The sequence below is a fragment of the Microcoleus sp. F4-D5 genome (assembly GCF_036704885.1).
Taxonomy (GTDB): domain Bacteria; phylum Cyanobacteriota; class Cyanobacteriia; order Cyanobacteriales; family Microcoleaceae; genus Microcoleus.
In genome coordinates this window covers 1-56,321 of sequence record NZ_JAUBSX010000039.1, presented here as the reverse complement: position 1 = coordinate 56,321, position 56,321 = coordinate 1, and the positions used below count along the sequence as shown (strand labels likewise).

Below are 56,321 nucleotides of genomic sequence, written 5' to 3'. Positions count from 1 at the left end.
CCTGCACTTCTTGCAAAGCAGATTTTAGATCGGGCCAAGCATCGGGCCAATGCTCTTTAAAACCTTCAACTATTAATTTAGCTACCTGTTGAATTTTTGGCTCGTCAACCGCACGCAAATCTGTAATTTGTACGTTCATGAATTTACATACTAAATCAAGGATTACGGACTAATACGCTCACAAACTAGATTTTATAACAGGGGTAAACGGCAAAAACGAAATATTATTCATAGTCTTCACGCTCCTTATGTTCCCAAAGGGAAAAGTTATTATTGGAAATTTGCGATCGCCCGTTAGCGTTAGCTTTCGCGATCCGAAGGAAATGCCAACGAAGACGATCGCCAATTCCCCGCAAAATACTAACACAAGTGCCGTACAATTATTCCACCATCCGGCATCAACCAACCTGCTAACCCCATGCTTTGCGATTACCTAGTACAAATCCTCACCGCCCGCGTCTACGATGTTGCTCAAGAAACAGCCCTAGAATCCGCCCCGAATCTATCAGCACGGCTCAACAATAAACTTTTGCTGAAGCGAGAGGATATGCAGTCGGTGTTTTCCTTCAAACTGCGGGGTGCGTACAACAAAATGGCGCAACTGTCGCCGGATTTGCTAGCACAAGGTGTCATTGCAGCTTCCGCCGGCAACCACGCCCAAGGAGTCGCCCTCGCCGCCCGCCACCTGGGAACTCGCGCGATCATAGTCATGCCCGTAACGACGCCGCAGGTGAAGGTAAATGCGGTGATAGCCCGTGGTGGAGAGGTAGTCTTGCATGGGGATGCTTACGATGATGCTTACGCCTTTGCGCGCCAATTAGAGGCGGAAAAAGGTATGACTTTTATTCACCCTTTTGATGACCCCTACGTGATTGCTGGACAGGGTACGATCGGCATGGAAATTCTGCGGCAACATCAAAAACCAATTCATGCGATTTTTGTGGCAATTGGTGGCGGCGGATTGATTTCGGGAATTGCGGCCTATGTCAAGCGGTTGCGGCCGGAAATTAAGATTATTGGCGTCGAACCGGTGGATTCCGATGCAATGAATCAATCGCTGAAAGCGGGTAAACGGGTGCGTTTGTCGCAGGTGGGTTTATTTGCTGATGGCGTTGCTGTGCGGGAAGTGGGAGAGGAAACTTTTCGGCTGTGTCAGGAGTATGTGGATGAGATTATTTTGGTGGATACGGATGATGTTTGCGCGGCGATTAAGGATGTTTTTGAAGATACGCGATCGATCTTAGAACCTGCTGGCGCTTTGGCGATCGCAGGTGCGAAAGCTTACGTGGAACGGGAACAAATCGCAGGAGAAACATTAATTGCTGTTGCTTGCGGCGCGAATATGAATTTCGATCGGCTGCGTTTTGTAGCAGAAAGAGCCGAGTTTGGCGAACGCCGCGAAGCCATTTTTGCAGTCACAATTCCCGAACAACCGGGAAGTCTCCGCAGGTTTTGCGAATGTCTGGGCAAACGCAATTTAACTGAATTTAGCTATCGAATTGCGGATGAGAAAGAGGCACATATTTTTATCGGCGTACAAATTCAAAACCGTGCCGATGCGGTGAAGATAGCCGCAAGTTTTGAAGATTGTGGCTTCAAGACTTTGGATTTAACTGATGATGAATTAACTAAATTGCACGTGCGGCATATGGTGGGCGGGCGTTCGATGCTGGCAGATCATGAATTGTTTTATCGCTTTGAATTTCCCGAACGTCCCGGTGCGTTGATGCAGTTTGTCGGTTCGATGAGTCCTAACTGGAATATCAGCGTTTTTCACTATCGAAATAACGGCGCAGATTACGGGCGAATTGTGGTGGGAATTCAAGTACCGCCCGATGAGATGCAGGAATGGCAGGCTTTTTTGGATACGCTGGGCTATCAGTATGGGGATGAGAGTCAAAATCCAGCTTATAAGTTGTTTTTGAGGTAGTTTGGTTTGCGGTCTAGAAACAAATTAATATTTATGAACAGGATCAAAAAAATCTTGCCGTTTTTTTTGATGATTTTTGCTGTTGCTGTTGTGGCAGCAGTTGCACATTTTGCGATCGAACAACTTCCCAGCCCAGTCAGTTATTTTCAACCTGTGGATACCAGAGATGGTGCAGAGTTGTACAAAAAAGAACTACCCAACGGAAATCAGGCTTATTTGCAAGTTATTAACGTCCAAAAAATGCAAATAGACCAGCTAATTGGAGAGGTCGATCGGATGGGTTTCAATCAAGGATTGTATTATCAGGGAGAAAACAAATATTACAGTCCTTTCTTTAAGAGCAAGTTATTCTCTGAAGTTACAGGTGAATACAAAAAGCTTTACGCTAACGATGTTTTTTCCGTCATAAACTGTTCTTTTTTTGAACAATACGAACGCAGCACGCAGCTATCTTTTCCTATCAAATTTAACGGTCAAGTTATTACTGGCGGTAACGGCATCTACGGCCCCGTCAAGCAACCCAAAGATGGGCAGTATAAAAATGTTCGATTGAAAGCTTTGGTCTGGAACGATCGAGAAGCATATATCACAAATTACGAACCGCAAACCGGAACGCCATTGAATCAAAAAGAAGTCCAAAATGCAGTTGTTACTTACGAATACAAACACCATCCAGCTAAACTCATATCTAAAAATCCCGCAAATAGGTATCACGTCATCGGTACGCTGGACAAAGATGGTCGCAAGGGTAATGAATTGCTGGCAATTATCACAGTTAATGAAGCGACATTAGACGCAGCAGCTAAGTTAATGCGAGAATTCGGAGTCAAAGGAGATATAGTGACGATCGACGGCGGACTCTCAACTTATCTATTCAATCCTAAAATCGGGGAGATTATGTTGCCTCAAGCAAATAATATTGCCACTCGGGAACTGCCGCACTATTTAGGGTTTAGGAATAGAAAATCTCAGACAGCTTCACCAAAAATATTGGTGGCTCAACCAGCAGGAAAAGTGCAGGTGGAAGCCAATAAACCTTATTTGATTTTGTGGAGAGACAATATTCAGGATGATGTCAAGATTGAGCTGTATCAAGAGAATAAGTTGGTTGAAAGCATAGCCAACCGCGCGGCTAGCGATGGGGTTTATGAATGGAAACCTAAGATTGCTGTAAAATCAGGGTCTTTGATTCGGATTTCAAGTGTTAAAAATGCCAAGGTGTCTGGGACTTTGCAGTTGTGATGATTGTTGGCCCAGAAATCTCATGGCGATCGCAAATTCCGCACATCCTCAATACTGAGTCCGGTTGTTTGACTGATAGTTGCATCATCCAGGCGATCGAGCAATTGTCGCGCGATCGCAACTAAGATGCGATCGCGCGGCCGTATGATATTCCTAATGTTGAAACGATTTGGTAGTTGCGGGCGATCGCACGATTCCGAAACATCAGGTTGATGAAATGCGATCGCCCTACTCGTCAGTTGCCTCAATTCTTTTGCAACCATTTTGTCAGCACGCGCATCCACTGGCCCGTATTCGGTGCGCGCTGCAAGTCGCTCCAGTCTGCCATTTGGGCAAAACCTAGTCGCACCAGCCAATTTACTACGGCGGTTATGCCTTGGCGGGAGCCAACAACCATGATACGCACGGGTTCCCGGTTTTCTCGATCGTCTGTGGGATCTGCGTCTTGTTGGGTGTCGTTGGGCGGTTCGGTGAGAAAGTCTTTAGCCATTGGGAAGTCCTCATCTTCAAAATCAACCAATAACTACATATGTGTAGTTGTTTACGGTTGGGGCATCCCTTGGCATCATGGGGTGCATGAGAAAAGCTGGTCGAGTTCTGAGAGATGTGCTCAACACCTATGGCATTAGCCAAAACAAATTGGCGATCGCAATGGGTGTGCGAAGTTCTGTTGTCTATCGTTGGTTTAATGAGTTGATAGATCCAACGGTCAACATGCTTGTGAAGATGGTTGTGGCGTTAAAGTTGCTCGATATAGATGCAGCGCGGGAGTTTGTGCAGCGCTATTTGGGTGAGATTTTGGAGGATGAGGGTGAGGGTGAGGTCGATCGATCTAAAAACACAGAATAGAGTTAATGATAAAATTATGGCAGAGTGGCAATGACACCGAATTCAAAGCGATGACAGCAGCACTTCCCATTTCTCTCACTCTCGAAGCTTTCCTCAAACTACCAGAAACTCAACCTGCGAGTGAATTTATTAACGGACGCATTCACCAAAAGATTATGCCTCAAGGCAAACATTCTCGTTTGCAACTTAAGTTTTGCAACGCTGTTAATCTAGTTGCGGAAACAGAACGAGTTGCTCTTGCTTTTCCCGAATTGCGCTGTACTTTTGGCGGGCGTTCTATTGTACCTGATGCTACAGTATTTGCTTGGCATAGAATCACTTTTGAAGCAGATGGCGAAGTTCCGAATTCCTTTGAAATTCATCCCGACTGGACAGTAGAAATTTTATCCCCAGACCAGAAAGCAACTAAGGTGATTAGTAATATTTTACACTGTTTGAAATACGGGACTCAGCTCGGATGGTTAATCGATCCAGAGGAACGGTTTATTTTAGCATTTATTCCCGGAGGAGAACCAGTTGAGTTAACGGGACAAGATCGGTTGCCTATACCAAACTTTTTAAAGTTAGATTTGACTGTGGAGCAGGTTTTTGGGTGGTTGAAAGCAGGTGGATAACTTGGCTCTAATTTCGAGCAGATCGCAAATTCCGCACATCCTCAATACTGAGTCCGGTTGTTTGACTGATAGTTGCATCATCCAGGCGATCGAGCAATTGCCACGCGATCGCATCTTAGTTGCGATCGCGCGGCGGTATGATATTCCTTAAGTTGAAATGATTTGGTAGTTGTGGGCGATCGCACTGTGGTTTTGTCCTTAGGGCGATCGCGCAAAACATACAAAGCTCAAAAACTGCTACAATCAGGAATCTTAGAAACTTAACACTAAAGGCTGAGGTTAAAGTCGTGACAATAACTTCACAAGAAACGGATGTACAAATTCAACAATTCCCGATTATTCTGGGACAGGGAGGGGAAATTACCATTCCCCAGTTATTACAGGATTCTCTGAATGTTAATCAGGGAGATACGCTGGTGTTACTTCAAATAGGTAATCTGATTTTTCTTGCTCTTAAACAACCTCAAGTTCCCCAACTAATCGATCGTATTGTCACGATTATGGAAAATGAAAATGTAAGTTTGAGTAATTTATTGGCTGGTTTAGAAGCGGAGAGAGAGGCGATTTGGCAGGAAAAACAGTCTTGATGCGTAGGATATTTGCAGACTCTAGCGTATTAATTGCGGGATGTGGATCTCGAACAGGAGCTAGTCGTGCTGTGAACAATGGCTGAGATTGTTCTGTTCAAGTTAGTTGTATCGCAGCAAGTTTTGGAGGAATGCAAAAGATATTAGTTTACAAAACATTGCCAAGAGTAGGGATCGCGCTCATTATGAGGTCGTGCATAGGCATTTTGATTTTTATACTGGAATCGACAAGCATTATCCATTGAGAGACTTACTAGATCTTGCCTGATCCGACAACGCCACCCCCAGGCAGTATTCTCAACCAACTCTGATTTTGACCCCTCACCAAAACGATCCCGACAGTATTTATCAACATCGATACCACCTATAAGACGCTGTGCCTGTACTGTCATAGGAAACAGAATTGAACTGGTCGCTAAAGCAGCCACCAAAATCAATGCTTTGGAAGTTTTCATTTTTATTATTCGCGCTCAATTGTAATGACTTAGCGATCTTTAAGCATTTATGATAAACCGATCGCACCAACCCTGTAAAGCCAAAAAAGTTGGAAAAAGTGGGAACTTCCTAAAAATCCGATGCGATGCCCAAAAAGTTGGAAAAAGTTGCAAAAAGTTTGGTATAGTAACCATACCTATCTCACCACCCAACCTATGGACAGTCCTCAGATATTGCAATTTGTTGATGAAGCTGTCTGCGCCAAGACAGGCAAACATCTAAACAACTTGCAGCGGAAGATTATCGCGGGAATACTGAAAAATAAAAAATATGCTGACGTTGCAGAAACTTATGGTTATAGCTCCCAACACGTTAAAAAGGCTAGTCACGAGCTTTTGCAAATGTTATCTGAGGTGTTTGGTGAACAAGTTAAGAAAAGTAATCTTGAATCCGTCCTAGAACGGCATATAAATCAGAATATAACAACTTTGGGTAATAAAAATAATCAAAAAATTATTGGTATTAGCTACATTAACAATTGTTCTAATCCCTCTACTCATACCCCAGATGAAAGTCAGCCGGAAACTCCAGACTTACAGGAAGAAAGCAAAAATCAAACTAAGATTGAAACAATAGAGAAATTGCGGCAGTTTGGCTTGAGCGACGAGCAAATTGCAGAAGCGCTAGATATACCTTTAGAGCAGGTTAAACAGGTGGACTTGGAGGAGTAAAGTCTGGTACAGTAATGAAGAGGTAAGTTTTGAGAATAAATTAGGAGAATCAATTGAAAATCAAAATTATCATTCACGAAGCAGAAGAAGGCGGATTCTGGGCCAAAGTTCCTGCTATTCCTGGCTGTGCAACTGAGGGAGAAACCTTTGAGGAACTGCTGCAAAACCTCTATGAAGCGATCGAAGGTTGCCTGAGTGTAGACTTACAGTAAAATCAAGAACCCGGCATACAAGCTATTTTGGGAAACGATCGCAAATCCCTGCAATAAAAGTTTCGCCGTCAATCGGTGGAGTATGTTCGGACATGGCAACAGCAGCATCTATCTTAACTCGTACAGAGTCGATTCATTGGCGATCGGCGAGAGCTGCTTGGAACTCATCAAGCCATTCGAGAAACTCTGCGAGTTCATTTTGTGAAAGTTCCGTTACAGCAGTCTTGAGTTCTCTAATGTTCATAGGTAAGTAACTTTTTATTTCCTATTTTAGCCCGTGCTTGTCAGATAATATATCATAACTATATGAAAATTGCAGTATAATTAGTTTATGGCGATTTCGCAATACAGAATTGAGTTTACCGAAACGGCTTTGGAAGATTTAAGGGTTTTGCGTGCCAGCGATCGATCTAAGATTGAGGATGCAATAGAAACTTACTTGCGTTACGAGCCGGACAAGGTGACAAAAAGCAGGATTAAGCGTCTCAGGGGGCTAATTTCACCTGAGTACCGTCTGCGAGTTGACGAGCATCGCGTGTTTTATGACATTGAATATACTGTTGAACCAGAGAATAAGTTAGTCTTAATTCTGGCTGTCAAACATAAATCTGACGTTAACGAATGGCTCACAGTTCAGGAGGTTAGTGATGAAACAGATTCAGCTCAGTGAAGTTCAAAAAGACTTGCTTCAATTCTTGCTGGTGGCTCAGGAAGAAGATGTGATTCTGATTTATGATGGCAAGCCAGTTGGCTATCTTGTCGGATTTGCCGATGAAGATGATTGGATTGATTATTTGATGCTGAATAATCCTGAGTTTAAAACACGATTGCGCCGCTCTCTTCAAGATGCGCGAGAAGGAAAAACGATCGCTTTTGAAAAAGGAAAGTTGGTTTCAGAGAACGAGAATTAGAAATTGGGTTCTCGCGATCGCCTTACGATGAAAGCAACAACCCAGCCTACAAGCTATTTTGGGAAACGATCGCAAATCCCTGCAATAAAGGTTTCGCCGTCAATCGGTGGAGTATGTTCTGACATGGCAACAGCAGCATCTATCTTAACTCGTACACCATCGATCCATTGGCGATCGGCGAGAGTGGCTTGGAACTCATTAAGCCATTCAATAAACTCTGCGAGTTCATTTTATGGAAGTTCCCTTACTGCTGTCTTTAGGTCTGTAATGTTCATGGTAATTAACTTTTTTTGCTAAGATTCGTTTACTTGTTTGCTCTAATTATATCGCATCGATCGCATTATACAAAATTCCCTCTTCAGTCCCCCTGTTCTCGGAGTCCGTTTGATAAGATTTCAATCGCCGGGTGACTGACAAATCAGCAGCATGGAAAGAGGAATCTGCGTCTGTGGATGTATCGGTTCCTCGAATTCACAGACCCTCCAACCCGATTCCGACACTTGTTGAAACCACGAACTAACTGTGCGAAAATACCACGGCATCGCCTCTCGAAAATCGCCGCCGAAGTTGTCGAAAGTCTCGGTTTTCCATCCATCAACATAGGGCTGTTGCTGACACGTTGTGAATGGATGAACTGTCTGGATTAACAAATGTCCGTCTGAGACTATTGCTTTGCGTAACGATCGCAATAAATCTCCAATTTCCTCACCCAGTAGCGAGAAATTGCAGACGATTCCATCGTATGGTTGACCGAGTATCGCTGGATCGGCAATAATCTCATCGTAGCCGATCGCCCGAAAGCAACCGCCTCCTTTCTCGCAAGCGCGATCGACCAAAGCAGCGCAACCATCAACTCCAACAACCTCAACACCGCGCTTTGCTAGGGCGCGCGTCAGCCAACCTTCACCGCATCCAACATCCAAAACACGCCGAGGCTTATAGCGCAGAACTGCTTGCACAATAGCCTCGTCCGTTGCTGCGCGGCGACTTTCGATCTGGTTTTGGTCGAGCACCTGTATCCATGCGTCAGCATTTGCCTCCCAACTTTGTTGAATTTGTTGTTCAGGGCGATCGAATTTCATGGTGATTCTCCTATTGGTACTAGGACTTACGAAAAAATCTGATTTTCACCCGATTCTGCGTAAGTCCTGGCTACATAAAAACGAGTTCACAAAGCCCGATTATTAAACCCATCGACCCACTACAACTCTCACCGTTCCATCTGCCAAAGTTTCCTCTTCTTCAACATGAAAACCCTCTGACTGGACCGCCGCCATCAAACTTTTGCGCGCGTATTTTTGACTGATTGAATTGACAAATTCCTGCTGGTTAATTCGAGCGCCCCAAAAATCCGCCACCAATTCGTAATCCTCTCCGCTGCGGCGAAAACCCAAATCGTAACCGTTGGATTGCCGAATCACGTACTCGGCATTAGTTTTGTCACCCCGATAACCCCGCACCTGCACATTGGACTCTACTTGATAACCCAACTCTTCCAACACTTGATGTAGCAGTTCGCCGTTTTTGATCTGAACCTTGATCGTTGTGAAGTGTGACATATCACTTTCGGATTTTTGTGTGAAACGCTGATTTGATTATAATACTATAAACGGCAACAGTCAATAAGTTAGAAGTTGCGATATTAAACCAGGTTTGAGCGTCAGCGAAAGCAGCCAGGTTACAAGCCCCCGGATTCATCTGTGCAGAAATTAAAAACAGGGTATCCGATAACAATTGCCCCGATTCATCAGTGCGTGAGTTCGCTTTTTTTACTCATCCAATTCTTCAATCCAAAATCCAAAATCCAAAATCTAAAATCCAAAATCTAAAATCTAAAATCTAAAATCTAAAATCGTATGATATCCGACAATTCTAACCAACCCAGAGAATATGATGCCGTCCTCGGCGGTCAAAGTCAAATCCCGATCGCCGGCGCAGTTTTGGGAGGCATCGCCGGGGTCAAGCAGCGCTTCAACAGTCCTAGTATCGAGTCGCGAATTGCCGCTGTTAAAGATGCTCCTAAATACGGAGGCGCTGGTTTAAATTTAGCAATGGAGGCGCTGCTTGACCCCGCAGCAGAAGTGCAGCGAGTTGCTTATTTAATTTTGCGACAAAGCACAGAACCTTTAGTGCGCCAAGCTTTAAAAGAATTCATCCCTTACAAGCTTTTTGACTGCATCCGCACTGTCAAAACTGGGACAAATGTTGCGATTAGTCCTGGAGGATCTCGCACGGCGAGTTTGCACGGGAAAATAATTAGAATTTGCGATGTAGATACAGGAGAAATACTCTATACTGTTGACAAGTATCCCCGCGCTCAAGAAACTTTTGTCCTTTGCAAAGAAAGCGAAGTTTTTGTAAGGAGCAGAAATACTCCGAAACACCGTGCGATCGAAATTTGGCAGGGAGGAGAATTGCGGCATACTTCCCTCGGACATGAAGCAGAAATTAGCGCAATTGTCATCAGTCCCGACAGTCAAGTTATCGCCACAGGTTCGGCAGATACTACTATCAAAATTTGGAATTTAGAGACGGGAAAGTTAATCTGTACTTTTGGCAGTCATTTAACTTGGGGAGCTCATAAAGCAGGAATTGTTAGTCTTGCTTTTAGCCCGATCGCACAAACTCTCGCTAGCAGCAGTTCTGACGGTACAATTAAACTGTGGAACCTCCGCAGCAGAGAATGCTCCCAAACAATTAAAGGTTATGCGAATTGTTTGGCTTTGAGCCCAGACGGGCAGACGTTGGCGGCTGGCGGCTGGGACAGAAACATTCAACTGCGGCAGCTATCGAATCCAGATAGTCCAATCACTTTGGCAGGGCATTTTAACTCGATAAATGCGATCGCCTTTAGTCCCGACGGACGCACTGTTGTCAGTGCTAGTGCCGATGGTAATATCAAATTTTGGAATGCCAGTACCGGCGAACATATTCACACTCTTAGCGGACATCAAAACTCTGTTACTTGTCTTACTTTTAGCAGCGATGGTGAAACTATTATCAGCGGCAGTATAGACAAAACTGTCAAAATTTGGGGAGTTATACCATTTTAGATTTTATATTTTAGATTAAAGACTTGAAGAATTGGGAATGACTGCTCGGCTATGGGTTGGGAGCAGGGTCTACTGTTGTATTTTTATTGACGGCTATTAATTGAAGTCACGCGAGTACCCCACTCCCAAAAAAATTATTTCGATGCAAACGGAAAGGATATTATTCTTATATTTTCTATCACTCAACCCGAGCTTTTTTCGTATAAACCCGGTTTAGCAAGGCAAGCCTGCGTTCAGGACTATTCTCATAAAACTCGCTCGGACGGACTTTCTAACTACAAACACCTTTTATGACTGGTATTGACCGGACATGATATTAAGAGTGCGTCCTAGACTGTTTAATATCTCCCGATTCCCGATGCCTCGGTACGTGAATCTACGCAAACAAATATAATAAATTTACAATCCCAGTTCTTGTGCAAGCTGAGAATTGCGGAATTTCTTTTTGCCCGACTACAAATAATTACCGTAAAAATACCGATTTGCATGCATTATTCCCCTTGCTATCAATTTGTGAACCGTAGCCATAAAACCTGAGCTAGCCGCCATTACTGAATCCTTGAAACTAGGTTTAAACTATCGCATTTGGCTCGTCGCATGAGTATTATTGCTAAGTGTAATAATTGACTTAAAAAGTTTATGCTTAAAACATAGGCCGCAGTTAAATATACAGTGCATCCCAAAGTAACCATGTCACACTGCAACCAATTCATCTGTCCTTCCCGCAATCCCGCAGAAATGTGCGACACTGCTGCCAGTTGGCAGCAAAAAGCCGATCGACTAACGGTAGAATTAAGCAGCACCCAGAAGTCGCTTTACACAGAAATCGATCGGCTCAAACAAGCCAACGAAACCCTGCACGTCACTGTCAGTTGTGTCTCGATTTTCCTGTGGGCAACAGACAGAGACGGCAAGTCAACCCTTGCAGCAGGGAAAGGATTAGAAAATTTGGGACTTAAACCAGATGCCACTGTCGGGCTGTCGATTTTTGAAGTTTACAGCAGCCAGCCAGATGTCTTAGAAAATATTGCCGAGGTATTAACACGAAACGATCGCACTTGGAACGTCCGAGAGAAGCATTTTATTCACGAAATTCGATCGGCAGGGCTGCGAAATGGAAACGGCGAAGTTGTCGGGGCAGTCGGTGTTTCTACTGAAATTAGCGAGCGCGAGCAGTCCATCGCAACTGTGGAAACGGCAAATCAAGAATTAGAAGACAAACTTCAGCAGCAGGCGGCAGTCTGGAATGCAGCATTTGCCAAAAGCGAAAAAAAGTACCGCAACCTCCTAGAAACTTCCGAAGAATTGATTTGGTCGATCGATATTGAAGGCCTCTTGACTTTTGTCAATTCCGCAGCCAAACGCATCTACAGTTACGAACCGCCAGAAATGCTCAACCGTCGCTTCACCGAGTTTTTGGTTCCCCAACAAAAAACAAGACAAATAGAAATATTGGCGCAAATTTTAACGAGAACCAACATTCAGCTACAAACCGCTAATTTTCCTTACGAAACAGTACACATTCGCAAAGACGGTACTCCCGTCCGCCTGCGCGTCAACACCATCGTCAACCAAGCGGAAAACGGCGCTATTTTAGGCTTGTGCGGAACGGCGACAGATCTTAGCGATCGCCAGCGATCCAGAAAAAGAAGTCCTCCTCCAACCAATTCACCACCGCGTCAAAAACAACCTCCAATTTATTTCCAGTTTGCTCAAACTTCAGTCCCGCTATATCCAAGACAGCCAAGTTACGGAAATGTTAAAAAAAAGTCAAAACCTAGTCAGGTCAGCGGGCCTGGTTCATGAACAATTCTCTCAATCCAAAGACTTGTCAAACATTGATTTTGCGGAATACATCCAAAATCTAGCCCACCATTTATTAGAAGCTGATGAAATTCAGGCAGCAGGCGTCACATTTCAAACAAATATTGCGTCGGATTCTCTCAATATTCATACGGCAGTTCCTTGCAAATTCACGATCGACGAGCTTGTAACAAATTCCCTGAAGTATGCTTTGAGAGGACAAACTCAAGGTAAAATAAAAAAAAATTCACCAGGACGATCGCAGAGTTTGCGTGCTAGCGGTGAGGGACAGTAGAATGGGTTTTATTCAACACTTAGATTATCTAAATTTGCTAAGATTACGTTGGCTATCGATCGGGTGTTTAGTCAAGCAAATTCGCAAAACAAAAAAAGACCAATATTAAAAACTGCTAGCACGAATTTAAAGCTAACATTCTTATAACCCAAATAGCACTTGTAGGAGAAAAGTTAATGTCACAGAAAACAATTCTGATAGTTGAAGACAAAAACATCATTGCAAAAGATATTTCCGACCGTTTAACATCTCTAGGATATAGAATAACTCGTATTGTCTATTCCGGAGAAGAAGCGATTCAATCAGCAGCAGAACTCCGGCCGGATTTAGTTTTAATGGATGTGAACCTGCAAGGAGCAATCGACGGGATTCTAGCAGCAGAAGAAATTCGATCGCGCTTTCAAATTCCGGTAGTTTATCTGACAGCTTATCCTGACGAAAACACGTTGTGGCGCGTCAATGGAAGCAAACCATTAGGCTATATTGTCAAACCTTTTGATGAAAAAAAATTACACGCAACTATTCAATTAGCTCTCCACCGAGAGCTGTACGATAGCTTGACAAACTTGCCAAATCGTTCGCTGTTGCGAGAACTGCTAAGTCAGTTATTAAATAACAAAAAAGCATTGCCAGCAATGATTCCTGTTGTCACTCTCAGTTTAGATAGGATTAACCGGATTAACAGTACCTTAGGACACGATATTGGCGACTCCGTACTTTGCAAAGTTGCGGAGCGGCTGACTAACTGCACGGAGAACATTAATATTGTGGCTCGTTTGGAAGCAGCAGAATTTGCAATTGTTCTCCAACCAGTTGCCGAAAAACAGGAGGTTGCCAAGATGGCTCAAAACGTTTTAGATATTGTAGCCCAACCTATGATTGTCAAAGGCTCGGAACTGTACGTCACGGCGAGTATCGGCATTTCTTTATCTCCAAGCGACGCCAGCGATGGAGAGGAACTGCTGAAAAATGCTTATACAGCCATGTACAATTCTCAGCAACAAGGTGGCAACAAATATCAGTTTTATACTGCCAAAGCGGCGAGTATTTCTATCAATAGATTTACTCAAGAAACTTGCCTCCGCAATGCTTTAAAACGCTCGGAGTTTGAAGTTTATTATGAGCCACAAATAGAAATTAAAACAGGTAAAATTGTTGGTGCTGAAGCTTTGGTGCGCTGGAACCATCCAGAAAGGGGCAGAGTTTCTCCGGCAGAATTTATTCCAATGGCTGAAGAAATGGGCTTGATTGCACCGCTGGGCGAATGGGTTTTAGAGACTGCTTGCAGGCAAACTAAAGCTTGGCAATTACAGGGGTTGCCGCCGCTGCGGGTAGCCGTCAACCTGTCAGCCCGCCAGTTCGATCGCAAAAACTTGACGGAGAGAGTCAGACAGATATTGAGAGAAACTAATCTCGATCCTAAATGTCTGGAATTAGAATTAACGGAAAGTCTGATTTTGGAAGATGAAACGGCAGCCGTTGAAGCTTTTACGGTGTGGAGAGATATGGGGATTAGGATAGCAATTGATGATTTTGGCACTGGTTATTCTTCTTTGAGTTATCCGAAACGCTTTCCGTTTGATACGATCAAAATTGACAAGAGTTTTATTCGGAATATTGCAGACGATCGCCAAAATGCAGCGATTACAATAGCGATTATTCAAATGGCACACTGCATGAACATGACTGTGATTGCTGAGGGTGTAGAAAATGAGTCGGAACTTGCTTTTGTGTGCGATCGCAAGTGCGACGAAATTCAAGGTTATTTTTTCAGCCAGCCTTTGCCAAGGGCTGAATTTGAAGCGCTGCTGAAAAGCGGTAAGTGCTGGGAGTTATGCTGGAGGAAGAAGGAAGAAGCAATTTTAAGCTCGGGTTTCAACAAACAAGAAACTTCTAATCGTCTTGGCAGTTGCTATAAAATAGGATAATGGGTAATGGGTAATGGGTAATGGATAATTTTCCCTAATTACTGATGACTAATGATTAATTCAAAAGATACGATCGCCCAACCAATTTCCCAGCCACAATCCAAAACCCGAAGTTGCTACCAGCAGGATAAACGTGTAAAGCCCGCTGCCAGTGTGGATCGACCTTTCAGCAGCTACTATCCGCGCCACAACTCCAGCAATAATCCCGATCGCAGCCCAAGCCCCATAAACAGTCTTAGACCCGGCGATAGCCAAAGCTTGGACGATCGCCTCAGAACCCGCCCCAGCCAAAGCCCCCGCCCACGCCCCAATCCCCAGCCCGATCGCACCAGAGAGCCCGATGGGGCCCCGGGAATTCAAGCCTACTTCCGCAGCCAGCCCGCACGTCAAGCCGACAACCGCCCAACACACGGCCGCCGCCAAGGCGTTGACCCAATCCCCAGAATCCGTTCCCGCCATCAATCCCACCACTGTCACCACTCCCCCTACAGCCAAAACAGCAGCCACAGCCCGATACTGGGCCTCGGAACTGGCGATCGCCCCCAAACCAGCCCCAACAGCGCCCCAAGCAGCCCCTGTTACCATTCCTCCCGCCTGAAAACCGGCGATCGACCCCCCTACCGCCCCAGCCAAAACTAACGCCGCCAGCCACACTCTAGGCGTTGCCGAACCCTCCGCCAGCAAAATCGCGGCCCACAGCCAATCTGCACCGCAGATTAAAGCCCACATCCACAGCGGGGCACGTGATACCGTCAAAATCCAACCGGTCAAAGCGTAACTCGCCACGGCGATTGCCAGTGAGGCCCAAGGGAAGCTTGAATATTGTTGAGATGGTAGCGGTTTGGAGTATTGAGTGGGAAATTCTTTTTTCCTTTTGGGGGTAAGGTTTGAATAGTTTAGAGATGGCCGCGCTTTCCTCGCAACGCTTGTGGCAGATTGTTTTTTTCCCCGCCGCGCTTGGCGATTGTGAGTGGTAAATCGTTTCTTGGTTGAAGAGTTGTTTTGAGTTTGAATTTTTTTGGAGACGGCTTTTGGGCGGGTTTGACTGCGCTGGGAACCAGGCGTGGCGGCTGATTTTCGAGAACGCCTTCTCAGCGGCTTTTCGGGCGGGGGCGGCGGCTGCTGAAACTGTTTTTCGATCGACCTCGATGATTCGGGCTGACTCAGAAACAACACCAACTGCTGGTAAGCTTCATTAATTTCTGTTAATCTTTGGTGAGCTTTTTGTTGCAGGCGGTCGTTGTGGGCAAACCGATCGGGATGCCACACAAACGCTAAATCCCTGTAAGCCCGCTTAATTTCTTCTAGGGAACTTCCCGGCTCAATTTCGAGGATTTCGTAGCATCGATTAATGTCAGCCATAGGCTTCGATCGGCAGGTGTTGGTAAATTGGCGTGAAGCGAAGCTATCCCTTAGGGAATCGCACTTAACATCTTCTACTATTCTCAGCCAAGCTGCACAGTAAGCAGAGATCCCATCAACTGTCAACCGTTCTCAAGTCTTTCGGTCATCCTTCCGGTCGATCGATGCAGACTGACAACTGGCTACAATGAGAAAATCCTTTCGCGCGATCGGTAACTGTGTCTGTGTCGGAAAATCAAGCTCCCACCTTCATCCTAGTTGACGGCCACTCCCTGGCCTTTCGTTCCTACTTCGCCTTTGCCAAAAGCCGAGATGGGGGTTTGCGAACTACGACAGGCATTCCCACCAGCGTCTGTTTTGGCTTTCTCAAGTCGCTGCTGGAAGTAATGGCGTCCCACGACCCCCAGTACATGGCGATCGCCTTTGACCTCGCCACGCCCACTTTTCGCCACGAAGCAGACGACACCTACAAAGCCGGTCGAGCCGAAACGCCCGAAGATTTTAAGCCGGATATCAAAAACCTGCAAGAACTCCTCAGCTATTTGAATTTACCTGCCATAACTGCTCCAGGCTACGAGGCGGACGACGTTTTGGGAACTTTGGCAAACAAAGCCAGCGCGGCCGGTTATCAGGTCAAAATCCTCACGGGCGATCGAGATTTGTTTCAATTAGTAGAAACCGAAAAAAAAATCAGCGTATTGTATTTGAGTACCGATGAACTCAGGCGATCGGGCAAAGGCAAATCCCAAGAATACGGCCCGGAAGAAGTCAAAGCCAAACTCGGTATTTTGCCCGAACAAGTAGTAGATTACAAAGCTCTCTGCGGGGACAAATCCGATAACATTCCCGGAGTCAAAGGCATCGGCGACAAAACCGCCCTGCAATTGCTGGAGGCTTACAATTCCCTCGACGGAATTTATGCAGCCATCGACGAGATTAAAGGAGCAACTAAGAAAAAGCTAGAAGAAGGCAAAGAAGCTGCTTATCATTCTCAGCGCATGGCGACAATTGTCCAAGACGTTCCCTTGGAAGTAGATTTAGAAAATTGCCAGCTTATAGGTTTTGATGAATCCGCCTTGATTCCGATGCTGGAAAAGTTGGAATTTAAAACATTTTTAAGCAAAGTTAAACAAATTCAAAAACGGTTTGGCGGTGTAGAACAACCATTGGCCAAGGGCGGGCAAGATGCCCAACCCCTACTCCCCACAATCAATTCAACAGACAGTGGAACAGGCATTTTGCCTGTGGCCAAGGGCGGGCAAGATGCCCAACCCCTACTCCCCACAATAGATAAGTTAACTGCAACTTCTAAAAGTTCAGAAGACGAAGACGACGACTTGTGGTTTTTTAGTCCCGCAGAAACTAAAGCCGCCCAGCAGCAAAACAAAATGCCAATTAAACCGCGAATAATTCAAACAACCGAACAGTTAAACGAATTAGTCCAACTGCTGCAAACCTGCACCGACAAAGCCTCACCCGTGGCGTGGGATACCGAAACCACCGCGATCGAACCGCGAGACGCCGAATTAGTCGGAATTGGCTGCTGTTGGGGAATCGGTGAAGAGGATCTCGCTTATATCCCCACCGGACACAAAACCGGCAAAAACTTGGACAAAGCCACAGTTTTAAATGCTTTGCGTCCGATTTTGGAAAGCGAGAATTATCCCAAGGCGCTGCAAAATGCTAAGTTCGATCGATCGATCCTGCGCTGTCAGGGAATCAAACTAGCCGGAGTCGTCTTCGACACCATGCTAGCCAGTTACGTACTCGATCCCGAAACCAGCCACAGCCTCAGCGAACTGATAAGAAAACACTTAAAACACTTAAAAATTACTCCCAAAACCTACAGCGAATTAGTACCGAAAAACAAAACAATTGCTGACATCAGCATTCCGGCGGTAGCCGAATACTGCGGCATGGATGTTTACACTACATTTCAGTTAGTAGGTAAACTTAGAGCAGAATTGAAGGAAGCTGATAAAACTAGCTTTCCCGGAAAAACTTTGGAGGGGTTGCTGCTGGAAGTAGAACAGCCCCTAGAACCAGTTTTAGCAGAAATGGAATACTGCGGAATTCGCATTGATTCAGCTTACCTGCAACAACTGTCGCAACAGCTAGAAAATAGCTTAAAAGAAATAGAAGAAAAAACTTATCAAGCAGCGGGGAGAAAGTTTAATTTAGGTTCCCCAAAACAACTCAGCGAAATCTTGTTAGAAAAAATCCCGGATGAGTTTCAGAAAAAGTCTCGCAAAACTAAGACGGGATACTCTACAGACGCGGCTGTTTTGGATAAATTGCAAGGAGACCACCCGATTGTAGACGATTTATTAGAACACCGAACATTATCCAAGTTGAAATCAACTTATGTCGATGCTTTGCCGCAGTTAGTGCGTGCGGATACCGGGCGAGTGCATACAGATTTCAACCAAACTGCAACGGGTACGGGAAGGCTTTCTTCTTCTAATCCTAATTTACAAAATATTCCCATCCGCACCGAGTTTTCGCGGCAAATTCGCAAGGCTTTTTTGCCGGAAGCAGGTTGGGTGATGGTGTCGGCTGACTATTCTCAAATTGAACTGCGAATTTTGGCTCACTTGAGTCAAGAACCTGTGTTAATTGAAGCTTATCAAAATAACCGAGATGTGCATACCGTGACGGCTCAACTGCTGTTTGAAAAAGAGGAAGTAACTCCCGACGAAAGACGGTTTGGCAAAACGATTAATTTCGGGGTAATTTACGGTATGGGGGCGATTAAGTTTGGGCGATCGATGGGCAAAACTTCAGCAGACGGTAAAAAGTTTATTGAACGATTTAACCAGCGTTACAGTAAAGTATTTGAATATTTGGAGAAAGTAAAAAAAGAGGCGATCGCCCTCGGATACGTTACCACAATACTCGGCCGCCGCCGCTATTTAAAATTCGAGAGCGAAAGCCTCCGCGACTTACAAGGTCGCAATCCCCAAGACATTCACTCCGATAGACTTAAATCTCTCAGCAGAGATGACGCCCAATCTTTGCGGGCTGCAGCCAACGCTCCCATTCAAGGCTCTAGTGCTGATATCATTAAACTTGCCATGATTGAGGTACACAAAATTTTGCAAAACTATCAGGCGCGGCTGCTGCTGCAAGTTCACGACGAATTAATCTTTGAAGTGCCTCCCGATGAATGGGAAGAATTGCAGCCGAAAATTAGAACGGCGATGGAAAATGCTCTGCCACTTAGCGTACCGCTGATAGTTGACATCCACGCAGGGCAGAATTGGATGGAAACTAAATAAAACAGAGAAATATGAGCCAAACTAAAATCGGGATTTTCCCAACAATAAAAACCTTAAGTGCAGTTACTCTGCTATTGCTGCTATTCGGGTGTCCGCAAAAGTTAGCGGCCAACAACTATGCTGTCAAGCGAGTCAGCGACGGCGACACCCTTGTCGCCAGCGATGCAGCGGGGAAAGATATCAAAGTGCGTTTTGCCTGTGTAGATGCACCGGAAATCGCGCACACAAATGCTGAAAAAAATAGCAAAGCATCAGCACTAAAAAATCAATTTAAGTGGGGAAATCTAGCGCACCAAAGAATGCAGCAGCTAGTCAAACAAGGGGGCGGTCGCGTTGTTTTGACCGTCACCGATACTGACCGCTACGGCCGCAAAGTTAGCGAAGTTCGCTTGCCAAACGGCACATTTGCCCAAGAAGTTTTGACCCGCGAAGGATTGGCAATGATTTACCGTCCTTACTTGAAAAATTGTCCGAGTGCAAGTGTTCTGGAACAAGCGGAAGCCGAAGCTAAGAAAAATCGCCGCGGCGTTTGGGGAGATTCTAAATTTGTTCCTGCGTGGAAATTTCGCAACAGCGATAAATGAGGGGAAGCAGGAAGTTAGGCAAGGGATTGTAGAACGCATTTAACGGATTTAACGGATGGATGTTGAGTAGGGACACGGCAATGCCGTGTCCTGACGGGGAGCTACGACTTTTAATAATTGGTATAAGATTGAGGATTGTAGCGAGATTTTTTTAAATTGGTATTATGTTGTTGGTCTGGAATCTGGGAACCTGTATCAGATATTTACAGTCTTGGACTCATTCAGGTCTTGTTAAACCCGGTCTCTACTATAAATCTTAGGTTTAGCTGTTCCGCATCCGCCCAGAAACCGGGTTTCTAGAGTCCGATGCCGATCGCCCTAATTTAGTACAATACAATCAGGACGAGGTTTTGCTCCTACCGTCCGCAATCAGTGGAGTTTCGGCGATAGCTGACGCCAGATTCATCTAAAACCAGACATGAGTTCGATTGCACTTTTCTCCGACCTGTTTTTTAGGAAAAGTCAACAAATGTGATAGGCTCCAGATAAACCAATAGACTGCTGACAAAAGCGGTCTATTGCAATCACCCAAAATTAACTTTAAGGGACATCAATGAATTTCAAACATCTGGTTATTTCCGGCATTGCCCTGATCCTCGGTACTGCAATTGTAGGAAATGCGATTGCTCAAGAACTGACCGACGACCAGAAAACGGTTGTTTGTCGCTTGAAAACAGAAGTTGACCAGCGGAAAGGCAACGGTCAAAAATTAGTATTTGTGCCGTTGCTGGGCCAAGTTCGCAACCAAGTTTCATCTCCTTTTAGAGCCACGCTGCATCCTAATGTGGAGTATGTTTTTGTTGCCACTTGCGACGGAAATTGCCAGGATTTAAACTTATCTCTCAAGGATGCAAGCGGCCAGGAAATCGCTGTGAGTCAAAAAACAGGCGAACTGGCGTCAATCTCTTTTACTCCCCCATCCCAAGGCGAATATCAAATCAGTGCTAAGCCTGGGGAATGCAAGAAGGCAGAGGGTTGCAATTTCGGCATGGGAATCTTCGTCCCTGCCTCTGCAAACGTACCTAATGCTTCAAAAATTCCTGCTGAGATAGCACAATTTCGACTTTGCCAGTAGAGGAAAACTTACAAGTTGTGAGTTGTGAGTAGAGTTAAGTTGTGAATAACCAATCTAACTCATAACTTGCAACTTATAACTCGTAAATTTTAATTAGTTATTCACAAATTAGCCAAACTGTCAAGCAGAGAAATCAGTGGAACCCTGCACAGACCCGAAAGTGCCGAAATTTGGTTGGGCATGAAAAACTCTATTTACCCTCACGCAGGCATCAATTAGAATATAGATAGTGCCTCTCAGGGTGACGAGTATATTGCCCATGTCTTCAACCTTAGCCTCGAAAAATCAACCCCATAACCCCCCTCAAACAGATTTGAGAAATATGTTCACTCGCTTGGGTATCAGGCAGAAAATCGGCTGCGGATACGCCTTGGTCATTTGTATTGCCATTGTGGGTGCTGTGGCGGGACGGGGAGTAGAAATTTATTACAAACAGCAGGTGCGGGAAAAACTGGCGCTCGATCGAGATAAAGGGGAAATCTTGACCAACCTCAATAACACCGTGCAGGAAGTCAGAATTCAGCAGCAAAAGCTGGCGAGTCTGACGGCAAAACCGCAAATTTTCGATCGCGAACGCTCGGAATTCCTGGCTCGCGTTGCTCAGATGAGCGGCATCCTCGAACAACTGCAAACTTTTCCACCCACGAAGAATCCCGAGGTGGCCAAAGACTACGAACTGCTTCAACAGTTCGTTCAAGTCAACGGCAAAACTGTAGAATCATACTTTCAAGAAGTACAAAAATTGTTGGCGACTGCGAAATTATCTGGTTTAAATCCGAGGCAGCAGAAGGCTTTCGAGCAGAACTTGAACAATTTTGCTGCTGGCGAAACCGCTTTGAAACTCGAACAGTTTTCGCAGGATTCAGCCAAACTGGCCGGCAGCTTTGGCGAGAAAGCAGATGAGGCATTGAGTACCTACGACAAAGCAGAAAAACTCGGAACTCTGATTCTCGTTTGCTCTCTCTTGATATCAGGTGCGATCGCAGCAATTCTAGCAGCATACACCAGCGGGGCGATCGCTCGTTCCTTAGAAGCCACAACCCTGATCGCTCAGAGAGTGACAGAAGAATCGAACTTTGACCTGCAAGTACCCGTCACTACTTCCGACGAAGTGGGAATGCTAGCAATTTCCCTCAACGAACTAATCCAAAGAGTAGCGGAATACACAGAAGAATTGCACGAAGCAAAAATAGCAGCCGAAGCTGCCAACCGCTCGAAAAGTGCATTTCTCGCCAACATGAGCCACGAACTACGCACCCCCCTCAACGCCATCATTAACTACAGCGAAATGCTGCAAGAAGATGCTCAAGATTCTGGTTCAGAAGACTTTCTCCCCGACTTAGAAAAAATTCAAACCGCAGGCAAACACCTGCTGGATATGATTAGCGACATCCTCGACATTTCCAAAATAGAAGCAGGTCACGTCACCCTTTATTTGGAAAACTTTGACGTGGCGACCATGATTGAAGAAGTGATGACTACGGCTCAACCGCTAGTAGAAAAAAAAGGCAATGCTTTAGCACTGAAAACAAAAGGCGAACTCGGCACAATGTACGCCGATCAACCGAAAGTGCGACAAATTCTCCTCAATTTGCTCAGCAATGCTGCCAAATTTACCGAAAAAGGCGTCATTACTATCGGCGTGGAAAGAATTAAAATTGAAAAATCAAGACCGATGAAACCTAATAAAAATAATGATTTTCAGTCGAGTTCAAACTACACTTCTCAAGTTTTAATGTTTCGAGTCAGCGACACCGGCATTGGCATGACGGACGAGCAATTAGAGCAGATATTTAAACCTTTTACCCAAGCTGATGCTTCGACTACCCGCAAATACGGAGGGACGGGTTTGGGATTGACAATTAGCCAGCGTTTGTGTCAAATTCTCGGCGGCGAAATTAGCGTTGAAAGCGAAGACGGTAAAGGCTCAACTTTTATTGTCAGTCTCCCGGAACGGGTGGTGATGCAGGCATGAATGATATCAGATTGAAATTCGATCCTCTTCGAGGGCTCCGCTAACGCGCGATCGTAAATCAGTTATAAGATTGGTACTGAGTACGATCGTCCCAAGGAGTTTTAAGAAAAGTAAATTCCTGACTACAAAGCTACCTGAATAATTAATCATTGCTAGATTTTATTGCATATTGCCCGAATTTGAACCGGAAGGTGAAACACAGGGCGGAAATACCTATCTCAATATACGGGAACACCGATCCGTCCCCCCTCCCCAACTCCCTACAATGATGATTGTACGGGCGATCGAGCAATTGCCTCTACAGTATCAATCATTTTCAATTCAGGGAATTAAAATTTATGCAACCGAATAATCCAAATCAATTTACAGAAAAAGCTTGGGAAGCCCTCGCGCGCACCCCAGAAATCGTCAAAGCAGGTCAGCAGCAGCAGCTAGAAAGCGAACATTTGATGAAAGCTTTGCTGGAACAAGAATCGGGACTTGCTAGCAGCTTATTTAACAAAGCGGGAGTTTCTGTAGCAAAATTGCGCGATCGCACTGACGAGTTTATCAGCCGCCAGCCCAGAATCACTGGAAGCGGCGGCAACGTTTATCTCGGTCGTTCTCTCGACACCCTGCTAGACCGCGCCGAAACTTACCGAAAAGAGTACGGCGATGAATTTATTTCGATCGAGCATTTGATACTAGGTTACGTTAAGGACGATCGCTTCGGCAGAAATCTACTGCAAGAATTTAAACTAGATGAAGCCAAACTCAAAGACATAATTGCCCAAGTCCGGGGGAACAACAAAGTGACAGATCAAAATCCAGAAGGCAAATACGAAGCGCTGGAAAAATACGGCCGAGATTTGACAGAAGCCGCACGTCAAGGCAAACTCGATCCGGTAATCGGACGCGATGACGAAATCCGCCGCACGATTCAAATTTTGAGCCGCCGCACCAAAAATAACCCCGTACTAATTGGGGAACCGGGAGTCGGAAAAACTGCGATCGCCGAAGGACTCGCCCAGCGAATTATCACCGGAGATGTGCCGCAATCTCTCAAAGACAGACAATTAATTAGCTTAGATATGGGCGCGTTAATTGCCGGTGCAAAATTCCGGGGAGAATTTGAAGAACGCTTGAAAGCGGTACTCAAAGAAGTTACCGACAGCAACGGCAAAGTCATCTTATTTATCGATGAAATTCACACCGTTGTCGGTGCCGGTGCAACTCAAGGATCGATGGATGCCGGCAACTTGCTCAAACCCATGTTAGCGAGGGGAGAATTGCGCTGTATCGGCGCTACAACTCTCGACGAATACCGCAAATACCTCGAAAAAGATGCGGCACTAGAACGCCGTTTTCAACAAGTTTATGTTGACCAACCGACAGTTGAAGATACTGTCTCGATTTTGCGGGGTTTGAAAGAACGGTACGAAGTTCACCACGGGGTAAAAATTTCCGACAGCGCCCTAGTGGCGGCGGCTACTTTGTCTACTCGATATATTAGCGATCGCTTCCTTCCAGACAAAGCCATTGACTTAGTGGACGAAGCAGCGGCTAAACTCAAAATGGAGATTACCTCCAAGCCGGAAGAACTAGACGAAATCGACCGCAGGATTTTGCAGCTAGAAATGGAAAGACTGTCGCTGCAAAAAGAAAGTAACTCTGCTTCGATCGAACGCTTGGAAAGACTGGAAAAAGACTTAGCCAATCTCAAGGAACAGCAAAGCGCTTTGAATGCCCAGTGGCAATCTGAAAAAAATGTCATCGGCAGCATTCAAAAGATTAAAGAACAGATTGATAAGGTCAATATTGAAATTCAGCAAGCTGAATTAAAATATGACCTGAACCGGGCTGCTGAGTTGAAATATAGCAAGTTAACCGAATTGCAAAAACAACTGCAACAAGCTGAATCTCAACTGTCAACAACTCAAACCACAGGTAAAACTTTGCTGCGGGAAGAAGTTACAGAAGGTGACATTGCCGAGATTATTTCCAAGTGGACGGGAATTCCGATCAGCAAGTTGGTTGAATCGGAAATGCAGAAACTTCTGCACTTGGAAGGTGAACTGCACAAGCGGGTAATTGGACAGGATGAAGCGGTGACGGCGGTTGCAGATGCAATTCAGCGATCGCGCGCAGGTTTGGCAGATCCAAATCGTCCGGTTGCGAGTTTTATCTTCCTCGGCCCCACGGGTGTTGGTAAAACTGAGTTGGCGAAAGCATTAGCGGCTTATCTGTTCGATACCGAAGAAGCGATCGTCCGAATTGATATGTCGGAATACATGGAGAAACACGCGGTTTCACGGTTAATTGGTGCGCCTCCGGGATACGTCGGCTACGATGAAGGCGGACAATTAACTGAGGCCGTGCGGCGCCGTCCTTACTCAGTAATTCTATTCGATGAAATCGAGAAAGCGCACCCGGATGTATTCAACATCATGCTGCAAATTTTGGATGACGGCCGCGTTACCGACGCTCAAGGTCACACAGTAGACTTTAAGAATTCTGTGATTATTATGACATCGAATGTCGGCTCTCAATACATCTTAGATGTGGCGGGAGATAACGAACTAATGCGGAGTCGGGTGATGGAAGCGATGCGGGGAACTTTCCGCCCGGAATTCCTCAACCGGATTGATGAAATGATTATCTTCCACGGTTTGAGTAAGACGGAACTGCGGCAGATTGTGCTGTTGCAAGTTAAGCGCTTGGAAAAACGGTTAGCCGATCGCAAAATGTCTCTGAAATTGTCGGAATCTGCGATCGACTTCTTAGCAGAAATTGGTTACGATCCGGTGTACGGTGCGCGGCCTTTGAAGCGGGGAATTCAACGCGAGTTGGAAACGCAAATGGCGAAGGGTATTTTGCGGGGAGATTTTGCTGACGGCGATACCATTTTTGTGGATATCGAGAATGAAAGGTTGGCGTTTAAGCGGCTGCCGGCACAGTTGGTGACTGCGAAATAATTTGGGTAGGGTGGGCTGCGGCCCACCTTATTTTTTTGAGGCGAGGGTTCTTTTTTTTACCGCAGATGTAGGCGGATGGACGCGGATGGACGCGGATGGGATTGCGGGCGATCGTTCTTAAGGGCGATCGCTCCGAGATTCTTCATTTTTCTGCTCTTGGCGCTCTCTAACTGCTTTAGCTGCGACATGGGAGAGCAAGTTGGCGAGGGTTCTATCTTCCTCTTCGGCCCATTCAGACAAGGCTTGATGAACGTCTTCTGGCAGTGTAACTGTAACTCGCATTCGTGAAGGCATAGGTGGGCACGGCTTTACTTCAATTGTCTTTAATTTTACACTTTAACATCATTTTCTATATTTTTATGTCAATTGCATCTAATAACATCAAATGATGCTATAAGTGTATATAGGGTTCAGACCCTAAAAAGTCAGAAGCCAGCCCCTTACTGTCCAAGGTTCCGGGCTGGCTTTGGCTCCAAAAATAGCAATGGAGTGTATTCAATTATGACTTATAAAGACCGCTTGCACTGTTGGGCGATCGCCCGTTTGTTACCTTCTCATCAATGGATGATTGTCGCCTGCTTCCGCAGTCGTTCCGATGCAGAGGGGCATTTTAAGTTTTTGCGTCAAACTAGGGGTATAGCCGAGATACGGGCTTGCATCGGACACGACGTATTTATTCGCGAGTTATAATCGCGAATAAATTCCCCTTTCTCTTGTCTTCTTACAAAATTGGGATGCTCCCGAAATGATTTAGTCTAAGGGTTTAATCTTCCAATCTAGCACTCTCATTAATCAAGTCAATCTCTTGATTAATTCTTGAGCATACTTAGTATTAGCAGAATCAAGACCGACAAACGGCACAATGGCACTGGAAACATCTTCGTCTAACCCTATCTTTGAATCTGCATTTACGTCCGCTGTTGCAGATGCTCCCCCTACCACTGTTGTTAGTTCAGCGTCGCTCAGTTCTTCAAATAGCTCGGCAGACTGCAAATTAGTGATTTCGATTTGACTCATAAGTATTCTGAGTCCCCGTAAAAACATTACGGACTTGCGTACATACAATACTTTATACACTTTTTTTTAAATAGTAATCAGTCCGGCAGTAAGTTGACAAATAGCACCTTTGCGGCTAATGGGTCTTTCTGGAGCTTTGCCCTGGCCGGTGCGAATTTCAAAGCGAATTTGAGGAACCACAGAGGCACAAAGGTCACAAAGTTTTTCATCAGCGCAGATCGCTTTAATCGACGGGAAGTTTACTGAGAAGTTATCATAGGGCAACGGAAAGTAGAAGCGGAGCAAATTGCTCTTTCTGTCAGTCTAGCGGGGAAAAAGGAAAGCCTGACCCAGACTTTTCGATAGATTTTTTTTCGGAAAATATTAAATCAGACATTCCGCACCCCTTTAGACGAAAGCCTCTGGCTCAGGACAATTTGCGACCGTAGTTGTACACTTCTTCTTCGCCCAAACGGTCGATAATCGCCCAATGTACTGTGTTGAGTTCAGGAATTTGTAACATAAATATCCAGTTAGCTTCTATGCTTTCCCCTTTTGTTGGGAGCATCGGTGTCTCTGGAGTACACAGGGTAATTTTAGTGGTGGGTTTTTGCATATAGTGGTAAGACGAGGGTTCATGATCGCCATTAAAATAAGCGTATGGCACACCCACAGCAGCAGCATTAGCAGCGATCACCTCTGTAACCGAGCTTTCTTCTGGGTAGTCACCTACAAAGCCTACAAAGCTATAGTATGCTGTGTCCAATGCTTCCTCAAAAGTTACCTGACCGCCTAAAGCTTTCTGTGTCTTAATCGCTTCTGGATCTGCCTCTAGGATTAGATTGTCTAAGCCAAGGGATGAAGTTAGATTAGACAGTTTTTGACTGTGCTCAGTATAAGCATAGCTAGACATCAAATTTCCCTGAGTATCATACAGCCGTCCCTCATCTGAAGAGTTATTCCAAACAGAGCGTTTGCTACCGAAAGAGAAGCCGCCTGACTCTGGATGCGCTTCGTTAGTATAAACTCGACACTCAGCTCCTTTTTTCAAGACTGTCCCCGTGGGAAAAGAGAATTCTTGATTGCGATTGTCTGTGTGAATTTTCCAGCCTGATATATCTATATCAACCAGCCCCTCGTTGACAATCGCGATATATTCGTCCGCCTCAGTCGATTTAACGCTTCCGTCCGAAAAAATCCTCGAAATCCTGACGTGGGGTGTTGCCTGTGAGAGATCGAGTATTGCATACAGCCCTTCTCCATCAGGACTAGAAACGAGAATTTGATTGGCCTGCTCGGATGGTTGGAAATCGATAATCGAACTGCCATTGCGTTGATAGAGAGATTTAACTCCCGCAAAAATCGGATGAGAGCTATTAATGGGTTGATTTCCTGAAATCCCGTTATAGCCCTCTTTAAACTGTAAACCCAATTCCCAAAGAAACCAGTTAAAGTTATACGCTTCAGCATAGTCCTCATCTTCCGTCTCGGCAGCGAAGTAAACGTTCCCTCCGGCTCCAAGCAAATCTCTGATTCTAGTCTCATCAACACCAGTGTCATGTGTAAAAATCGCATCCACATCTTCTGGGATATCATATCCAACCGTCCATGTATGACCGGCTTCAGTCATTGTCTGTGCTAAAGCCGATTCAGATTCTGCTAGATCCGGATCAATGTAAGAATGAAACTTGCCTGGACGACCGCCCGTAAACCAATTGGCAATATTTTTAGCAAAAATAGCCGAGTCAGGAGATTGTTCAAATCCGACGTTACTTAAAGTTGAAGCATCATTAGCGAGAAAGATTTTGCCTAATTTTTTGTTCATAGACTCGGTTCCTAACCTTCGGAGTAGTTGGTAGACTTACTGGTGTGGGTGCAGGGAAAGATGGCTAATTGTTGCTGTGACAAAATTCTCACTTCTAAGTGGAAATTATTAATCACAAAAGGAATGATAACTCCATCGCTCGCTTTGATAGACATATCCTTAATATAAACAAAATAGGACGATAAAAATGATAAAAAATATTGGGAGAGAACGGAACAAGCCCTGTAACAAGAATCTAAACACTCCAGCCAGCAATCAAGACACTTGCGAGCCAGAATTAACTGCAACTACGATCGTACCAACGGTATCTCACACCCACAAGCCGGGTTAGGACACTTTACCGTCCTCGCTCACAACCAAGCAATCACTGTTGCTTCATCCCTACCTTTTTTCCGTGGCAGTTTCACCTTCGGGTACAAATGCCCAATCCGCTTCAGAGCCTCATCCCGCATCCACTTCCTGTAATAGCGCACATCAATAGCTTTTGTTACGTTTCTTAATCTCGTGTCCTCGGAATGCACGTATCTCGTCTTTACCCCAACTATACCTCACGTTAAGTTTGAGGTTGTGTTCGATCGCACTGGGGAAAGTCACCGTTTATCGGCGTTGGGCCGTCATTCCAATCCTGTCACCAGCGCGTTATAAATGGTAATTTTTGAGGCGGTTTCAGTTAACTAAACATTGGCGATTCCCTACGGGATAGCTTCGCTTCACGCACTTTTTTTGATAAGTGCGATCGCTTGTACGAAGTAAGTCCCAAATTTTCATGGTAAAATCATAGTACCGATAAGTCTATTCACTCCGCAATATCCGATTATTATTTAAGAATATGCGATCGAAACTAGAAATTACCGAGCAACACAAAAAGGTTGATGCTGCTGAAGCCGAAATCCGCGACAAGCAGCAGCTAGTTAATTACGATACCAAAGAGTATCCAGTCGAAATACTCGTTCAAAAATATATGGAAGGGAAGGATGATGATACCAATGAGTTGTTCATTCCCGACTACCAACGTGAAATGGCTTGGGATGAAGCAAGGCAGTCAAAGTTTATTGAGTCGTATCCGCTCAATAAATCGGGGTAATACCAATTCACTATGAAGCTGCATTTAATAGAACGCTAAGGATATAGTTCCAACCAGAAAGACATCAGCTTCATTTAGTGTATCTTCATAGTGAATTGGTATAACAGTAAAAAAAGAAGGTTAACAATCTAGGCACAGCATGGTAGAATATGACATATTATTAATCATAAAATCAAGAATGTCATAGTCTTTTTTAGCCACTAAAGTCACAATTAACCGTGGGTTTATACGACACTTACTACAGGAATCAAGGACCAATAATTCAGAGCCTTTATATTTTTTTGAATTTCTTCAATCAGACCAGGACACACCCAGAGAATAAACCGAAGATTGTTGACGAATAATCGTCCCTAGAGATGGAATATTTCCCAGGTAAGAAATACGGTCGTGCATATATTCAAAAAAGCTAATTCCTAATTGGCGGGTAGTCGCCACCAGAGACATGAAAACATCCATCGCCTTAGTTCCTTCACAAGTTTGGGTTGCATAACTAATATTTCGTCGCTGCACGATTGTTCTAGCAGCTAATTCGGCAGGGTTATTATGTAAAGGTAATTCCGGATGCTCCAAAACTAAAAGCAACTCAGATATTTTACTCAAAGTTAATTTTTTTCGTTCATCTAATTGTTCATAACCAGTTAGACTGCCGAAAATCTCCCAAAATTTTGATTTGAGCCTGAGCTTCTCTAATCCAGATGGAGAGTTTTTGTAAGCTAATAATTCTCGGTAGTAATCCCAAAAATCATCAAGAAACTTGTCTAACTTTTTTTGATGACAAGTAACAAAGGGACTTAACTTTTTATAATGTCTTGCTTCATGCACCCAACATAAAGATAAATCATCTGTGAGTAATTTAAACTGGGGTGCATCATCAGTCACCAGAGTTTTTATTACCGGAATCTGGGATTGCTGAGCATAAAAAGCAATCGCTGCTGCCTCTAAAATCCTGGTACGATGTTGAGAGCCTACAGAACCCAGATTTTGATTCAGCAAGGAGTTAAACTCATCACCCTTCAACGGAATTTCTTGCGGCAATCCTTTAATTTGATGGCTCCACTTCTGGGGTACATTGAACTTATCTAATAGCTGGTAAGTAAGTGGAGATAGAATAAACTCAAGTTCTCGGTTGTTCTGTAATACTCCAAGTACGCTTAATCGGTCTTTTCTTAAGGTTGTAAAATAAACTGTATATAATGGGTGGCAAATTATATTTGTAGTGTGATTTACTCCTTTAACACGCGCACTTGTTTGGTCTAAGTGTTGCCAGGGGCTACTTGCTAATCCGGATACATACACTTCGTTAAATTCTGATTCAAACTTTGATGAATTATTTACCAACAGATTTGATAAATAACCGGCTGACATTGAAATCCCAATATTGCTTAAAAAATCTAATAGCTTCCCTTGAGTCATGTTTCCCCCGTAATACAGGCTCATAACTAACGCTTTTATTCCGGGGCCAAACTCTCCATCATATCCGGATGGTAACGATGCTAAGTATGTTTTCTTTTCTGAAGGTGAGTAATACTTCTCTTTCCGGAATAACACGTTATCTGTTTTCAGTAAAATGTCTTGAACTATTACCTCTTCATAACCCTTAAATTCTGAATCGAATGGTAGTTCTGCTTCAGGATACTCCAGGATTTTTTCTCGGTCAACTTTGACCAGAGCATTTTTACTACTTTTAATGTGCTTTTTTGGTGCTTTTCGCTCTTTTTCCGATGAGTAGTTCTCTTTTAACTTTTTCGCTCCATTAGCTTTGACCTCTGGTTTGCCTTGTTCTCCTTTCAGGCGATTGTTTTCAGATTTTAATCTTTGATTTTCGGCTCGTAATTCTCTGGTTTCTGCTTGTAATTGCTCTACAAGGTTCAGCAATATGGACACCGTACGACGCAATGATTCGTCGGCAATCTCAGATGGCTCAATGCTTTGCAGTAAGGTCTCTACTAATTGGTCAGCAGATGTTTTTTGCGTCATGCTTTATATTCTACCATGCTCTTCGTATTTGTGAACCTTCTTTTTTGCTGTTACCCCTCTTTATTGAGCGGATACATTGAGTCTATAATTTTGGGCCTGCCAATACCTTATATTTTTGTTGCTGACATCCATGAGGACGAAAACGATGAAGCCCGTTTAGAAATAATAGATGGTACACAACGCATTCGGACTCTAACTAGATTTATCAATAACGAATTAACGTTGACAGATTTAAAGAAAATACAGAGTTTAAATGGATTTAAGTTTTCTGATTTGTCCCTAGCCCGTCAGAGGCGCTTCAATCGCACTACACTTCGGATGATTCAACTAACTGAAAGTGCAAATGAGGAAACGCGAAGAGATTTATTTGAACGCATTAATACAGGTAGCGTCGATCTAAACGAGATGGAAAAGCGCAGAGGCATACTGCCAGGTCAGTTTCTCGAACTGATTGAGGAACTATCGAAACATGACAAGTTCCGCAAATTATGCGCTTTTTCTGAGTCTGCTATTCGCAGTCGCGAACCGCAAGAATTTGTGTTGCGTTTTTTTGCATTTTTAAATAACTATGAGAAGTTTAATAGCAAGATAAACATATTCCTTGATGAGTATCTGAAGCAAGTAAATGCAGATCCGAAATTCGATCGCCAAAAAATGCGGGCAGAATTCGAGTCAATGCTAAACTTTGTAGAAAAATATTTTCCTCAAGGATTTCGCCAAGGTAAAAATGGCGCGAGAACAACAACTAGGATTAAATTCGAGTCTCTGGCTGTCGGTGTTGCTCTTGCTTTAAGAAAAAACAGCAATCTTGAGCCAAGGTCAACAGAATTTCTCAATTCACAACAATTTAAGGATCTCACAAAATCTGATGCTAGCAGTTCTAAAAATAAAGTAGTTTTACGCATTGAATATGTCCGCGATCGACTGCTGGGCTAAAGATGAATACTGTACTCTTAGATTTCAATACACGCGCTCAAGAGGTAGATGATTACTTCATCTTTTTAGATGGCTTAATCAAACAAACCACTAAGTTATCAGTCGCCGATAGTGCTGGACAATATCAAATACAAAGTCTTAATCCTGAGTTAACAAAAACTCTAAAAGCCAATGGTTTTTTGTTATTGTATAACTTAGTTGAATCGACAATGCGAAATGCTATTGTAGCCATATTTGATGAGTTTAAAAATCAAGGAATCTCCTTCGATAAACTCAAACCAGAAATCAAAATGATTGTTCTTCAAAATCTTAAAAACCGTTCTCCCAAGAAAATTCATTTACAAATTAACCAAATATCTATAGACATCATCACAGCTACATTTGAACGCGAAGAATTATTTTCAGGGAATGTGGATGCTAGGTTGATTAAAGAAATAGCAGAAAAATACGGTTTTTCATATCAAACAGACTTTGCTAAGACAAAGAACGGGCAAAACCTTGTAGTTATTAAACGCAACAGGAACGACTTAGCCCACGGAGTTAAGTCTTTTGAGGAAGTGGGGCGAGATCAGACTATTGAGGAACTTGTAGAGATTAAGAAGGAAGTCATAGAGTACCTACGTCAAATACTGCACAATATTAAAATTTATCTTGACAATCAAGAGTATTTGGACATAACTACAGGTACTCCTTAATTTTAGCCTAAGAAACCGGGTTTCTCGGATGATTTAGGTTGGGTGGCGAGATATCTCGGAAGAAACCCGGTTTCTGGGAATCATGCGAAGGCTACTGCCGCACCATCACAGACTTAATTACAGCATTCGGGTGATACTTATTAGTCTGATAAAATCCCCCTTTACCAGCGCCATAAACTCCCGCAAACTGCTTCCCATCAGCCTTGGGAACAAACATAATGTTTCTAGTGGGTTGCTTGGCAAATACAACCCCTTCTCTCATTTCATTATCCACGTTATAAGATAAAGTAGCTTTGCCGTAAATGGCCTCGGCTTGTTTCAGAGTCATTCCCGGCCCGACGCCCTGAACTGTTTTATAATTAGAATTCTCAGTCATCAAAAGTTCAATGACATCCGTATCTTTTAGCTTTGTACCTGCAGCGTAAATAATCCGATATTGCACTTTTCCCGATCGACTAACTGCCACAGAATCAAAGTCTACCATAAAAGGAGACTCTACCTTAAACTGCGCCGTGGAACCCAGAGCCTTTTTCAATCCTCCGAAAGTCATCCCCACCTTCGCCGCTCCAATTGTGCGATCGGAAATTGTTAAACTTGTAGAAGGTGTTTTTTGAGCAGCCTTTGCCGCGTCTGCCAGCGCATTTTTAGCCCCAGGCGCAACAGCGGAACCGGGATCTGAAATTAAGGTGAGGTAACTGCCGATCGCCAATAAAACAGCTATCATTGATCCAGACAAAACTTTAAGATTCAACATGACTAATTCTCCTAGATTTCAAATGCGACTATCTACCCGCATCTTTTTGACTATCCTGGGTGTCACCCTCCTAGTTTGGATTCTTAGAGGTGTTGGTATCTTGACCTTCATTCCCGGCGGTGTCATTTGGATACTGATTTTGCTGTCTTTTGTTGCGGGTATCCTCAGCACTTTACTCCGTCGGTAAGCCAGCATCCGGCAAACAACAAAGAACAAATAATCAATAACAAAGAACAAATAACCAATTATTTTAATTTGGAGTGTTTCATTGCCTTTCCCACTGTCACATTCAACTGAGCTCCTATCAGCATCACCAAAGAAGAAAGATCGAGCCACAGCAGCAACACAATAAAAGTTCCGATCGTGCCGTAAGTCCAAGTGTAATTGCCCAAATGGAAAACATAAAACCGAAATAAAGCTGAAAATAAGGCCCACAAAATAGCTGCAAAAACTGCTCCAGACAAAATAGGAATATCTGGTTGACGGCGGCTTGGCCCGTAGCGGTAAATAAAGGCAAAGGCAAGTGAGACAATTCCCAAAGAAATCGGCCACCGCCACAGCCGCCAAACACCTAATAGTTCCGACTCCAAAGGGCAATTGCCGGCGGGGAGCAAGCAGTTTTGGACATCTTTTAAATCGCAGTTGGCGACGGACTCCAGCAGGCAACTCTGGCGGGCAACAGCTTGCACAATTAAGTCGCTGAGAAATACAGCTCCTGATGCTAGAATTAACAGCACAATTGTACCGATACTAAGCCCCAAAGAAATAAGTTTTGCTTTCCAAAATGGTCGAGTTCGATCGCTCGGGATTTCATGGATGCGATCGAGTGCAGCCATCGCCGCGCTCATTACTCCAGAAAATGCCCAAAGCGCCCCAAGAAAGCTCAACGAAAACAGCCCTTTACTGCGAGTTAACAGAATTTCTCTGATTAAGCCGCCAATCAATTTCCGCACTTCATCGGGTATAACTTCGCCCAAAAGACGGGCGATTTGATACAGTGTTGACTGCAAAGGTTCAAACAGAGCGATCGCAGATAAGATAGCCAACAGCCCCGGAAACAGCGCCAGCATAGAATTGTAGGCCATTTCCGCAGACAGCCCCGGCAAGCGCTGTTCTCCTGCCTTCGCGCCGACCTGCTTGAGCGTTCCCCAAGTCAAACACCGACAAAACAGCCAAAAACCCTCAAATTTCCGTTTGAGAGCTCGAAGCAGCCTCAAAAATGCCTTAAACAAAGCTAAAATCAGGTAGCGCAACCAGTAAAAAATGTTCATAGCGCACAGGAGACGGGGAACTAGAAAATGGAAAATGAATGCAGGACGATCGCGCAACTGGAAATAAGCAGCGTTACTTAATTAAGCCATTACCAGTGCGCCATTGTTAATCTAAAATCTAAAATCTAAAATCTAAAATCTAAAATCAATATGGCTCAGGATGTCAGACAGTGGTTAGATGAAATCAAGCGCCTGCAACAGCAGTTAACAGAAGTTTCGCGCGATCGAGATGAGGCCGGTGAAAGTGCCGCTCAGTGGCGCCAACTCTACAATACTGAAGCCGAGCAGCGGCGGAATGATGCTAAATTAACTCAGCAAAGCATCGCTTCTCTGGAAGCACAAATAGAGCAATTACAAAATTTTTCGCCCCTTGTACCCGAAGGCGACGATGCTGGAGTTGCCCGCCAGCAGGAAGTGGAACAACTGCAAACTGTAGGCGAACTTAAAGCTAAGTTAGCAGAAGTTCTTCAAGAGCGCGATCGGGCGATCGAACAAGTTAAACAACTCACTCAAGCCCTCAAACAAGAAGAAGCCCGCCACGCCGAAACTAGCAAAAATTTAACTAGCGCCCTCGGAGATGCCGTTGACTTGCTCGCGAAAGCCCAAAATCCTGCCCCTGCAAAAACCGAGACAGTATATTCTTTAGAAATAGTACCTACTCGCACTGCAAATCCCGGCGAAACTGCTCTGGAAATCCGCCAAACTTCCGCCCCAGGCAAAAATACCGCCCAACTTCCACCTTCTAAAAATCAGTTACTCGATTTACCGCCCTTTGGGAATTAGGAGCTAAAAATTCAGGAATTATCGGCATGGCAAGTCCCCTTGCAGGTGGGATTTAGTCAGCTATTCCTTGTTTTTGTTTTTCCTGCAATTAGGTGGCATTAATTCATCTGCTTCTTGATTATTCCGCATCTAGGGATGTTTGACTAATCGATGTAACTGTACTACACGCAAACCTATAATCTGCATTCAAAATTTTGAAACCTGCCAAAAAATCTGCCTTGCGTCGTACCGACCTACAGTCTTTAGATAGAACTTAACCCAGCTAAATTTTAGTAGTATCGACAACGACTGATACGCGAGGAAACTTCATGAAGGCAGAGATATCCGCAGTCTGGGTAAAGATTCAGAGCATGATCGACGGCTTGATTATCCTGTTGCCGAATATTGTGCTGGCGTTAATTGTCTTTGCAATCTTTGTCTGTGTGGGCGGGGCAATTAAAAGAGCCGTCAGGCGGCTAACCCGCCACCACCACCAAGCACGAAATTTGGGGCTGGTGTTAGGACGGTTGGCGCAGGGTACGATCGTTCTAGTTGGCCTGTTTGTTGCTCTTTCGATTGTAATTCCCACATTTAAAGCTGGGGATTTGATTCAATTGCTTGGAATTAGCGGGGTGGCGATTGGTTTTGCCTTTCGCGATATCTTGCAAAACTTCTTAGCCGGTATCCTAATTCTGTTAACTGAACCGTTCCGAATCGATGACCAAATTGTGTTTAAAAACTTTGAGGGAACGGTAGAAAATATTGAGACCCGCGCTACAACAATCCTAACCTATGATGGTCGCCGGATTGTCATTCCCAATGCCGAATTGTTTACGAATTCGGTGACAGTGAATACTGCTTTCGATAAACGCCGCACTGAATACGATTTTAGTATTGGTTACGGCGACGATATTGACCGCGCCAAGCAGTTAATGCTGGAAGCATTGTACAGCATAAATGAGGTGTTGAAAGCTCCTGCACCCGATGTGCTGGTGGTTGAGCTAGCAGAAAGTACCGTCAATATTCGCGTTCGGTGGTGGATTGCTCCGCCGCGCCGAATTGACGATATGCGATCGCGCGACAAGGTAATTTGTGCTATCAAACAAAAGCTCGTGGAAAACGGCATCGATTTGCCTTATCCCACGCGACAAATTTTGTTTCACGACCAAACCGAAGAAACCGACGGCGATCGCTCCCAGCAGCGCGAAGGATGGCCTGCGGGTAAAAGTAAAGTTCCGACACCTCGCCCTATTGGCGAATCTGTGGGAAAAGCGGGCAAAGGGCGATCGCAACAAGACGACAACGGAAAATCTTAACAGCATCACAATTAATGAAAAATATCAAGTTGAGAAAACTTTGGGATTCGCTCCACTTCGCCCCTGCAACCGGAATTGATCTCACTCGTCGAGCGATCGAAAGAGTAACAAACCAGGATTGATATGATGCCTAATTTTCAAGCAAAAACCACAGTCCGATTGCCATAAACTAAAACACGATTTTGTAAATGATATCGCACGGCTCTTGCTAACACAACTCTTTCTAAGTCTTTACCTTTGCGAATCAAATCAGACACTTCATCGCGGTGACTGACGCGCACAACATCTTGTTCGATAATCGGGCCCGCATCTAAATCTGGTGTAACATAGTGCGCTGTTGCCCCGATAATTTTTACCCCTCTTTCATAAGCCCTTTCGTAGGGATTGGCACCCACAAACGCGGGCAAAAATGAATGGTGAATATTAATCACATTGGGAAATTTTATGATAAACTCTTGACTCAATATTTGCATATATTTAGCCAAAACTACTAAATCAATATTATATTTTTTAAGAAGTTCTAACTGTTGTGCTTCTTGAAGAGCTTTATTGTCTTTAGTAATGGGAATATACTCAAAGTCGATACCGTATTGTGCGGCAAGAGGCTTTAAATTTTCATGGTTGCTGATAATCAGGGGGATTTCACCCCTAATTTCTTGAGATCGCTGTCGCCAAATCAAGTCTAACAAACAGTGATCTTGACGGCTTACCCAGATGGCGATGCGTCGAATTTTATGAGAGAAATGCAATTGCCAATTGGCTTGTAAGTCCTTGGCTATTTCACTAAAAGCAGGTGTTATTTGTTGGGTGGTTAAGTCAAAATCATCTAATTGCCATTCTAGCCTGCTCAGAAACAATCCCGCGGTAAAATCTGTATGGTGATCCGCGTGGATGATATTGCCGTTGTGGGAGGCGATAAAATTGGCAAGTAAGGCGACAAGCCCCTTGCGATCGGGACAGGCAATTAACAGGGTTGCAGTAGGGCTAGTCATAAATATAATGACAAAACTGTCTCGCTGAGTTTATGGATAAAAAAGTTACTTCAAAGAAGTTTATTGATACTAACTCCGATCGTAAATTGTTATCTCATCCGGATTTTTGGGGTGCATGGATATCTCAGGCGAAAATGTAGAATGTCGCGTTTAGGGGCGGGCCGAATAGCCCGCCCCGCAAGAGATTTTAACTAAAAGTGGAACAGGCCGGAAAGCCTGTTTCTTATATTGGTGCAAGATGTGAATTTAAACTGATATCTTACAACAATATCAATCGAGGACTTTCGCGCGGGGCGGGTTTTTTAGTCTTTTGGTATCCTTGAAAGTTATTGGGGAAGCAGCCCCTTGTATCTTAAAAGAGGTAGATGGCGATTTACTGTTGGGTGGGGGCGGGTTTATTCAGATTGTTGGTACTTGTTAGATATTGTTGGGGAAGCAGCCCCTTGTATCTTAAAAGAGGTAGATGGCGATTTACTGTTGGGTGGGGGCGGGTTTATTCAGATTGTTGGTACTTGTTAGATATTGTTGGTGAACCCGCCCCCACAGGTTGTTGACCGCCGGTGCAATATCTTAGTTTAAATGAACCACAGAGGACACAACTGACAACTGACAACTGACAACTGTCAACTAACTTCTTAAAACCCCATCGCCCCAGCTACTGCATCCAAAGTCGGAGCAATGCCGCCTTTAAATAGATTGTTGCTGTGATTAATCGCCGTATCCGGGTCTTTCAAACCATTACCAGTCAGCACGCAAACCACCGTCGCCCCTGTCGGAACTTGGTCTTTTACCTTCAGCAAACCGGCCACAGAAGCTGCACTCGCCGGTTCGCAGAAAATTCCTTCCTGCGATGCTAACAAGCGGTAAGCGTCCAGAATTTCGGCGTCGGTGACAGCAGCAAAACTGCCGCGGCTGGCTTCGGAAGCTGCGATCGCCTGTTTCCAGCTAGCGGGGTTGCCGATCCGAATTGCTGTCGCCAGGGTTTCTGGGTGCGATACCGGTGAGCCCGTTACCAGCGGTGCAGCCCCGGCGGCTTGAAATCCCATCATCTGCGGCAAGCGCGAACATTTTTTGGCTTGGTGGTATTGACAAAAACCCATCCAGTATGCTGTGATGTTTCCCGCATTTCCGACGGGAATGCACAGCCAGTCGGGGGCGTCGCCCAAAGCGTCCACCACTTCAAAAGCTCCGGTTTTCTGACCTTCCAAGCGGTAAGGATTGACGGAGTTGACCAATGTCACCGGATAATTGACAGCCATTTCGCGGACAATTTCTAGGGCCCGATCGAAATTTCCGCCAATCGAAATTACTTCCGCACCGTAAAGCAAAGCTTGCGCCAGCTTGCCCAAAGCCACGTAACCTTCGGGAATCAACACGAAAGCTCGCATCCCCCCGCGTCTGGCGTAGGCGGCCGCCGATGCCGAAGTATTGCCGGTACTGGCGCAAATTACAGCTTCGGCACCAGATTCCTTGGCCTTGGAAATCGCCATTGTCATCCCCCGGTCTTTGAAACTACCCGTGGGGTTGAGGCCGTCGTATTTCACCAAGACGCGCACGTCTCGACCGATAACAGAGGCGATCGCAGGTGCTGGAATCAGGGGAGTATTGCCTTCTTGGAGGGTCACTACAGGCGTGATTTCCGTCACCGGCAGGTAGGGGCGATAAGCTTCGATCAAGCCGGGCCAGCCGTAGCGTTTCGGCTCGGCGGCGCGGGCAGCGGAGTTAGCAGCAGAGTCAGTAGCAGGTAGAATCAGGGTCACGATGTCAATGGTTTGAGGCAATGGCTAAGGAATTTACACTAATTTTAGCTCGATCGGTTAATTTGATGTTTAATACGATCGGTTCAGGTTAAAGTAACTTAATGGTGTGAATGTGTAGATATGTCTACCCAATTACTAATGTCAAATAATTCATCCACTCTTTCCCGGCCTCAAGTTACCGCGAGCAACCCCGAAATGGCTAGTGCTTCTACCCTATCGACCAGTTTTGCCCGCAAAGTAGATTCGGTGAAGTGCCCCTACCAAGCCGACCAGCAAGTTAAGTTCCTGCACTTGCAAGCAGAAATCGAATCCTTGCTGCTGGAAGTGCAAAGCCTCAAACAGCAACGGTCGCTAGCTGGCTTGCCGGCTCTCGATCCGATTTCTGGCAGCAACAGCAATTAGCAGACAACAGCGCTTAATGCTAATTGTCCTGCCCCTGTGTTATAAAAACAAAGGTTTTGCTACCCGCAGTGTTTTTTGCCGAAAGTGCCAGAAATTCCTAACTGCGGATAGCGATCGCTAGCATTTGCTAAAACGCGCTTGCCTAGTGCTCAACTCGTATGCCGCAAGCTGGCAACGAGCTGAGATTTTATTGCGCTTTTTTATGCGCTAATTTTGTTAAGCCATGCTCATGGCATACGGAGAATCGAAATCAGTTTATGACAGCATCGATCGAAAAACCACTAAATTTGACATCCGCAAGTGACACTTCCAACCTGCGCCTCAAAGATATTCTCAAAACCCTGCCGCGGGAAGTATTCGTCAAAAACCGCCGCAAAGCTTGGACAAAAGTAATCGTCAACGTTCTTTTAGTTGCTGTCGGTTACTGGGGCATAGCAGTCTCTCCTTGGTTTCTACTACCTCTAATGTGGATTTTCACAGGAACCGGATTAACCGGTTTTTTTGTGATCGGGCACGACTGCGGGCACCGGTCATTTGCTAACCGCCGCTGGGTAAACGATTTAGTCGGACATATTGCATTTCTGCCGTTAATTTATCCGTTTCACGCATGGCGGCACGGCCACAATTACCACCACAAGCACACCAATAAACTTGGTGAGGATAATGCTTGGCACCCGATGACAGCAGCAGACTACACTGGCGCGCCCAAGGCTTTACAAATAGCTTATAGTTTAATATTCGGTCGGATGTGGTGGATTGGCTCGATCGCCCACTGGGCAAAAGTACACTTTATGTGGTGGCGCTTCAACGGTAAACAGAAACAAGAACAAGTGCGGTTTTCAGTTTTTGTCGTTTTAATCGGTGCTGCGATCGGATTTCCGCTTTTAATAGCAACCACAGGCATTTGGGGATTTGTCAAATTTTGGTTGATGCCCTGGCTGGTTTACCATTTCTGGATGAGCACTTTTACGATCGTCCACCACACAGCACCTGATATTTCTTTTAAAGAACCCGAAGAATGGAACGAAGCCCAAGCGCAACTATCGGGAACAGTTCACTGCGATTATCCCCGCTGGGTAGAGTTTCTGTGCCACGACATTAACGTCCACGTTCCCCACCACCTTTCAACTGCTATTCCCTGGTACAATTTGCGCCTCGCCCACAGCAGCTTAAAGGAAAATTGGCAAGATCATCTCTACGAAACAGAATTTTCTTGGTCTTTAATGAAGCGGATTGCCGACAACTGTCACTTGTACAATCCGGCTGGCGGCTATCAGACATTGCAGGAATTTAACGCTAAAACAAAGTAGTTTAGAAACGCGATAAATGCCCGAAAAACCCGGTTTGTAAAACACAACCGGGTTTTTCGATATTTTCGATATTACAATCCGTAGCCTTTGTAAGGGCAGGAATGCGCGCCCTACTGTCAAGATCGCAATCCGTACCATTATTAAATCAGTCATTCCCAATCTAAAATCTAAAATCTAAAATCTAAAATCGAATGACTTTCAATCCCAATAACTGTCGCAACGAAAGCGAAGTAGAAAGCAAACTGATTGTCAGCTATCTGCTACCAAAACTAGGCTATACGCCCGACACTTGGCATCAAGAAGTCACTTTTGGGAATATTCGTCTAGACTTCCTCTCATTTGGCACCCAAGTTATTCCCCTAGTTCTCGATGCAGACTCGCCGATGAGTGTGATAATTGAGGCGAAACATCCCAAGGAAAATTTAGACCGCCACCTCAGGAGACTGAAGCGTTACTTAACAAGTTTAAGCATTCGCTACGGATTGATTACCAATGCTAAAGAAATTAGAATCTACCAAAGAGCCGCCTCAGAAATTCAGCTAGTATTTAAGTGTGCTGGACAAGACGTGGAAACTAGAATTGATGAAATTCGAGGTTTAATTGGCCGAGATAATTTAAAATATATAAAAAATTCCCCTAATCTTCAACTTAAAGAACATCAAAATAATTTGGTGAATCCTGAGTTAATTAGTACAGTCCCATTACAAAAAAACAATCCCGCCCCAGCAGAACCTGAGCCAAGTCAAACCTCAGAACGGGAACAAACACCGGAAAATAATCCCGTTAATATTCAAGTTAAATCAGACGTAATCCTTACACAAAAAAAGCAAAATACTATGAAAATTATTGCAGTTTACCACAATAAAGGCGGCGTGGGCAAAACTACAACAGTCGTCAATTTAGCCTCAGCGCTCAGCAAGAAAGGTAACAGAGTATTAGTCATAGACTTAGACAGTCAGGCTAATACAACCTTTGCGACTGGTTTAGTAAAATTTGAAGATGAAGAACAAGACGATTTGAAAGATTGCAACATTCTTCACGTTTTGCAGTCAGAAGAGGGTTACTCGATAAGCGAAGTAGCACGCCAGTCAAGTTTTTGCCATCCCGAAATTGATGTAATTCCTTCCCACATCAATTTGATGCACGAAGAAACCGAATTCAATCAACTAGATTACAGCCGAATGATTTTAATTCAGAAACTAGCAGTAGTAGAGGATAAATATGATATTGTACTGATCGATACACCGCCATCTTTGAATTTTTATGCTAGAGTTGCCCTGATTACGGCGGATTATTTAATTATTCCTTCTGACTTAAAGCCTTTTGCCAATCAAGGATTGGTTAATGTCAAGGATTTTATCAAAAAAGTTAACGGATTCAAGAAAATAATCGGCAAACAGCCGATCGCAATTTTAGGCGTACTCCCGTGCAAAATCTCAACTAATGCTAAATTTGTACAGTATAGTTTGCCCAAGCGGAGGGAGGCAATTCCGAAACGCTACGGTATGGAAATTATGGACAGCGTAATTTACGAAAGAGATGATTTGGCCAAGTGTGCCGAACAAATTCAAATAGTCGGGAATATGGAAATCGCCGATCCGATTTCAGTGCTGGACTTTAAGCCTGATTCAATCGCTTCCCAAGAATTTGAAATGCTCGCACTCGAAGTTTTGGAAAAAATAGGTAAAAACTAATGAAAAAATTATTTCCCTCACTGGTAGCAGTGAAAAGAATTACCTGTGCAGTTCCCCGTTCCAATTTTGCAGAGCCTGATTTAGAGAAATTAGCCCGACTTATTTTAGAATTAGGAGGATTGATTAATCCGATAATTGTCCGCCGCAACGGTATGGATGCTTACGAGATAGTAGACGGAGATTTTGAATACTATGCGGCGGCGAGAGCAAAGGAAATAGAACCTCTCAAAGGCGAGACAATCGGAGCATTCATCCTGGAAGAAGAAAATGAAAAAATTTTACTGGAGCAACTTGAAATTCTCAGAAAAACCGCAATCACTGAGAATTTAGTTGAGAACTCAGAAACCGGGTTTCTCTACGAAAATACTTCGTCGCAGCCCGCAGATTTAATAAAAAACCCTGTTTCTTTGGTCGAAGTCCCTAATTTATGTGAAAATGAAACTCCCCAAGAGCCATCTAGTTTAGAACAGCGACTAACAAATATTGAAGCCCAGTTTGCAAATCAAATTAATGAACTAAAAGCTGATTACGCCCGCGAACAAAAAGTTTTAGCCCAGAGTATACAAGAACTTGAAAACCGACTCTTACAACAAGTACCTCTGTTAGTTGAAGCTGGGATAGCAAACAGAATTAATGAGTTGAAATCAGAGTCGCCACCAGAAAAACAAGCGGTGGTAGAGAGGATACCAGAAGTTGAAAACGTAGCTTCCGAATCAATGTCGCTGTTGGCAGCACTCAATACTTTAGATAAAAATCAACTGTTGGCTAATTTGAAAGATGCTGGCTTGAAGCTTCCAATAATCCAAATAATACTCAAAGAGCGAGATGTGCGGCCGTTTGTCTCATTTGCAAATGTGGTGGAACGTGTTAAAGGGTTAACCGACAAAACAATGATTAAAATAATTGACAAGTGGCAAAAATACTCATAACTCGCAACTCCTGCGGCCACTCGCAACGCCAGCCTGTTAGCGAAGCCCTCGAAGAGGATCGCCCTGACGCCAACCAAAAAAAGTAAAGATGAGTAAAGCAGTGGATCGTTGGTGTCCCACAGCCAGTTAAACTCATCACAGTCGCTTTTTTTTAGGAATTGCAGTAACTTTTGCCGTAGCACGGGCGAGGGCCCGACGCCATCGCCCGGGCTGTCACCGCACAGCCAGCCGCACAGGTACAGCACCCCGGCGATATCTCCCCCAGATAACCGAGTTCGATCGCAGTTTGGGTAACGTGCTTGTGGCGCACCCGAAAATTAGAGTTCTTGGGTTAGTCTTGCGGCACTTAAAACGCAGGCTGTAAAGTGCAAATATACATAAATACCTACACACCAGATTTTTATGAAAAAAGGGGACTTGTAAGAAGATGGATCGATCGTCCGATCAAAACCGAATAGTTGAATATTTGCGGATTAAGCCAATTAGTCACAGTCAGATTTACACTTCCCAAATAGCAGTACCAGAGTCTCAGCGGGGCGAAATTCCCCGCGAACGCCGCGAAGCTCTCAGGAGAAGTCTCATCGAGCAAGGCAGCAACTTGATTCCTTTAATTGTGCGCCGCACTGAAGCTTACAGCAATGAAGAAGAATATGAAGTTGTTTGCGGCTCAGATTGGTGTATTGTTGCTAAAGAACTCGGCATCGAGCAAATGTGGGCGTGGGTATTTGAAATGACCGACGAGGAGGTAGCTGTTGCTCGATCTGAAATGGAACATTTAGCTCCGCAACCAACTCAGAGAACTTCACAAATTGAGACTCTACTGGAACAATTTGAGCTATCATTTCAAAAAAAGGTAGAAAGTCTCACAAAACAAATAGAACAATCTGTAAAAAAAAATGAAGACCTGCTCAAAAAGCAAGTAAAAGCTCTAACTGAGCAGAACTTCGATCGCGAGCAAATAGTACAAATTAAGCTTTTGCTCGAAAAAGTTGAAAAAACATTTCATGAAAAGGTAGATAAATTGGCTAAAAAAATTGAACAATCGGGCAGCGATAGTCCGCCGACACCTGCTGTTATTTCTGAGGTAAATCTTGAAGGTGCATTGAGACAGTTGGATGAACTAGAAAAACTGCTGTCAAGAAAATTAGAACGCACAGTTCAAACAATCAATCATTTTGTTGCTGACGCGATCGAAGACGTAGAAAACGATCTGAAAAATCAAATCGAAACTCTCCGCCGCCAACTGGGAGCGACCGCAACGCACTCAGAAATCCAGCCAGGGACACCACCGAAAACCCAGTCAGAAACACAGCTTAAGAAGCAGCCTAAGAAGCAGTCGAAGGCACAGCAAAAACCTCAGCTACCGCAGTTGCAGTTGGAATTGCCGTTTCCGTCCCCAGAGGAAGACTACGACACTCTTTCGCTGAGGCGATTGAAGGCGATCGGCAAAGACCGGAAAATTCGGGGCTACGCGCGCATGAAACGACCGGAAATTCTGGCGGCTCTGAGGGAAGCTGACGGCAAATAAAGCGGCAATTGCTAATAGTTAAAGACTAATGAGATCGAACCCGGTAGCATCGTCCGGGGTAAAATCCAGTCAACAGTCAACCACAGATGGTGCAACCGAAATTTATCTAATTCATCTGCGTTAATCTGTGTTTATCTGCCCTCATCTGCAGTCAAAAAAAGAGAATGTATTAACCGCCCCGGACAAGGGGTCCACGCAGATTCACGCAGATTAAGAGAATAGAAATATGAATAATTCCGATGCTAGATTTGATATTGTTCGGTGTTCGATCGCGTGTTTCGGCACAAAGCGCGATCGGGCTTTCAGAATAGTCCTCGGCAGAGATATGAAAAGCTTGCTAAAATAGACACACAACCTCTTACTCCTCACCCAGCAGCCATGTCCGCAACCGCAGAATTAGCTACTACCCAAGAGATACTAGAACAAGAGATACCAGAACAAGAGATACCGGAAAATGTTATTTTTCCGCCCGGCGATTTATACAGTGACGAACCTCCCGTGGAAACAGAACTGCATCTCCGACAAATAATCCTACTCCTCAACTGTCTAGAATGGCGGTGGCGAGATAGAAACAATTTCTATGCTGCTGGGAACCTAACCATTTATTACAGTCCCAAGCAACTCAAATCGAAAGACTTCCGAGGCCCAGACTTTTTTGTTGTACTCGGAACAGAACGAAAAACTCGGAAAAGCTGGGTAGTTTGGGATGAAGAGGGAAAGTACCCCAATATTATCGTAGAAATCCTGTCTCCCAAAACAGCGGATATAGACAAAAACTTTAAGAAACAACTCTATCAAGATACTTTTCGCACTCACGACTACTTTTGGTTTGACCCAGAAACTTTAGAATTAGCTGGGTTTCATTTAGTTGACGGGGAATATGAAGCAATCGCACCCAACGAATTCGGCCATCTGCGGAGTCAGCAGCTCGATTTGAGTCTCGGAATTTGTGGCGGAAAATTGCGTTTCTTTACAGCAGAAGGAGAGATTGTCCCTACTCCTGAAGAGGTTGCAGAAAGGGAGGCTCAACGAGCCGATCGCCTGGCCGCGAAACTGCGAGAATTAAACATCGATCCCGATACAATTTAGCGATCGCCCTTTCATTTCCTGTATTGTAAGCTGGTTTAGGCGATCGCATATCCCGTATGCTGCCGAACATGATACGGATGAAACCCTAAAACTATCTTGTCTTTAGGCACTCCTAATTCTACAAGTTCTGCGGTAATTCCCGTTTCTATACCATCTTGTTGAATCCAGATTTTGCCGTCGATAATTTCCACATGGACGATACAATCGTGAATTCTTTTAGCACCCTCCCAGCCTTCGTGCATCAGTAAAAAATTGTTTTGTTCGCGGTCAACAATAACGCTGCTTTTAATTTCTCCGTATTGGTAGGGAATCTGGGCATAACTCTCTAAGATTTTCTGAATAAATCCGCGATATTCATCTAGTCTATCCATCTGACAACTATCTCCTTTAATGAATCAAAAACTATTAATTTAAATCTCTTTTTTTCTAACAAAACCTGCCCGATAGGTTCCGAAAAAATTTGTGCATAAACTTCTGCACGGATTGCCAGATATATTATCCGTTCAGGTTCCGAGCGCTCTAGAATATCTTCATAGACAATATACTGTCCAACAGCTTCTTCTAAGTCATGAACGGGTGAAGCACTTACGAAACTTTTTACTTCTACAGCAATTTTGCGACCTTGCTTTTCGGCAGCAAATAGTTTTTCTGCACCCAAATCGACGTTGAGAGTGCGTTTGCCAATTTTTAAAAGTAGCGGATCGTTTGTTATCGTCCAGCCGTCTTTTTCTAGCGCTGTTCTGACATTATTGTGGTAGATGTCTTTTGCTGGCATATTATAAGCTGAACCATCAACTGTCACCCTAATTATAGAATAACACAAGACTTTTGAAAACTGATAGCTCATCAATTTAAACTACTTATTGCCGCGTGTACCGGTGCTTCACCCCAATCGGAAAATACTCCGCATCGCCCATCGCAGTTAATGTCACCACAGGTAACTGATATTCGGGCGGCACGTAATTAGCAAATTCGCTGTTTAGCCGCCGCAATTGCGCGAGAATTGAAGATGCGATCGCCTGCTTCATCTCCTCGTCGCCCTCCACCCCCGCTGCTAATTCCACAACCACCGATAAACAACGATTTCGATCCGCATCTTCCTTGACTTGCAGTACAAATTTTCCCGTCACCCATTCCCGTATGGTGGGAACTTCTAAACCTACGGTGACATTTTCTGGGTAAATGTTAGCACCGAAGTAAGAAACGGTAAAGTGCGATCGCCCAAATACATAGACAAAGGGCAAGCAGCGAATTCCTCTAGGGAAATCAGAAAGTTTCATACCTGCTGCTTGCTGCAAATGTGCCACAGGGTTAAACCCCCATTCAGCCAAAAAATTGAGCATTGCTTCGTAAGAAATTAAACCGCCGTTATCCGAGATATGATAGCGTATTAGCGGGATGCCGTTGTCGCCAGAAAATAACAGCGTGCCGTCATTATTCACTTCAAAAAAGCGGCTTTTCGGATCGTACTGCACCAGCGTTGGCAACCGCGATTCCCCGAATAAATTGCGTGCTGCTTCGGGATTGTTTGCTAAAAAGCGGCGGATGCAAATACTCAGCGGTGTTTCGTTGCCCAAAACGCCCGCGTCGGCAGTACCGTAAAGGCTCGCAGAGTTGTAATATAGATTGTCAGAATTAGTGCGATCGCTCACCAAACTCCGCCATTCTTCGCTAAACACTTCCCCCGCAAACACCATCTTAATTCGATATTTTTGCCACTCCACACCCCCAGCAATTCCGCTATCAATCACATCTTTGATAAACGGCGGATATCCCAACAATACTACTTGCTCGAAATGCTGCCCGAGTTCCTGCACAACTCGGAATATTTCAGTCTTATTATTCCCAGGCGTTACAACTGTAACGGGATAACCCTTACTCGCCAGATAGCGGCAGCAATTTGCCGTGTACATTCCCCCAACCCAAGTTCCCAACGCAAAGCAAATCACAGCTAAAGTTGAGCGATTGTCGGCGTAAAAACTGTCGTGAAATATTTGTTCAAAACGAGCAGCTATTTGCAACTCGTCGCTGATAAAACGCGGCCAAAATGTCGGGTTTCCTGTCGAACCCGATGAAACAGCAATGAAATCGCAAGTTTCTAATTTGCCCTGGTAGCACAACTGAGGTAGCGGGTGACAGCGTAAATAATTCTCTTTGGTAATTAGCGGCAATTTTTGGAAGTCTTCAAAGGTTTGAATTGAGGCGGGATTGATGTTGAGTGTAGCTAGGAAAGTCTGGTAAGCTGGTACTGTGGCAGCGACTTTTTGAAAAAGCGCGTGAAGCGCAGCTATCCCGTAGGGAATCGCCCCCGCTTCGGCAACTCGACTCTGCTGCTGTTGCAATCGTTCCTCAAGCGGCGCTCTCAAAAACTCTTCAAACGCCCCAATTGCTCGCTGACGCTGTTCTGGCTGCATAATTTGCTCCTTAAAATGCTTATTTTGCACTTCGATCGCTCAAGATTCAATTAGTAGCGCTAACGCCCGGATGGCACATTGGGTCGGACACTAAAAATTTGAACAGATTTTGAGGTCGATCGAAAATATGGCGCAGTAGATAAACTTCAATAGCACGAAACCGCTGTTTTCACAAGAACCGCAGGGGATAGCCTCGCGGCCGATCGACTAATAAACACTGACACACTATGGCAAGATTAATTCAGCGATCGCCCAAAATCCTCAGTCTCAGTCAAGCGTGAAAATCCGACGCAGCAAGTTCCAATGAACAATCCCATCTACCCCGGCATAACTCTCAACAACCACTACCGCATCGTCCGCGAATTGGGACACGGAGGCTTCGGACGTACCTACCTCGCTGAAGACGCCCACCGATTTAACGAACCCTGCGTTTTAAAAGAATTTGCGCCCCAAGTACACGGAAGTTACGCTTTACAAAAATCCGAGGAACTGTTCGAGCGGGAAGCGGGAGTGCTCTACAAGCTGCAACACAATCAAATCCCGCGCTTCCGCGAACTCTTCCGCGTCAGTATCAGCGATCGAGGCTACCTATTTCTCGTCCAAGACTACGTTCCCGGTCAAACTTACCGCTTTTTGCTCGACGCCCGCAAGCGTCAGGGTTTGCGGTTCATAGAGGCAGAAATCAATCAACTGCTGCAGCAAATTTTGCCCGTGCTCGAATACATTCACTCTTTGGGAGTGATTCACCGCGACATCTCCCCGGACAACCTGATTCTGCGGAGTTCTGACGGGATGCCCGTGCTGATCGACTTTGGCGGAGTCAAACAAGTCGCCGCCACCGTAGAGTCTCTGTTCGCTGAGGCTAACGGCACTCCCGCCCCCGCGACTCGCATCGGCAAGCTCGGCTATGCTCCCGTCGAACAGATGCAGATGGGCATCGTCTCTCCCCACAGCGATTTGTACGCTCTGGCGGCCACGGTTTTGGTGTTGCTGACAGGGAAGGAACCGCATCAGTTGGTCGACAGCCAGACGCTCAATTGGAACTGGCGAGCGGAATGTTCTCTGTCTCCGAATTTGTCTCTGGTACTCGATAAAATGCTTGCTCAACAGCCGAGCCAGCGTTACTCCTCGGCTCGCGAGGTAATGCTCGCTCTCTCGGGCAATCCGCCTTTTGAACCGCCTTTGCCGCCAGCCCCGGATTGGGGGCCCACGCAGCCGCCGGATTTCTCGCCTGTACCAGTGCCCGCCCCCGCGCCAAAACTGCCGGGAACTCCGGTGCGAGTTGCTGTTATTGGCAATCAGCAAAAGATGCCTGCTTGGAAAATGGTTTTGTTCGTGGTGGCGGTGCTATTAAGTATGGGGGGAGTTGGCTGGTTGGCGGGCAATTCTTTGTTAAATCTGCAATCAAAAGTGCAGAAAGTTTCGCAGCCTCCAAGCCCGAAGCAGCAGCAAGAAGATGCTTTGCAAGAGCGCTTTGTAAAGCTCAAAATTGACGATCGATTCTATAACGGTTACGTCAACCTTGTGGACGAGACTTTTTATGCCAAATACCCGGAATTGGGCGGACGATTGTTAAAAGAAGGCGAGGAAGATCGCCAGTGGCGCGAAAGGTGGCAGAAAATCGGCGACGAGTTGCTCGACAAGCTGGAAAATCTCAGCAGCGACGCTAGAGCGCGGTTGGGCAGTTACGACACCGCCGATATCGATCTCTGGAAAACGGAGGTTAACAAGCTGAATTTGAGCAGTCGGGCTCTGTACGATTTGGCTGATGCTAAGTTCTTTTATTGGTTTCCAGAACAGCCGCGCGATCGCAATCTCATCGGTTTGCCGATCGGACAAATTTGGCAAGCAATTACCGCCGACGCCCTTGCATCTTTACAAGCTGGAGCAACTGTCGAAAGCGTTGAATTTGACCGTCTCTCAAACAGCAAAAGCCTCACAGGCAATCTCAAACCCGGAGAAGGGAAAGCTTACATTGCCAGGTTCGCTCAAAATCAAACTTTGCGGGTGAATTTGCAAGCTCCGCCCAAATCTACTCTGCTGTCAATTTATTCTCCCGGGCGGACAAACAAAGCCCGGGCTTTGCTGCAAGATGCAGAGGGGCTTAGTTGGTCGGGATTGCTCGATGATTCTGGTTATTATGAATTCGTGGTCGTTTCTCAGGCCTCGGAGCCGATCGCTTACCAGTTGAATCTGACGGCGGAATAACTGCTATTGACGCTCCCGAGCAACCCAGGCAATAATAAGGTAATACCAATCAGATAAGTTGTCGGGTTCAAACAAAGAATATGCTGAAATTCGCGCTCGTAGCTTTAGTGACTTTGGGATTAGTATTGGTGACTGCACTAGGTTTACATCCTGCCAATGCGACAGTCAGCACTCCCGAATTTTATGCTTGGAACTTTGCCTCTGTAGGCAGCAGCGAGCTTGTTTGCAAAAAGACGGTGGTAGTTCCGCAAGACCAGATCGTTCCGTCATCATCAATGCAAGCTGTCAGTATTACTTCGGCAATAGTAGATAAAAAGTTTTGCGCCAATTCTACTAAGCCTGTGCATTAAGACCTTGCATAATATGATGTCTGGTTGTACAACCAGAATTCAGGTCTCCGGCTGTCGATTTGAGATTTGAGATTTGAGATTTAGTGCACAGATGAATCTGGAAGCTTTAACCTCAGTCTAGAATTTTTATCTCTCCCCAAAAGTTGTCTGAAAGCAAGTATCTGTTTGTAGGCGGAATCAGGACGCAGCATCTTGATTCATCGATCGATAGAAAACTAAAGCCCTAAGTACAAACACGGGCTAATTATGAGCAATTAACCGGACATCATATAAGTGATTGTCCGAGTGATTGCCGCCATCCGCCCAGTCAAAGTCGTAGCTGCAAGTTTTTTATGAGAAAACCCTTTTTTTTGTAATAAAAATTTATCAAACGAGTCTGGTGCAGCAGTTTTCTGCTCTTGAAAAATATATAATTTTTCCCTATTTTGGCAGTTATTTTATTTTGACTTAACAATCGAGGGAAAATATTCAGCCATTTGGCTAATCGTTTATTGGCTAATTGGCCGACTCAGTAATTCGTTAGTTTGAATATGCTAGAGTTAGTCAGATTCTGATATATAGTGCCATCTGTTATCTAAGTATCATGCTCAAAATTTTGGTAATTGAGGACGACGAATTAATCAGGGAAACTCTTCTGGAACTCCTGGAATCTCAAAGCTACCGGGTGATTGTCGCAGAAAACGGTCGCTTTGGGGTGCAGATGGCACTTGCGGAGATACCGGATTTAATTTTGTGCGACGTGCAGATGCCGGAACTTGACGGTTATGACGTGTTGCGGACGCTGCGGCAAAACTCCCTAGCTGCAACAATTCCTTTTATTTTCCTCACGGCTCAAAGTGACAAAACAGATTTTCGTCGGGGGATGGAATTGGGTGCCGACGATTACCTGACAAAGCCTTTTACTAAGGCGGAATTGCTCGGGGCCATTGCTTCTCGCGTCTCGAAACGCCAAACTATTACTCAACCGCTGACAGCCGCGCTTCACCAAGCAGAAGCTAGACTCAAAGATTTAGTTAACGAATCGACCAACGTTTCCACCCTTTCTCCTGAAAAGTTGGCTCTAGAAGCTCTGCTGCGCCGCGCTTTGGCACAAGGTGAGTTTCAGGTATACTATCAGCCACAAGTAGATATTGCTAGCGGACAAGTTGTCGGCGCTGAAGCTTTGGTGCGCTGGCAAAATCCCGATCGAGGTATCATTTCTCCCTGCGAATTTATTCCCTTAGCAGAAGAAACAGGTTTAATTATTCAGATTGGTGAATGGGTATTGCTTTCAGCTTGCGCTCAAGCTGCTAGCTGGCTGGCGGCGGGGTTTTCGCCCTTTAGAATATCAGTAAATTTGTCGGCCCGGCAGTTGTCCGACCCGGAACTCAAGCCGCGAATCGTGCAAATATTGGAAACTACAGGCTTGGAGCCTGCTAATTTAGAATTAGAAATGACTGAAAGCGCTTTGGTAGAAAACGCGACAGTTGCAGGCGCTACTTTAAATGAACTAAAAGCTCTAGGAATAAGGATTGCTATTGACGACTTCGGTACCGGTTACGCTACTTTAGGATATCTCAAGCAATTTGCCTTTGACAGTTTAAAGATCGATCGAATTTTCGTCCGCAATGCCAACGAAGATACTCAAAATGCTGCTATTACTACAGCAGTCATTTTACTGGGTCACAGTTTGAAGATGACAGTAATTGCTGAGGGAGTGGAAACCGAAGCAGAATTAGCTTTTTTGAAACAGCATCAGTGCGATATCATGCAGGGGTATCTGTTCAGCCCCCCCGAACCAGCACCGATACTTGAAAGTATGTTGGTTGTCGACCCGGGTTTGTTCGCGCAGCCGCCAGGAGCAGCAACTGCTCGCGTTGTCCCTTTTGTACCTGTGTCCGAATCAGAAAAATCTAAAAACCTTTCAATGTCTGGTCTAGGTATAGTGTAACTGTAACCGAGATTTCTGTATAATAAAATAAAATTATTTCTTTTACCTTCTATTTTCTGCAGAAAAGTTGACGGCGACTCCTAAAAAGTTGTAGCTTTTTAGGAAAGGCGAATTAAAGAAGCAGATTTTCCCCCATATTCCTCTACTTGTTCCCCTTTTATGCTATCTGCGCCTGTAATTGGACTATTTGAGGAATTGTGGCGTCTTGAAATTGGGAGCCTTTATCAAGTTGTAGCAGGTAAACTCATTTAAGTTCCAACTTTGGAACCGGCAGTTTCAAGAACTGTCAACTGGAATTGGTGCAAGCCCCTCATGGAAAGAATATTAGTGGTTGACGACGAAGCAGACTGTCAAACAGTCTTAGCAATGTACCTGGAAAGCCAAGGATATCGAGTTGAATGCGCTAATTCCGGGGTTGAGGCTCTCTCGATTTTTGAAAAGGCCCCCCCAGATTTGGTAATTTCAGATGTGATGATGCCAGAAATGGACGGGTTTGAGTTTTGTCGCCGTTTGCGAACTACCCGTTTGGGACAGTTAGTTCCCTTTATATTTTTGTCTGGTCAAGGCGAGATTGAGTCAAAAGTTGAAGGTCATTCGATCGGCGGTGACGATTATCTGGTAAAACCTTTTCAGTCTGAAGAAATTTTAGCTAAGGTAAAGGCGCAGTTAGAGCGCTCTCACCGCATTCACGCCGAAATTGTCCGACTGCTGCAAACTTCTAGCGGTAGGGCGGTCGAACCAAAATTTGTGGCAGTATTGCCAGCACCTGCACCTTTGCCTTTAACACCAGCCGAGGAAAGAGTTTTTTGGGAGGTAATCCAGGGTTATACTAACAAACAAATTAGCGATCGGCTGTTTATTAGCCCCCGGACTGTGCAAGCTCATTTAGGCAGCATTTTCAGCAAATTACAGCTAGAAAATCGGGCCCAGCTTGTGAGATTTGCCCTAGAAAGGGGATACAAACCACCTAAAACTTAGCTCGGATCTCAACCTAGAGTGTGCCAGCCAGTGGATTTTAGATTTTAGATTTTAGATTTTAGATTTATTCCACAGATTCATCTGGGAGCTGGAACTTTAGTCTAAAATTTTTTTGATCTTTCCACAACTTAAGTCGGTGGCTGGTCTCCGTTTTTGGGCCGGGTCAGTAAATTTTAGATTTGAGATTTTAGATTTGAGATTTACTCTACAGATTCATCTGGGAGCTGGAACTTTAGTCTAAAATTTTGATCTTTCCACGACTTAAGTGGGGAACTTGTATCCGTTTTTGGGCCGGGTCAACAACTCCCGTAGCGGCAAAAAAAATCGAGGCTGACGCACTCAGCAAGCTGATTATTCCACATTCAAAACACAATAAGGAAAATTAGTTATCGTACAAACCCCTGGTCCCAAATTCGTACCCCGCAAGTTGGCACGTTCCAAATCAGCCTGCCGCACGTTATTCGCCGCATCGATATTTGTCCCGGTCAATTGAGCCCTAGGAAGCCGAGTATTTGACAAAATAGCATTCTGCAAATTAGTATCACGCACATCCGCGAAAGACATATCCGCTCCGCTTAAATTCGCACGATTCAAATTAACTCTAAACAGCAGCGAACGCCTCAAATCCGCATTCGACAAATTAGCTTGCAGCAGATAAGCTTCGCCCAGATTCGCATTAAAAAGTTTAGCACCGCGCAAATCGGCACTCGTCAGATTCGTTCGCCCCAAAAAAGCATTCGACAAATCCGCATTTCGCAGATTAGCACCCTCCAAGTCTGCCCCGTACATCTCAGCATTAACTAAGTTAGCATTCGCCAAATTAGCATCAGTTAAATCCGCTTCTAGCAAATTAGCTTCATAGAGATTTGCTCCGCTTAAATCGGCTCCTCTTAAATTAGCTCTGTACAAGCTAGCCTTGAACAAATCAGCATTTCTCAAGTCACAGCCCTCGCAATCTTTAGTTTCCAGCAATTGCCTAACATGATCGGGATTTTGAGCTTTAACGGGAGCTGCAACCCAAAACAAAGCTAAACTTGCCGTTACAGTTGCCAAGATTTTAAGTTTCACAAACAAACCTCACTGCTACTTTAAATAAATTATACTAGCAAACTGTAGAATTTAAACCCATATCCTGCTCTCTTTTCTGTTGCTCTGCGTTGTCTGCGCGCTCTGCGGTAAATCCCCAAAAAAAAGATTGGCAGCCAAGGATTTAGACCTGCTTAGAGCATTTGTGACAAGTTAAGAAAAAGTGCAAATTGTCAAGGGGGTAGACAAAAAAAGGTAAAATAAGATGAAACCTTTA

58 protein-coding genes and 1 pseudogene (1 of these 59 running past the window's edge) are annotated in these 56,321 nt (G+C 44.8%); 38 read left to right on the top strand and 21 right to left on the bottom strand.

The window, feature by feature from the left end:
• Nucleotides 1-139 carry the start of a GNAT family N-acetyltransferase gene (locus QUA80_RS18920; protein ID WP_333426648.1) on the bottom strand. Its footprint begins 416 nt before the window's first position, so the window shows 139 of its 555 coding nt (coding positions 1-139); the start codon lies at nucleotides 137-139; the stop codon falls past the left edge of the window.
• A gap of 109 nt (nucleotides 140-248) precedes the next feature.
• Between QUA80_RS18920 and QUA80_RS18915 the strand changes: the two genes are divergently transcribed.
• Genes QUA80_RS18915 through QUA80_RS18905 form a run of 3 tightly spaced genes read left to right on the top strand, consistent with a single transcriptional unit; the run spans nucleotide 249 to nucleotide 3,172 of the window.
• Nucleotides 249-437 carry a hypothetical protein gene (locus QUA80_RS18915; protein WP_333426647.1) on the top strand — a complete coding sequence of 63 codons (189 nt, stop codon included), beginning with the start codon at nucleotides 249-251 and terminating at the stop codon, nucleotides 435-437.
• Nucleotides 419-1,930, top strand: a complete 1,512-nt coding sequence (ilvA, locus tag QUA80_RS18910; protein ID WP_333426646.1) for a threonine ammonia-lyase, biosynthetic — start codon at nucleotides 419-421, stop codon at nucleotides 1,928-1,930. Before QUA80_RS18915 ends, ilvA begins: the two co-directional genes overlap by 19 nt.
• Before the next feature lie 33 nt (nucleotides 1,931-1,963).
• Entirely contained in the window at nucleotides 1,964-3,172 is a 1,209-nt protein-coding gene (locus QUA80_RS18905; protein ID WP_333426645.1) for a hypothetical protein, read from the top strand.
• Between the two features lie 20 nt (nucleotides 3,173-3,192).
• Here QUA80_RS18905 and QUA80_RS18900 read toward each other — a convergent pair.
• Together QUA80_RS18900 and QUA80_RS18895 are read right to left on the bottom strand one after the other, a co-directional pair.
• Nucleotides 3,193-3,294, bottom strand: a pseudogene (locus tag QUA80_RS18900) (Rpn family recombination-promoting nuclease/putative transposase); the annotation flags it as partial.
• Nucleotides 3,295-3,416: 122 nt separating this feature from the next.
• Complete coding sequence (locus QUA80_RS18895) at nucleotides 3,417-3,662, bottom strand: hypothetical protein (protein ID WP_333426644.1); 246 nt, start codon at nucleotides 3,660-3,662, stop codon at nucleotides 3,417-3,419.
• An 86-nt stretch (nucleotides 3,663-3,748) separates the two neighbouring features.
• Here QUA80_RS18895 and QUA80_RS18890 point away from each other — a divergent pair, with 86 nt between their 5' ends.
• The 4 genes from QUA80_RS18890 (at nucleotide 3,749) to QUA80_RS18875 (ending at nucleotide 5,222) form a co-directional block, all read left to right on the top strand.
• Nucleotides 3,749-4,021, top strand: a complete 273-nt coding sequence (locus QUA80_RS18890; RefSeq protein WP_333426643.1) for a helix-turn-helix transcriptional regulator — start codon at nucleotides 3,749-3,751, stop codon at nucleotides 4,019-4,021.
• Nucleotides 4,022-4,026: 5 nt separating this feature from the next.
• Nucleotides 4,027-4,635, top strand: a complete 609-nt coding sequence (locus QUA80_RS18885; protein ID WP_333426642.1) for a Uma2 family endonuclease — start codon at nucleotides 4,027-4,029, stop codon at nucleotides 4,633-4,635.
• A 1-nt stretch (nucleotide 4,636) separates the two neighbouring features.
• Nucleotides 4,637-4,786 (top strand): hypothetical protein, encoded by a 150-nt coding sequence (locus QUA80_RS18880; RefSeq protein WP_333426641.1) that lies wholly within the window; start codon nucleotides 4,637-4,639, stop codon nucleotides 4,784-4,786.
• Nucleotides 4,787-4,922: 136 nt separating this feature from the next.
• Nucleotides 4,923-5,222, top strand: coding sequence for a hypothetical protein (locus QUA80_RS18875; protein WP_333426640.1), 300 nt, complete (start codon nucleotides 4,923-4,925; stop codon nucleotides 5,220-5,222).
• Nucleotides 5,223-5,365: 143 nt separating this feature from the next.
• Here QUA80_RS18875 and QUA80_RS18870 read toward each other — a convergent pair whose 3' ends face one another.
• Complete coding sequence (locus QUA80_RS18870; RefSeq protein WP_333426639.1) at nucleotides 5,366-5,677, bottom strand: hypothetical protein; 312 nt, start codon at nucleotides 5,675-5,677, stop codon at nucleotides 5,366-5,368.
• 195 nt (nucleotides 5,678-5,872) lie between these two features.
• Between QUA80_RS18870 and QUA80_RS18865 the strand changes: the two genes are divergently transcribed.
• The 4 genes from QUA80_RS18865 to QUA80_RS18850 all read left to right on the top strand — a co-directional run bounded on the left by QUA80_RS18865 (nucleotide 5,873) and on the right by QUA80_RS18850 (nucleotide 7,511).
• A complete protein-coding gene (locus QUA80_RS18865; RefSeq protein ID WP_333426659.1) occupies nucleotides 5,873-6,388 on the top strand; it encodes a hypothetical protein in 516 nt (171 codons plus the stop codon).
• Between the two features lie 53 nt (nucleotides 6,389-6,441).
• Nucleotides 6,442-6,600, top strand: coding sequence for a type II toxin-antitoxin system HicB family antitoxin (locus QUA80_RS18860; protein WP_333426638.1), 159 nt, complete (start codon nucleotides 6,442-6,444; stop codon nucleotides 6,598-6,600).
• A gap of 331 nt (nucleotides 6,601-6,931) precedes the next feature.
• Nucleotides 6,932-7,270, top strand: a complete 339-nt coding sequence (locus QUA80_RS18855; protein ID WP_333426637.1) for a type II toxin-antitoxin system RelE/ParE family toxin — start codon at nucleotides 6,932-6,934, stop codon at nucleotides 7,268-7,270.
• Nucleotides 7,248-7,511 carry a prevent-host-death protein gene (locus QUA80_RS18850; protein WP_333124407.1) on the top strand — a complete coding sequence of 88 codons (264 nt, stop codon included), beginning with the start codon at nucleotides 7,248-7,250 and terminating at the stop codon, nucleotides 7,509-7,511. Before QUA80_RS18855 ends, QUA80_RS18850 begins: the two co-directional genes overlap by 23 nt.
• 395 nt (nucleotides 7,512-7,906) lie before the next feature.
• Here QUA80_RS18850 and QUA80_RS18845 read toward each other — a convergent pair whose 3' ends face one another.
• Both QUA80_RS18845 and QUA80_RS18840 read right to left on the bottom strand, forming a co-directional pair.
• Nucleotides 7,907-8,593: a class I SAM-dependent methyltransferase gene (locus tag QUA80_RS18845; protein ID WP_333426636.1), complete on the bottom strand. Its 687-nt coding sequence runs from the start codon at nucleotides 8,591-8,593 to the stop codon at nucleotides 7,907-7,909.
• Nucleotides 8,594-8,695: 102 nt separating this feature from the next.
• The gene (locus tag QUA80_RS18840) at nucleotides 8,696-9,070 is read right to left on the bottom strand and encodes a DUF1257 domain-containing protein (protein WP_333131495.1); all 375 of its coding nucleotides are present in this window, start codon (nucleotides 9,068-9,070) and stop codon (nucleotides 8,696-8,698) included.
• Between the two features lie 297 nt (nucleotides 9,071-9,367).
• Between QUA80_RS18840 and QUA80_RS18835 the strand changes: the two genes are divergently transcribed.
• The 4 genes from QUA80_RS18835 to QUA80_RS18820 all read left to right on the top strand — a co-directional run bounded on the left by QUA80_RS18835 (nucleotide 9,368) and on the right by QUA80_RS18820 (nucleotide 14,590).
• Nucleotides 9,368-10,564: a WD40 repeat domain-containing protein gene (locus QUA80_RS18835; RefSeq protein ID WP_333426635.1), complete on the top strand. Its 1,197-nt coding sequence runs from the start codon at nucleotides 9,368-9,370 to the stop codon at nucleotides 10,562-10,564.
• A gap of 690 nt (nucleotides 10,565-11,254) precedes the next feature.
• The gene (locus QUA80_RS18830) at nucleotides 11,255-12,370 is read left to right on the top strand and encodes a PAS domain-containing protein (RefSeq protein WP_333426634.1); all 1,116 of its coding nucleotides are present in this window, start codon (nucleotides 11,255-11,257) and stop codon (nucleotides 12,368-12,370) included.
• Nucleotides 12,273-12,662 (top strand): histidine kinase dimerization/phosphoacceptor domain -containing protein, encoded by a 390-nt coding sequence (locus tag QUA80_RS18825; protein ID WP_333426633.1) that lies wholly within the window; start codon nucleotides 12,273-12,275, stop codon nucleotides 12,660-12,662. The genes QUA80_RS18830 and QUA80_RS18825 overlap by 98 nt, the downstream gene beginning before the upstream one ends.
• A 176-nt stretch (nucleotides 12,663-12,838) precedes the next feature.
• Nucleotides 12,839-14,590 carry an EAL domain-containing protein gene (locus QUA80_RS18820; RefSeq protein ID WP_333426632.1) on the top strand — a complete coding sequence of 584 codons (1,752 nt, stop codon included), beginning with the start codon at nucleotides 12,839-12,841 and terminating at the stop codon, nucleotides 14,588-14,590.
• A 60-nt stretch (nucleotides 14,591-14,650) separates the two neighbouring features.
• Here QUA80_RS18820 and QUA80_RS18815 read toward each other — a convergent pair whose 3' ends face one another.
• Nucleotides 14,651-15,952: a J domain-containing protein gene (locus tag QUA80_RS18815; RefSeq protein ID WP_333426631.1), complete on the bottom strand. Its 1,302-nt coding sequence runs from the start codon at nucleotides 15,950-15,952 to the stop codon at nucleotides 14,651-14,653.
• A 224-nt stretch (nucleotides 15,953-16,176) separates the two neighbouring features.
• Here QUA80_RS18815 and polA point away from each other — a divergent pair, with 224 nt between their 5' ends.
• The 6 genes from polA to clpB all read left to right on the top strand — a co-directional run bounded on the left by polA (nucleotide 16,177) and on the right by clpB (nucleotide 25,818).
• Complete coding sequence (gene polA / locus QUA80_RS18810; RefSeq protein ID WP_333426630.1) at nucleotides 16,177-19,230, top strand: DNA polymerase I; 3,054 nt, start codon at nucleotides 16,177-16,179, stop codon at nucleotides 19,228-19,230.
• An 11-nt stretch (nucleotides 19,231-19,241) separates the two neighbouring features.
• Complete coding sequence (locus tag QUA80_RS18805) at nucleotides 19,242-19,814, top strand: thermonuclease family protein (RefSeq protein ID WP_333426629.1); 573 nt, start codon at nucleotides 19,242-19,244, stop codon at nucleotides 19,812-19,814.
• Between the two features lie 553 nt (nucleotides 19,815-20,367).
• Nucleotides 20,368-20,889, top strand: coding sequence for a hypothetical protein (locus QUA80_RS18800; RefSeq protein ID WP_333235822.1), 522 nt, complete (start codon nucleotides 20,368-20,370; stop codon nucleotides 20,887-20,889).
• 259 nt (nucleotides 20,890-21,148) lie between these two features.
• Complete coding sequence (locus QUA80_RS18795) at nucleotides 21,149-22,864, top strand: ATP-binding protein (protein WP_333426628.1); 1,716 nt, start codon at nucleotides 21,149-21,151, stop codon at nucleotides 22,862-22,864.
• Nucleotides 22,865-23,033: 169 nt separating this feature from the next.
• Nucleotides 23,034-23,216, top strand: coding sequence for a hypothetical protein (locus tag QUA80_RS18790; RefSeq protein ID WP_333426627.1), 183 nt, complete (start codon nucleotides 23,034-23,036; stop codon nucleotides 23,214-23,216).
• Complete coding sequence (gene clpB / locus QUA80_RS18785; RefSeq protein ID WP_333426626.1) at nucleotides 23,203-25,818, top strand: ATP-dependent chaperone ClpB; 2,616 nt, start codon at nucleotides 23,203-23,205, stop codon at nucleotides 25,816-25,818. Before QUA80_RS18790 ends, clpB begins: the two co-directional genes overlap by 14 nt.
• 117 nt (nucleotides 25,819-25,935) lie before the next feature.
• On the opposite strand, the gene QUA80_RS18780 is transcribed toward clpB, so the two are convergent.
• Nucleotides 25,936-26,112, bottom strand: coding sequence for a ribbon-helix-helix domain-containing protein (locus QUA80_RS18780; protein ID WP_333426625.1), 177 nt, complete (start codon nucleotides 26,110-26,112; stop codon nucleotides 25,936-25,938).
• 207 nt (nucleotides 26,113-26,319) lie between these two features.
• On the opposite strand from QUA80_RS18780, the gene QUA80_RS18775 reads away from it, so the two are divergent.
• Complete coding sequence (locus tag QUA80_RS18775) at nucleotides 26,320-26,508, top strand: hypothetical protein (protein WP_333426624.1); 189 nt, start codon at nucleotides 26,320-26,322, stop codon at nucleotides 26,506-26,508.
• A 102-nt stretch (nucleotides 26,509-26,610) separates the two neighbouring features.
• On the opposite strand, the gene QUA80_RS18770 is transcribed toward QUA80_RS18775, so the two are convergent.
• The 3 genes from QUA80_RS18770 to QUA80_RS18760 all read right to left on the bottom strand — a co-directional run bounded on the left by QUA80_RS18770 (nucleotide 26,611) and on the right by QUA80_RS18760 (nucleotide 28,794).
• Nucleotides 26,611-26,835, bottom strand: coding sequence for a bacteriocin (locus QUA80_RS18770; protein ID WP_333426623.1), 225 nt, complete (start codon nucleotides 26,833-26,835; stop codon nucleotides 26,611-26,613).
• Between the two features lie 406 nt (nucleotides 26,836-27,241).
• On the bottom strand, nucleotides 27,242-28,639 hold the full coding sequence (locus QUA80_RS18765) for a lamin tail domain-containing protein (protein WP_333426622.1): 1,398 nt from the start codon (nucleotides 28,637-28,639) through the stop codon (nucleotides 27,242-27,244).
• 11 nt (nucleotides 28,640-28,650) lie between these two features.
• Nucleotides 28,651-28,794, bottom strand: coding sequence for a hypothetical protein (locus tag QUA80_RS18760; protein WP_333426621.1), 144 nt, complete (start codon nucleotides 28,792-28,794; stop codon nucleotides 28,651-28,653).
• A gap of 674 nt (nucleotides 28,795-29,468) precedes the next feature.
• Here QUA80_RS18760 and QUA80_RS18755 point away from each other — a divergent pair.
• Complete coding sequence (locus tag QUA80_RS18755) at nucleotides 29,469-29,723, top strand: hypothetical protein (RefSeq protein WP_333426620.1); 255 nt, start codon at nucleotides 29,469-29,471, stop codon at nucleotides 29,721-29,723.
• A 291-nt stretch (nucleotides 29,724-30,014) separates the two neighbouring features.
• Here the strand turns inward: QUA80_RS18755 and QUA80_RS18750 are convergent, their stop codons facing one another.
• Nucleotides 30,015-31,700: a hypothetical protein gene (locus tag QUA80_RS18750; protein ID WP_333426619.1), complete on the bottom strand. Its 1,686-nt coding sequence runs from the start codon at nucleotides 31,698-31,700 to the stop codon at nucleotides 30,015-30,017.
• A 15-nt stretch (nucleotides 31,701-31,715) separates the two neighbouring features.
• Here QUA80_RS18750 and QUA80_RS18745 point away from each other — a divergent pair, with 15 nt between their 5' ends.
• Nucleotides 31,716-32,636: a DUF262 domain-containing protein gene (locus tag QUA80_RS18745; protein ID WP_333426618.1), complete on the top strand. Its 921-nt coding sequence runs from the start codon at nucleotides 31,716-31,718 to the stop codon at nucleotides 32,634-32,636.
• Nucleotides 32,637-32,638: 2 nt separating this feature from the next.
• Nucleotides 32,639-33,331, top strand: a complete 693-nt coding sequence (locus tag QUA80_RS18740) for an MAE_28990/MAE_18760 family HEPN-like nuclease (RefSeq protein WP_333426617.1) — start codon at nucleotides 32,639-32,641, stop codon at nucleotides 33,329-33,331.
• A 91-nt stretch (nucleotides 33,332-33,422) separates the two neighbouring features.
• Here QUA80_RS18740 and QUA80_RS18735 read toward each other — a convergent pair whose 3' ends face one another.
• Nucleotides 33,423-34,085 (bottom strand): hypothetical protein, encoded by a 663-nt coding sequence (locus QUA80_RS18735; protein WP_333426616.1) that lies wholly within the window; start codon nucleotides 34,083-34,085, stop codon nucleotides 33,423-33,425.
• Here QUA80_RS18735 and QUA80_RS18730 point away from each other — a divergent pair.
• Nucleotides 34,084-34,272, top strand: coding sequence for a hypothetical protein (locus QUA80_RS18730; RefSeq protein WP_333235813.1), 189 nt, complete (start codon nucleotides 34,084-34,086; stop codon nucleotides 34,270-34,272). The two genes, QUA80_RS18735 and QUA80_RS18730, sit on opposite strands and share 2 nt — an antisense overlap.
• A 58-nt stretch (nucleotides 34,273-34,330) precedes the next feature.
• Here QUA80_RS18730 and QUA80_RS18725 read toward each other — a convergent pair whose 3' ends face one another.
• On the bottom strand, nucleotides 34,331-35,356 hold the full coding sequence (locus tag QUA80_RS18725) for a YihY/virulence factor BrkB family protein (protein WP_333426615.1): 1,026 nt from the start codon (nucleotides 35,354-35,356) through the stop codon (nucleotides 34,331-34,333).
• Nucleotides 35,357-35,506: 150 nt separating this feature from the next.
• On the opposite strand from QUA80_RS18725, the gene QUA80_RS18720 reads away from it, so the two are divergent.
• Nucleotides 35,507-36,139, top strand: coding sequence for a hypothetical protein (locus tag QUA80_RS18720; RefSeq protein ID WP_333426614.1), 633 nt, complete (start codon nucleotides 35,507-35,509; stop codon nucleotides 36,137-36,139).
• A 308-nt stretch (nucleotides 36,140-36,447) separates the two neighbouring features.
• Entirely contained in the window at nucleotides 36,448-37,434 is a 987-nt protein-coding gene (locus QUA80_RS18715; protein WP_333426613.1) for a mechanosensitive ion channel family protein, read from the top strand.
• Between the two features lie 137 nt (nucleotides 37,435-37,571).
• On the opposite strand, the gene purU is transcribed toward QUA80_RS18715, so the two are convergent.
• Together purU and thrC are read right to left on the bottom strand one after the other, a co-directional pair.
• Complete coding sequence (gene purU / locus QUA80_RS18710) at nucleotides 37,572-38,426, bottom strand: formyltetrahydrofolate deformylase (RefSeq protein ID WP_333426612.1); 855 nt, start codon at nucleotides 38,424-38,426, stop codon at nucleotides 37,572-37,574.
• A gap of 635 nt (nucleotides 38,427-39,061) precedes the next feature.
• Complete coding sequence (gene thrC, locus QUA80_RS18705; RefSeq protein WP_445302261.1) at nucleotides 39,062-40,186, bottom strand: threonine synthase; 1,125 nt, start codon at nucleotides 40,184-40,186, stop codon at nucleotides 39,062-39,064.
• A gap of 138 nt (nucleotides 40,187-40,324) precedes the next feature.
• Between thrC and QUA80_RS18700 the strand changes: the two genes are divergently transcribed.
• From QUA80_RS18700 to QUA80_RS18685, 4 genes are all read left to right on the top strand, one after another.
• A complete protein-coding gene (locus QUA80_RS18700; RefSeq protein ID WP_333426611.1) occupies nucleotides 40,325-40,588 on the top strand; it encodes a hypothetical protein in 264 nt (87 codons plus the stop codon).
• Between the two features lie 257 nt (nucleotides 40,589-40,845).
• The gene (locus tag QUA80_RS18695) at nucleotides 40,846-41,898 is read left to right on the top strand and encodes a fatty acid desaturase (protein WP_333426610.1); all 1,053 of its coding nucleotides are present in this window, start codon (nucleotides 40,846-40,848) and stop codon (nucleotides 41,896-41,898) included.
• 191 nt (nucleotides 41,899-42,089) lie between these two features.
• Nucleotides 42,090-43,592 (top strand): AAA family ATPase, encoded by a 1,503-nt coding sequence (locus QUA80_RS18690; protein ID WP_333426609.1) that lies wholly within the window; start codon nucleotides 42,090-42,092, stop codon nucleotides 43,590-43,592.
• Nucleotides 43,592-44,521: a ParB N-terminal domain-containing protein gene (locus QUA80_RS18685; protein ID WP_333426608.1), complete on the top strand. Its 930-nt coding sequence runs from the start codon at nucleotides 43,592-43,594 to the stop codon at nucleotides 44,519-44,521. The genes QUA80_RS18690 and QUA80_RS18685 overlap by 1 nt, the downstream gene beginning before the upstream one ends.
• Before the next feature lie 151 nt (nucleotides 44,522-44,672).
• Here QUA80_RS18685 and QUA80_RS18680 read toward each other — a convergent pair whose 3' ends face one another.
• The gene (locus tag QUA80_RS18680; RefSeq protein ID WP_333426607.1) at nucleotides 44,673-44,831 is read right to left on the bottom strand and encodes a hypothetical protein; all 159 of its coding nucleotides are present in this window, start codon (nucleotides 44,829-44,831) and stop codon (nucleotides 44,673-44,675) included.
• 117 nt (nucleotides 44,832-44,948) lie between these two features.
• Between QUA80_RS18680 and QUA80_RS18675 the strand changes: the two genes are divergently transcribed.
• The gene (locus QUA80_RS18675) at nucleotides 44,949-46,049 is read left to right on the top strand and encodes a Rho termination factor (modular protein) (protein ID WP_333426606.1); all 1,101 of its coding nucleotides are present in this window, start codon (nucleotides 44,949-44,951) and stop codon (nucleotides 46,047-46,049) included.
• A 378-nt stretch (nucleotides 46,050-46,427) separates the two neighbouring features.
• Nucleotides 46,428-47,138 (top strand): Uma2 family endonuclease, encoded by a 711-nt coding sequence (locus QUA80_RS18670; RefSeq protein ID WP_333426605.1) that lies wholly within the window; start codon nucleotides 46,428-46,430, stop codon nucleotides 47,136-47,138.
• A 35-nt stretch (nucleotides 47,139-47,173) separates the two neighbouring features.
• On the opposite strand, the gene QUA80_RS18665 is transcribed toward QUA80_RS18670, so the two are convergent.
• The 3 genes from QUA80_RS18665 to QUA80_RS18655 are packed head-to-tail and all read right to left on the bottom strand — an operon-like array spanning nucleotide 47,174 to nucleotide 49,552.
• Complete coding sequence (locus QUA80_RS18665) at nucleotides 47,174-47,509, bottom strand: XisI protein (RefSeq protein ID WP_333426604.1); 336 nt, start codon at nucleotides 47,507-47,509, stop codon at nucleotides 47,174-47,176.
• Nucleotides 47,497-47,985, bottom strand: a complete 489-nt coding sequence (locus QUA80_RS18660) for an element excision factor XisH family protein (RefSeq protein ID WP_445302260.1) — start codon at nucleotides 47,983-47,985, stop codon at nucleotides 47,497-47,499. The genes QUA80_RS18665 and QUA80_RS18660 overlap by 13 nt, the downstream gene beginning before the upstream one ends.
• Nucleotides 47,986-47,998: 13 nt before the next feature.
• Complete coding sequence (locus QUA80_RS18655) at nucleotides 47,999-49,552, bottom strand: phenylacetate--CoA ligase family protein (RefSeq protein WP_333426603.1); 1,554 nt, start codon at nucleotides 49,550-49,552, stop codon at nucleotides 47,999-48,001.
• 303 nt (nucleotides 49,553-49,855) lie between these two features.
• On the opposite strand from QUA80_RS18655, the gene QUA80_RS18650 reads away from it, so the two are divergent.
• The 4 genes from QUA80_RS18650 to QUA80_RS18635 all read left to right on the top strand — a co-directional run bounded on the left by QUA80_RS18650 (nucleotide 49,856) and on the right by QUA80_RS18635 (nucleotide 55,018).
• On the top strand, nucleotides 49,856-51,760 hold the full coding sequence (locus QUA80_RS18650) for a serine/threonine-protein kinase (protein WP_333426602.1): 1,905 nt from the start codon (nucleotides 49,856-49,858) through the stop codon (nucleotides 51,758-51,760).
• A gap of 80 nt (nucleotides 51,761-51,840) precedes the next feature.
• Nucleotides 51,841-52,110, top strand: coding sequence for a hypothetical protein (locus tag QUA80_RS18645; protein ID WP_333426601.1), 270 nt, complete (start codon nucleotides 51,841-51,843; stop codon nucleotides 52,108-52,110).
• A gap of 583 nt (nucleotides 52,111-52,693) precedes the next feature.
• Nucleotides 52,694-54,040, top strand: a complete 1,347-nt coding sequence (locus tag QUA80_RS18640; RefSeq protein ID WP_333426600.1) for an EAL domain-containing response regulator — start codon at nucleotides 52,694-52,696, stop codon at nucleotides 54,038-54,040.
• A 312-nt stretch (nucleotides 54,041-54,352) separates the two neighbouring features.
• Nucleotides 54,353-55,018: a response regulator gene (locus QUA80_RS18635; RefSeq protein WP_333426599.1), complete on the top strand. Its 666-nt coding sequence runs from the start codon at nucleotides 54,353-54,355 to the stop codon at nucleotides 55,016-55,018.
• Between the two features lie 351 nt (nucleotides 55,019-55,369).
• Here the strand turns inward: QUA80_RS18635 and QUA80_RS18630 are convergent, their stop codons facing one another.
• Nucleotides 55,370-56,086, bottom strand: a complete 717-nt coding sequence (locus QUA80_RS18630; RefSeq protein WP_333426598.1) for a pentapeptide repeat-containing protein — start codon at nucleotides 56,084-56,086, stop codon at nucleotides 55,370-55,372.
• Nucleotides 56,087-56,321: the final 235 nt, after the last annotated feature.

Coding starts and splice junctions, on each gene's coding strand:
- QUA80_RS18745 (WP_333426618.1), top strand. CDS start 31,716: ATGCTCTTCGTATTTGTGAACCTTCTTTTTTGCTGTTACCCCTCTTTA.
- QUA80_RS18840 (WP_333131495.1), bottom strand. CDS start 9,070: ATGTCACACTTCACAACGATCAAGGTTCAGATCAAAAACGGCGAACTG.
- QUA80_RS18800 (WP_333235822.1), top strand. CDS start 20,368: ATGAATTTCAAACATCTGGTTATTTCCGGCATTGCCCTGATCCTCGGT.
- QUA80_RS18805 (WP_333426629.1), top strand. CDS start 19,242: ATGAGCCAAACTAAAATCGGGATTTTCCCAACAATAAAAACCTTAAGT.
- QUA80_RS18635 (WP_333426599.1), top strand. CDS start 54,353: ATGGAAAGAATATTAGTGGTTGACGACGAAGCAGACTGTCAAACAGTC.
- QUA80_RS18725 (WP_333426615.1), bottom strand. CDS start 35,356: ATGAACATTTTTTACTGGTTGCGCTACCTGATTTTAGCTTTGTTTAAG.
- QUA80_RS18715 (WP_333426613.1), top strand. CDS start 36,448: ATGAAGGCAGAGATATCCGCAGTCTGGGTAAAGATTCAGAGCATGATC.
- ilvA (WP_333426646.1), top strand. CDS start 419: ATGCTTTGCGATTACCTAGTACAAATCCTCACCGCCCGCGTCTACGAT.
- QUA80_RS18775 (WP_333426624.1), top strand. CDS start 26,320: ATGACTTATAAAGACCGCTTGCACTGTTGGGCGATCGCCCGTTTGTTA.
- QUA80_RS18915 (WP_333426647.1), top strand. CDS start 249: ATGTTCCCAAAGGGAAAAGTTATTATTGGAAATTTGCGATCGCCCGTT.
- QUA80_RS18820 (WP_333426632.1), top strand. CDS start 12,839: ATGTCACAGAAAACAATTCTGATAGTTGAAGACAAAAACATCATTGCA.
- QUA80_RS18890 (WP_333426643.1), top strand. CDS start 3,749: ATGAGAAAAGCTGGTCGAGTTCTGAGAGATGTGCTCAACACCTATGGC.
- QUA80_RS18755 (WP_333426620.1), top strand. CDS start 29,469: ATGCGATCGAAACTAGAAATTACCGAGCAACACAAAAAGGTTGATGCT.
- clpB (WP_333426626.1), top strand. CDS start 23,203: ATGCAACCGAATAATCCAAATCAATTTACAGAAAAAGCTTGGGAAGCC.
- QUA80_RS18700 (WP_333426611.1), top strand. CDS start 40,325: ATGTCAAATAATTCATCCACTCTTTCCCGGCCTCAAGTTACCGCGAGC.
- QUA80_RS18730 (WP_333235813.1), top strand. CDS start 34,084: ATGACTAATTCTCCTAGATTTCAAATGCGACTATCTACCCGCATCTTT.
- QUA80_RS18640 (WP_333426600.1), top strand. CDS start 52,694: ATGCTCAAAATTTTGGTAATTGAGGACGACGAATTAATCAGGGAAACT.
- purU (WP_333426612.1), bottom strand. CDS start 38,426: ATGACTAGCCCTACTGCAACCCTGTTAATTGCCTGTCCCGATCGCAAG.
- QUA80_RS18895 (WP_333426644.1), bottom strand. CDS start 3,662: ATGGCTAAAGACTTTCTCACCGAACCGCCCAACGACACCCAACAAGAC.
- QUA80_RS18850 (WP_333124407.1), top strand. CDS start 7,248: ATGAAACAGATTCAGCTCAGTGAAGTTCAAAAAGACTTGCTTCAATTC.
- QUA80_RS18835 (WP_333426635.1), top strand. CDS start 9,368: ATGATATCCGACAATTCTAACCAACCCAGAGAATATGATGCCGTCCTC.
- QUA80_RS18720 (WP_333426614.1), top strand. CDS start 35,507: ATGGCTCAGGATGTCAGACAGTGGTTAGATGAAATCAAGCGCCTGCAA.
- QUA80_RS18830 (WP_333426634.1), top strand. CDS start 11,255: ATGTCACACTGCAACCAATTCATCTGTCCTTCCCGCAATCCCGCAGAA.
- QUA80_RS18660 (WP_445302260.1), bottom strand. CDS start 47,985: ATGAGCTATCAGTTTTCAAAAGTCTTGTGTTATTCTATAATTAGGGTG.
- QUA80_RS18675 (WP_333426606.1), top strand. CDS start 44,949: ATGGATCGATCGTCCGATCAAAACCGAATAGTTGAATATTTGCGGATT.
- QUA80_RS18795 (WP_333426628.1), top strand. CDS start 21,149: ATGTCTTCAACCTTAGCCTCGAAAAATCAACCCCATAACCCCCCTCAA.
- QUA80_RS18885 (WP_333426642.1), top strand. CDS start 4,027: ATGATAAAATTATGGCAGAGTGGCAATGACACCGAATTCAAAGCGATG.
- QUA80_RS18655 (WP_333426603.1), bottom strand. CDS start 49,552: ATGCAGCCAGAACAGCGTCAGCGAGCAATTGGGGCGTTTGAAGAGTTT.
- QUA80_RS18780 (WP_333426625.1), bottom strand. CDS start 26,112: ATGCCTTCACGAATGCGAGTTACAGTTACACTGCCAGAAGACGTTCAT.
- QUA80_RS18770 (WP_333426623.1), bottom strand. CDS start 26,835: ATGAGTCAAATCGAAATCACTAATTTGCAGTCTGCCGAGCTATTTGAA.
- QUA80_RS18765 (WP_333426622.1), bottom strand. CDS start 28,639: ATGAACAAAAAATTAGGCAAAATCTTTCTCGCTAATGATGCTTCAACT.
- QUA80_RS18685 (WP_333426608.1), top strand. CDS start 43,592: ATGAAAAAATTATTTCCCTCACTGGTAGCAGTGAAAAGAATTACCTGT.
- QUA80_RS18665 (WP_333426604.1), bottom strand. CDS start 47,509: ATGGATAGACTAGATGAATATCGCGGATTTATTCAGAAAATCTTAGAG.
- QUA80_RS18760 (WP_333426621.1), bottom strand. CDS start 28,794: ATGTCTATCAAAGCGAGCGATGGAGTTATCATTCCTTTTGTGATTAAT.
- QUA80_RS18865 (WP_333426659.1), top strand. CDS start 5,873: ATGGACAGTCCTCAGATATTGCAATTTGTTGATGAAGCTGTCTGCGCC.
- QUA80_RS18870 (WP_333426639.1), bottom strand. CDS start 5,677: ATGAAAACTTCCAAAGCATTGATTTTGGTGGCTGCTTTAGCGACCAGT.
- QUA80_RS18905 (WP_333426645.1), top strand. CDS start 1,964: ATGAACAGGATCAAAAAAATCTTGCCGTTTTTTTTGATGATTTTTGCT.
- QUA80_RS18855 (WP_333426637.1), top strand. CDS start 6,932: ATGGCGATTTCGCAATACAGAATTGAGTTTACCGAAACGGCTTTGGAA.
- QUA80_RS18740 (WP_333426617.1), top strand. CDS start 32,639: ATGAATACTGTACTCTTAGATTTCAATACACGCGCTCAAGAGGTAGAT.
- QUA80_RS18645 (WP_333426601.1), top strand. CDS start 51,841: ATGCTGAAATTCGCGCTCGTAGCTTTAGTGACTTTGGGATTAGTATTG.
- QUA80_RS18735 (WP_333426616.1), bottom strand. CDS start 34,085: ATGTTGAATCTTAAAGTTTTGTCTGGATCAATGATAGCTGTTTTATTG.
- QUA80_RS18815 (WP_333426631.1), bottom strand. CDS start 15,952: ATGGCTGACATTAATCGATGCTACGAAATCCTCGAAATTGAGCCGGGA.
- QUA80_RS18695 (WP_333426610.1), top strand. CDS start 40,846: ATGACAGCATCGATCGAAAAACCACTAAATTTGACATCCGCAAGTGAC.
- QUA80_RS18690 (WP_333426609.1), top strand. CDS start 42,090: ATGACTTTCAATCCCAATAACTGTCGCAACGAAAGCGAAGTAGAAAGC.
- QUA80_RS18845 (WP_333426636.1), bottom strand. CDS start 8,593: ATGAAATTCGATCGCCCTGAACAACAAATTCAACAAAGTTGGGAGGCA.
- QUA80_RS18650 (WP_333426602.1), top strand. CDS start 49,856: ATGAACAATCCCATCTACCCCGGCATAACTCTCAACAACCACTACCGC.
- QUA80_RS18750 (WP_333426619.1), bottom strand. CDS start 31,700: ATGACGCAAAAAACATCTGCTGACCAATTAGTAGAGACCTTACTGCAA.
- QUA80_RS18670 (WP_333426605.1), top strand. CDS start 46,428: ATGTCCGCAACCGCAGAATTAGCTACTACCCAAGAGATACTAGAACAA.